Genomic DNA, 57,671 nt, shown 5'->3' with positions numbered 1-57,671 from the left:
AAAATTATTTTCAATTATGGCATTATTGCTATTGCTTGTACCATTTTCTCTTCCGACTAAAACGATATATGCAGCGGAAGGGATTGAATTGTATACACCTTTCACTGGAATCTCTGTAACTCCTGGAGAAGCAATCTCTTATTCTTTTGATGTGACAAATCATACGTCTTCCATCCAGCAAGTAAAAGTAGATTTGGAGGGGATTTCAAAAGACTGGAAATATACAATCACATCTGAAGGATGGGATCTCAAGGAATTGTCCGTAAAGCCAGGTGAGTCTAAAGCGCTGACGATTGAATTATCTGTTCCTTTAAAGGTTGAAAAGGGTGATTATAAATTTAAAGCAGTGGCCACTTCATCTAGTGGTATTAAAGCTAATCTTCCGATGTTAGTAACTGTCAGTGAACAAGGGACATTCATGACAGAATTTACAACTGAACAGCCGAATTTACAAGGACATTCTGATTCTAAATTCGAATATACAGCTCAGCTTAAAAATCGCACCGCAAATGAGCAAAATTATGCACTTGTCGCTAAAGCACCTCGAGGATGGACTGTTGATTTTAAAGCCGATGGAGATAGTGTTTCATCTGTGACAGTTGAATCGAATGCAACGAAAAATATAACCATTAGCCTGACACCTCCGACTGAAGTTGAAGCAGAAACATATAAAATTCCTGTAGGAGTTATTAATGATTCCACTTCTGCAGATATGGAGCTGGAAGCAGTCATAACCGGAACATATGGAATCGAACTATCTACTCCTTCCGGAAAATTAAGTGAAAATATTACGGCGGGGCACGAAAAAACAATTGGCATTGTTGTGAAAAATACTGGAACTGCGCCATTAAGTGACGTATCGCTTTCGGCAAATACACCACAAGGGTGGGATGTAAGCTTTTCACCAATGAAGATTTCGAAAATAGAACCAGGAAAAACAGAGACGATTAAAGCCACCGTTCAGGCAAGCGACAAAGCAATTGCTGGAGACTATGTCGTCGAAATGACTGCTTCTGCACCAGAAAAAAGTTCTAAAGCACAGTTCCGAATTTCAGTAAAAACATCCCTCGTTTGGGGATGGGTTGGTATACTAATCATTATTGGAGTAATCGGAGGCATTTTTTATCTAATCCGTAAGTATGGGAGGAGATAAAAATGAATGAGATTATATCCATTAAAGGGTTAACGAAGAAATATGGTGAAAAAATTGCGGTTGATAATCTAGATTTAATAATTAATAAAGGAGAAGTTTTCGGTCTTTTGGGGCCGAATGGAGCGGGGAAATCTACTACGATATTAATGATTTTAGGACTTACCGAACCTACTGAAGGAAGTGTTTTTGTCTGCGGTCATAACTCAACGAATGAACCGCTATTGGTAAAAGGAAAGGTAGGATATCTTCCTGACCAAGTTGGCTTTTACGAAAATCGAACAGGGTTGGAGAATTTAATGTTTACTGCTGCTCTAAATGGAAAGTCACGAAAAGAGGCTCGTGAAAAAGCTATATCACTTCTTGAACAGGTTGGGCTATCATATGCAGCAAATCAAAAAGCGGGAACTTACTCTAGGGGAATGAAGCAGAGGTTAGGACTTGCTGATGTTCTTATAAAAGATCCAGAGGTTATTATTTTAGATGAGCCGACACTTGGAATTGATCCGAAAGGGGTGCAGGAATTACTTGACCTCATTAGAACATTAAGTAAAGAGCAGGGAATCACTGTCATGTTATCATCCCACCAGCTTCACCAAGTACAGCAAATTTGTGATCGAGTTGGCCTATTTGTAAATGGAAATCTTCTTGCTGAAGGAACGGTAGATTCATTAGCTAGCCAATTGTTTGGAGAAGAAGGACATCAAATAAAATTAAAGGCAACTCTACTTACTCCACCAATTATTGATGAAATAAAATTAATAGATGGTGTTCGGAGGGTAGAGCTTGATTGCAATGAATTGAGCATTTGGAGTGACAAAGAAAGTTCCTTACAACCTATCTTAGAAATTATTATGACGAAAGGCTGCAGGATATCCTCCATTTCGCAAGAGCATGTTGGGCTAGATGAAATTTATCAGCGCTATTTCGAGGGGGCTGGTGAAAAGTGAAAGTACTTGGATTAATTCGGTCATTTAAAAAAGGTATAGAACTGCCAATTAGAAAGGCAGACAAATCCTACCCTCATTCTTTTTGGGTGCTTGTTCAAAAGGAGGTTTCTGACCATATTTTGAGCTGGCGGGTAAATATTTTGGTGATCTTGCTGGCGTTAACATGCTTTGGATCACTTTATACTGCGCTTTCTGGAATCCGAGATGCTGCTGAATCCATAGATGCAAACGATACTTTTCTATTTTTAAAATTATTTACAATTTCAGATGGTACATTACCGCCGTTCTTCGTATTTGTCAGCTTTATAGGACCATTACTTGGAATCGCATTGGGATTTGACGCAATTAATTCCGAATATAGCAAAGGAACATTAAGCAGGGTCGTATCCCAACCAATTCCGCGTGATTATATTATTAATGCAAAATTCGTGGCGGCAATCTTAGTTATTAGTGCTTTATTGTTTTCTTTAGGATTTTTAGTTCTTGCTCTAGGTATTCTAATGATTGGTATTCCGCCAACACCAGATGAGTTTTTGCGAGTAATTAGTTTTCTAGTTTTAAGTGTCTGTTATATAGCGTTTTGGGTGAATTTATCGATACTTTTCTCAATTCGTTTTAAGCAGGCAGCCACCTCCGCATTAAGCAGTATTGCTGTGTGGTTATTCTTTTCCATTTTCTATTCAATGATTGTTAATCTAATTTCGAAAGCATCTGAAAGTCAGGACGCACGTGATCAATCAACAACTCTTATTGAAAATTTAATGAGGATATCACCAAGTCAGTTATTTAGTGAAGCAACAACTATATTACTTACTCCTTCTGTTAGAACCCTTGGCCCGCTAACAATGGAGCAAGTAGTAGGAGCTATTCCAGGTGCACTCCCATTAAGTCAAAGTCTATTATTGATTACACCTCAGCTCATTGCGCTTATTGCAGCAACACTTATTTGCTTTGGAATTTCGTACGCACTTTTTATGAGAAAAGAAATTCGGAATTAATATTCGAGCGTGTGTCATTAAGTTCATTAAGAAAATTTATAGTATGTTGATTGGAAAAATTATCCTAGATTAATAGGACAAAGTGGATATTGTAACCTGAGTGTAGCGAGAATACGCGTGCCTTCGTTTAAAGAATCATATTAACCGGAGAATAACAAAAAAGCAGACCCACTAAATTTTGGGTCTGCTTTCGTATCTTATTCTTCAGGAAAATCCACATTGTGGTACACTTGGCTGACATCTTCTAGGTTATCAAGTGCATCGATCATTTTTTCAAATTGAGCTTGTGATTCTTCCGGTAAAGTTATATGGTTTTGAGCAAGCATGGTTAATTCTGCTACGGCAAATTCTGTAATTCCTGCTGCTTTTAAAGCTTCCTGAACTGCATGGAACTGATCCGGTTCGGCATATACGATTACTGTTTCATCTTCTTCGGAAATATCTCTTACATCAATATCAGCTTCCATCAATAGTTCAAGCACTTCATCTGCTGTTTTGCCTTCAATCCCAATTACTGCAGTTGCATCAAACATATAAGCAACTGATCCACTGACACCCATATTACCGCCGTTTTTACCAAAAGCTGCACGGACTTCGGAAGCTGTTCGGTTCACATTGTTTGTAAGAGCGTCAACAATTACCATTGATCCATTCGGTCCAAATCCTTCATAGCGAAGCTCGTCATAATTTTCTTCTGATCCGCCTTTTGCTTTTTCAATCGCTCGATCGATAATCGCTCTCGGAACATTATATGTCTTTGCGCGTTCAAGCACGACTTTTAACGCCTGATTTGATTCAGGATCAGGTTCACCTTGCTTTGCCGCTACATATATTTCACGTCCAAACTTTGCATAAATACGACTCGTATTTGCATCCTTTGACGCTTTCTTTTCTTTAATATTGTTCCATTTACGACCCATTATGAACACTCGCTTTCAACATAAAATGTATACCACATTTTGAATAAGTTCAATGTGATGCATGATACACATTGCATCATTTTCTAGGTTATTATACCACATGAATTGTAGGGAAAAAAATGATGTAAAATAAAGTAATTTCATTAATATAACCCTACTAATATCTCAAGAAAAGCTAAATAGATTAAGTAATCTATTGCATATAGACTTTAAGTTCTGCTAATCTTATCCTTGTGGGAGAAATTACTTATGTTTGGTAATCGACATATTTCGTTGAGGATTTTATAGAGAACTTGTGGAATTCACGAACATTACCAATTTTTTATTAAAAAACATTCGTATTTTCTATTGACCTTTCTAGGACTTTTATGCTATTAATAGAAATATAGAAAACAATTAAAAAAGTTCATTCAATGTATATGCTTGAGAATATGGCTCAAGTGTTTCTACCAGGTAACCGTAAAATACCGGACTACATGAAGAACATGAAAATGATATGTTTGGCATTATTATTACTTCTTAAACATCATTTTCTTCGTTCATCAACGTAGATCGGAACCTGGGTAGACCTTTGCCCAGGTTTTTTTGCATGTAATTGGAACTTAGGAGGAAAATAATAATAATGAATCGTTATTTTAATTTTAAGGAATTGAATACGAGTTATCGTCAAGAATCGGTTGCTGGTCTTACAACGTTCCTTGCTATGGCATACATTCTTTTCGTTAATCCATCTATTTTAAGTGCAACTGGTATGGATCAAGGTGCTATTTTCGTAGCAACGGGTCTTGCTTCTGCGCTTGCATGTTTAATCATGGGTCTATGGGCAAAATATCCAGTTGCGCTTGCTCCTGGAATGGGGATTAATGCTTTCTTTGCTTTCACTGTAGTATTAGGAATGGGTATTCCTTGGCAAACTGCTTTAGCTGGAACATTTATTTCTGGTCTTATCTTCTTCATTTTAACATTAACAAAAATTCGCGAAACAATTATCAATGCAATTCCTGAACAATTAAAGCTTGCAGTTGCATCTGGTATCGGTTTGTTTATTGCTTTTATCGGTTTTCAAAATGCAGGTATCGTAAAGGAAGCTCAGCCTGGTACAACAATTGTTGCACTTGGTGACATCACTGCTCCAACAACTTTACTTGCTATCTTTGGATTGATTGTTACTGCGTTTTTCATGATTAGACGCTTTAGAGGAGCAATTTTTTACGGAATGATTGTTACTTCCGTTGCAGGAATTATTTTTGGTCTAATTGATTTACCATCTGGAGTTGTTGCTCCAATTCCAAGCCTTGAGCCAACTTTTGGGGCAATGTTTAGTCATATTGGTGAAATATTCACACCGCATATGCTTGTTGTTATTTTTACATTATTGTTTGTAGATTTCTTTGATACAGCAGGTACATTGTTAGCTGTTACTCGTCAAGCAGGATTGTTAGTCGATGGGAAATTGCCTAGAATCGGACGTGCTTTATCTGCTGATTCTATCGCAACTATGATTGGAGCGATTTTAGGAACTTCTACAACAACTTCCTATGTAGAATCTACTTCTGGGGTTGCTGCAGGTGGACGTACAGGTTTTACATCTATCGTAACTGCAGGTTTTTTCATCTTAGCGCTATTCTTTTCACCATTATTAAGTGTTGTAACGCCGCAAGTTACGGCTCCTGCTTTAATTGTGGTTGGAATTTTGATGTCATCTGCATTGGCAGAAATTAAATGGAATGAATTTGAATTTGCGATTCCAGCTTTCTTGACTGTAGTAACGATGCCTTTAACTTATAGCATTTCAACTGGTATTGCCCTAGGATTTATCCTTTATCCATTAACAATGGTATTCAGAGGAAAATACAAAGAAGTTCATCCGATCATGTATGTTTTATTCGTAGTGTTTATTGCATATCTTGGATGGGCTGTAGAATAATATAAAGGTTTTTTAAAGAATCCAATGAATGGGGAATGCACATAATAATATGGGCATTCCCTATTTTCTCATATTGATTAGGAGAGTGACATCTATGCGAAATAATAGAAAGAAACTATATGAAGTTAGTCAACAACTTTCCAAGGTTGCGAGAGGAATAGAAAAGGCTGACTTAGTGATAAAAAATGGTACGTTAGTTAATGTGTTTTCAGGTGAATTACTTGAAAACATGGATGTCGCTGTTTCTAAAGGAAGAATTGCCTATGTAGGGAATGCAGATCATACAATTGGAGAACAAACGAAAGTGATTGACGTTAATCATAAATATATTGCTCCAGGCTTATTGGATGGTCATATGCATGTCGAAAGTACGATGCTTTCTGTGACAGAATTTGCGAAAGCGGCATTACCAAAAGGGACAACAGGTATTTTTATGGACCCACATGAAATCGCCAATGTTTTCGGTGTTGAGGGTGTTCGTTTAATGCATGAGGAAGGGCAACAGCTTCCATTAAAAGTGTTCACAACATTCCCATCTTGTGTTCCTGCTACAACAGAATTTGAAGATGCAGGGGCAGAATTAGGTGTTGAAGATATTAAAGCTGGCTTACAATGGGAAAATGTAGCTGGGCTTGGTGAAGTAATGAACTTCCCAGGAGTAGTTTTCGGGGATCCTCTTATGATTGGGGAAATTGAAGAAACAATCAAGGCGAATAAGACGGTAACAGGTCATTTTCCTCCAGATGACCCACAAATGCTTCAAGCATATATTGCATCAGGTGTCACTTCAGATCATGAAACAGTAACGAGGGAGCAAGGACTTGAGAAGGTCAGATTGGGTATGCATCTTATGATTCGTGAAGGTTCTGCTTGGCATGATGTGAAAGAAGTGATCAAAGTTGTCACAGAAGATAAAGTAAAAACAGATAATATTAGCTTAGTAACAGACGATGTTTATCCGCAAACACTTATTGAAAAAGGACATTTAAACCATGTTGTTCGTCGAGCAATAGAAGAAGGGGTTGACCCTGTAACAGCGATTCAAATGGGAACGATTAATGTGGCACGCTATTTTAAATTAGACCAAGATCTTGGAGCGATTGCCCCTGGGAAATGTGCGGATATTTTAATTATCGAAGATCTTCAAAAAGTCGTACCTGTCACTGTCATTACGGATGGGGAGGTTGTTTTTGATAACGGTGCTCTTGTAAAACAATTCCCTACTTTCACATATCCTGAACATGTAAGAAACTCGATTAACTTGAAATCAGAACTTACAGCAGCTGACTTTTTGTTAAAAAGTCAAAAGGCACAAACAACAGAAGTAAATGTCATAAAAATTATCGAAAACAGTGCTCGTACGGAAAAAATGACATCAAGCTTGCAAGTCGTTGATGGTGTCATACTACCAGATGTAGAAAAAGATATTCTGCAGCTCGCTTGTATTGAACGTCATCATGCGACTGGACAAATGTCACTTGGATTTGCGCATGGCTTCCAGTTGAAAAAAGGAGCAGTTGCTTCTACAGTAGCCCACGATAGTCATAATCTGCTTGTGATGGGGACAAATCCAGAAGATATGGCTTTTGCTGCAAACGAACTCGCTAAAATGGGTGGTGGCATGATCGTAGTGGAAAATCAAAAGATCCTAGCCAAAGTGAGCATGAGAATTGCAGGACTCATGTCTGATCAACCATTGGAAACAGTTGTAAAAGAAGTTCAGCAACTCGAAAAAGCATGGAAGGAAATTGGTTGCCCAATTCATGCACCATTTATGACATTTTCACTCATCGCTTTGCCGGTTATTCCAGAAATCCGTATCTCCAACAGAGGAATTGTGGATGTATCGGAATTTAAATTGATAGAATCGGAACGTTAATGGATAGATATAAATAAATTCAGCAGGGGAGTATTCCTCTGCTGAATTTTTAATATAAAGAACGTCGTATTGGTGCTTTTATGATAGTGTTAGAAAGACCTAAATTAATCATTACCGGAGTTTTCATTTTTTACCTCAGATTAACTTGAGAGAATGTAGAAGTTTTTATTTAAATTTCCGGTATTGAAACAAACTCACCTTTAACCATAACTTTTCGATTAGCTGGCTTTCGTGCTACGACTTCTGCTGTTGAAACCGCGTCAACAAATACAAAATCTGCATAATCTTGAACTTTTGGCCACACTTTATTTCCAAAAGAGTCTAAAGGTGTTACTCCTCCAGTTGCCCATTTCAATCCTAAACGTAGAGAGCGTTCATCAATTCGTCTATATAATTCACTAAAGCGTGTCACTTTCTCTAACACATCACCTGTACCGTAGGGACTCCATGAATCATAAAATCCGTCACAACCGAAATAAACTCGGACTCCGTGACGATCTAACAGTTCAATTGGAGGCAAGGTACGTCCAAGGCCAATGGGGACGGTTGACATGATTGCTACATCTTGTTCTGCTAGACGAGTGCAAATATGTTCCTGCTGTAAAATCGGTACATCGCCAAGACAAAAAGAATGGCTCAGTGCGGTGCGACCCTTGTATTTTGCTTCTTCCACAATATCAATCCACTTATCCGCGGTATAATAGCCAACAAAACCTCCGTCGTGTAAATGAATATCTACATCGGCGTCGAACTCTGTAGCAATATCCATTATTTCATAAAGTGATTTTTCTATTGCATTGTCAATTCCAGCAGGATCCAACCCTCCAACCATTGTCGCTCCATTTCTTAAAGCTTCTCGCATCAGAGCAGGGACGTTTTCACGTAGTAGACCATGCTGTGGGAAGGCAACAATGTCATATGTAACATTTCCATTAAATGATTCTAGCGCCGCCATGACACCTTCTAAATTTTTCATTCCAATATAAGGATCGATGTTCACATGCGTACGAATATGTGTCGAACCATAACCTAGTAACGTTTCAATCATTTTCGTTGCTCGCTGTTTGGCGGTTCCTGCTAATTCCATTAATTCCTTAGCTTCTAAATATAGACGTTCCTTGAGGCTTGATACGGGAATACATGCTTTCCAATCAAGTGTCATATACGTTTTATCTAAATGGTTATGCATTTCTTTAAATGTAGGAATTGCAAGCATCTTTTTCATATCTAGTTGTTCTTCATCCGCTGGGATTGTTTCGTTTTCAGATAATTGTTCCACAATTTTCCCATTAATTATTTTTAAATGAAAGATAGCAGTCTCCGTTTCTACAGCACCGTTGCTTAAAAAACGTTCTCCAACTTCTAATTTTACATTTGTAAGCCATTTTGTTTGTTTCATTGTCATTTTACCCTCCTCTCTTGTTTTGAGTAGACGACATTTCCTTCGAATAATACGTGGGTGATAGGTAGGCGTCGTGCTACAGCTTGAGCAGAACAATCAGCGTCAATGAGTATCATATTCGCAGAATCGCCTTTTTTTGGCCATACTTGTTCACCCATGTCGTTCAAAGGTGTAATACCGCCAGTGGCATATTTCCATGAACGGTTAAGAGAATATTCGTCTATGAATCGAAAGCGTTCAGATAATACACAAAGCTTTTCGATAGTGTTACCAGTTCCAAATGGAGACCAGTGATCAGTCAAGCTATCATGTCCTAGAGAAACGGGCACTCCATTTTCGTAAAGGTATGGAATCGGAATCGTTGGTCGATTTATTGGTACAGTTGTGGTTACATCAATTCTAGCTTCAACTAAACTTGTGATCATATCATCCAATTCCTTACCATGTAGATCACTAAGGGCCATGGCGTGGCTAATCGTGACTTTCCCGACTTTGTTTGCCTTTTTAGTAAGGTCAGCTAATTTATAAAATTGAAATGCTCCTAAGGAGTTCGGGTCATGAATGTGGATATCTAAGCCTGAATTCGATTCTACCGCAATATCCATCATTGTATTTAATGATTTGTCAATATTACGATCTATCGTTGCAGGATCTACTCCGCCAACAAGAGTTGCTCCCATTCTCATTGCTTCCCTCATTAATGGCTCGACTTTTGAACGAAGCAGCCCATGTTGTGGAAAGGCAACGATATCGTATGTAACTTGTTTATCAAATTTACTAAATGCTTCCTGTGTAATTTCAATATGTTTCGTGCCAATCTTGGGGTCAACATTACAATGGGAGCGAATATGTGTATGTCCCTTAGATATAAGCCATTCAATCATTTTTTCTGCACGTTGTTTAGCTACGGGAAGTTGCTGAGGAAGTAAAGTTTCCTCTTCTTCAATCCGAGTTAATATTCCTTTTGTAATCGGAATGCAGGCTTTCCAAGGACCACTAAAATAAGTTTTATCTACGTGTATATGCATTTCTCTAAAAGAGGGCATAAGTAATTTACTTTCAGCGTTGATTACTTTGTCAGCCTCAGTCTGCAAATTTTTTTCAACTTCAATAATTTTTCCTTCTTCAATGAGAACATCGTATAGATCAGTCTTCGTTGCGTGGACTCGATCATTTATGTACTCAAAGCCTGTTTCTAATCTAGCTTGTTGAATGAGCAACTTTGTCATAAAAAATCCCTCTCTAATAAATAGTTTGAAAAGTGATACGAAGGCTTTCTTTCTTTATTTTACACTAGCACTGCCTATGAAAAGATAGTATTTTAATCGTTATGTTCAAAATTGGTAATAGATTTTATTTTAATGTTAAATATTTTAGTGCTAAAATAAATTCAAGGAGATGATATAATGAATAAACTACAAAATAAAATAGCAATCATTACAGGTGGAGCTTCCGGTATTGGAAAAGGAATGGCAAAAGCATTCGTTAAAGAGGGGGCAATTGTTGCCATTGTTGATTTAAATGAAGAAGTGGGGAAGGAGACAATTCGAGAATTACAGGAGTACCAACCCGAATCCATCTTCATTCAAGCGGATCTTAGTGACAGAGACAGGCTTAGCTCAATCATTGAAAAGGTTATTGAGAAATTTGGCAAATTGGATATTTTAGTGAATAACGCACATGCGTCAAAAAATAAACCATTTGAAGAAACAACACAGGCAGATATGGATTTATCTTTTAATACAGGTTTTTATCCAACATTTTATTTAATGCAGGCGGCTTTACCTCATTTAAAAGAAACAAAAGGAAAAATCATTAACTTTGCATCTGGGGCGGGAATTAATGGAGATGCGAACCAAGCTTCGTATGCAGCGGCAAAAGAAGCAATACGTGCAATATCTAGGGTTGCAGCTAATGAATTTGGCCGTTTTGGAATTAACGTTAATTTGATTTCACCAATTGCCAATTCACCCGGAATTCAAAATTGGGCACAAGAACACCCTGATCACTATGAAGCGATGCTATCAAGAATTCCACTTGGAAGACTAGGGGAATTAGAGAGTGATATCGGAAGAGTGGCTGTATTTTTAGCAAGTGAAGATTCCAATTATATTACAGGACAGACTATAATGGTTGATGGTGGTGCTATTAAACTAAGATAACTCAAATGAGGGATATTACTTTGGAAAAAACAGATATTTTTAAGTTGATTCGTGCAGTAGAAATGGTTACGAACGAAACTATTATTCAATGGACAAAATCATTTAAACATAATATAGGGATTTCTCCCATTCTGGTTTTAGCTGAATTAAAGCAAAATGGTCCGCAAAAACAAACAGTTCTAGCCGAAAAACTGGGCTACACTCCCGGAGCTATGACCAATATTTCTGGCAAGCTAGTGAAACTAGGGTTTGCGGTACGAGAATATAATGAGGGTGACAGGAGAAATGTTATGTTATCCATTACGGAAAAAGGGATTACCGTTTTAAACGACGCTCAACAAAAAGGTGAAGAACTTAGAGTTAAATTGTTTCAGGCTTTAAGTGAAGAGGAACTTCAACAATACCTTGCCATCCAAGAAAAATTATTAAGAAACTTTAAAAGCTAGTCTATCTAGAGTGAAAAAACTAAAGAACGAATAACATGCTTAAGTGAAGCATTGTAAACAATAGTTATGTAGAGAAATTCAATAATATAAATGCATCAACATTAGCTCCTTGCGATGGCAAGGAGCTTTTTTTAGTTTAAAATATGGTTATTAATAAATTTTTTTTAAAAAAATTTTTTTATATGAACGATTGCCATATATCGAGCGTCATATCATTAGAACAAACAGAGAGGGGGTTGGACTTTCGTTGGAGCAGGTAGAGGAGAGAAGGTTAATAGCATCTGCGAAAAAGGGAAATGATGAGGCCTTTACGTCACTTTTCCAAAACCACTATATGTTTTTGTATAAATATTTAATAAAGCTTAGTCTTGATCCTGTTCTAACGGAAGATTTAACCCAAGAAACGATGCTAAAGGCGTATGTCCATCTTCCGAGTTTTAAAGGTGATTCTAAATTCTCAACGTGGCTTATTTCTATCGCTTCAAGAATTTATATCGATCATCAACGAAAAGAAAAGCGTGAACGAAAACGTTTTGAAAAGGCAAGAGACGATGCTACTCGCAAATTGAAGTGGAATATAACATCGGGCGGGCATGAATGGACTGAATATATGAGTCAGTTTGCTGAACTGGATCCGGATATGAGAGCTCCTATTTTGTTACGTCACTATTATGGATTTACATATCCTGAAATTGCTTCAATGCTTAACATTAAAGAAGGAACGGTTAAGACACGGGTGCATAATGGAATAAAACGAATCCGAAAGGAGTGGTCGTGATGAAACATAGAGAAGAAGAATGGCTAAACCGTTTTAAGAAAGATATGGAGAAGCTGGAAGACGTATATGAACCAGCAATTCCTGAGCAATTTCGGCTTTTGAATACTTTAAATGATTTTAAAGAAAGACGTAAAAAGGCATTTAAACGAGAGTTGTTTTTATTTTTCATCGCGGCTTTTGCAATATTAACCTCCTATATCGTGTTTATCTTTAAAATCCCGCCAGTTTTTCTGTGGGTTCAAGGATTAGCGTTTGTTTTTATCCCGATTATTTTAATCGCCGAAAGCAAACGTAAAAATAAAGGGGATGAGGTGGAGAGCGATGGATTCTGAACAATGGATTGCCATATTGCTCGCAGTCCCAATCCTGTTAGCGCAAAGTACTTTGCTGTTTATTGATGCTAAGAAAAAAGGGGCATTTGCATGGCTTTGGGGGATATGGGGATTAATTCAATTTCCTGGTCCAACAATTTTTTATTATTTCATCGTCATTCGACCCTATCGAAAAAAATTAAAAATGGAGGAAGAATAGTATGCCAATTTCATGGGAAGTCATCGCACCGTTAATTATTTTGCAGTTGATTTTGATGGCCTTTGCACTTACGAGTTGTATTAAGGAAGAGAAGATAAATGGTCCAAAATGGTTATGGATTATTATCATTGTCGCTGGAAACCTTTTGGGATCGGTTCTTTATTTCATTATCGGAAAGAAAAAATATTGATCGGAGAATCAAAATGCTATTAACAATAGATAAATTATCAAAAAAGTATAAAGATCATGTAGCAGTTAAGGAGTTGACACTTAGCATTGAGCATAATCAATGTGTCGCTCTTCTGGGTCCGAATGGATCAGGGAAAACGACAACCTTAAGCATGTTATCAGGATTGTTAACTCCTACATCAGGAAAAATTGTTTTCCAAGGTGGCACAACGATTAATCGTCATGAGATAGGTTTTTTACCACAGTATCCGGCTTTTTTCTCTTGGATGACAGCAACAGAGTATTTACATTTTGCCGGAAAACTTTCAAATCTTTCAAAAAAAGAGTTGCAGAAGAAAAGTAATGAAATGCTATATTTTGTAGGATTGGAAGATGCCAAAAATAAACGGATCGGAGGATTTTCAGGCGGGATGAAACAAAGGCTTGGGCTTGCTCAAGCGATGCTGCATGATCCGAAGCTTCTCATTTTGGATGAACCAGTTTCAGCTCTAGATCCATCGGGACGACGAGATGTCCTTCAAATGATGATGGAGCTGAAAAAGAAAATGGCTATATTGTTTTCTACTCATGTTTTACATGACGCGGAACAAGTATGTGATCATATTGTGATGCTTAAAGAAGGAACAGTGAAGTGGGCTGGGTCCCTGGATGATTTACGAAAAAGGAACACAGAGGAGACATTCATCTTATCTACCGAAGAGAAGCTGGAAGATTGGTTAAAATCAAAACAGTATATTAAAGAATTTATTTTAACCTCTCAAACGTCAGCCGAACTAAAATTACATGAGGCAAGCAGAAACCGACTGCTAGAAGATTGCATAACGAATAACATGACTATCAACCGCTTTGAAATGAAGAATCATACATTAGAAGATGCATATATGGAGGTGGTGAACCAATGAGTACATTCCTGACATTATTAAATAAGGAATTATTAGAGGCTTGGAGAGACAAAAAGTTAATTTGGTTGCCGATAGTACTCAGTGTATTAGCCATTTCTCAGCCCATTAGTTCATATTATATGCCGCAAATCTTGGATATGGCGGGCAATCTGCCTGATGGAGCTGTCATTCAAATTCCAGTTCCAACTGGAGCTGAAGTGTTGGCGGGAACCTTATCACAATTAGGAACAATTGGTACCGCAATTTTTGTTCTAAGTGTGATGGGGAGTATTGTTCATGAAAGAAATAGCGGTGCATTATCCTTAGTAATGGCCCGCCCTGTTGAAGCTTATCAATATATTGCCAGCAAATGGGTCGCAAATGCCATTATTCTGCTAGTTTCATTTATCATTGGCTATGGACTGTCATATTATTATACGAATCTATTGTTTGATGGTGTTGAGTTAAAACGTTTCGCTGCAAGCTTAGGAGTATATAGTATATGGATTTTATTTACACTGACAATCACACTACTTGGCGGGACCTTATTTAAAAAAGTTGGCGCTGTTGCAGGAGCTAGCCTTCTAACTGTAGCTACCATCGCATTATGCGGATCGCTTTTCCCTAAATTCATGGGTTGGAGTCCATCGAATGCATTAAATCATGCTAGCTCCTTTTTAGCTTCAGGAGTATGGGGTGATGCGTTTGGAGCAATGATGTTTTTTAGTATAGCACTCATGCTATGTATCTTTGTTTTGACTGTATTTTTATTTAAAAAATATGAAAGCTATTAAGAAAGCAACCCTGCGATAAAATGCGGGGTTGCTTTTAGTAAATATGAACTCCTTTTGCATATAGCAAATCTTTTAGTTCCTGGTAGTTATTCCTGCTTAATGGTAGTTTCATTGCATTGTGATTCATCTCGATGGAATAGGATCGTGTAAATGAATCTGGATAAATTGCTTTAATTTTGTCAATGGCGATAAGGAATGACTGGTGTGAACGGAAAAAACCATATTGGGAAAAAATCATTTCTAATGTTTGCATAGACTCGCTGCAATCAAATGAATCTCCTTCTTCACATTCAATAAAAACCTTTCTTCCTCTTTTTTCTAAATATAAAATATCATCCACATTTACAATTCGAATGCCTCCGGCGACCTTAATTCCAATTTTTTGATCGAATTTAGGAGTATGAGGATTTTTAATTTCTTTAACCTTTTCTAATGCTTTCTCAAGGCGGAGCATATTAATTGGTTTTGTTAAGTAATCAACAGGGTGCACCTCAAAACTTTTAAGGGCAAAGCCTGGATGCCCCGTGACAAAGATGACTAAAATGTCTGGGTGTGTTGATTTTAAATGAGTTGCTAACTCCAACCCATTCGTTCCGTCCATTTCGATATCCAAAAATACGAGGTCCACTTCATTTTTCTGCAGAAAACGAATTGCGTCAAAAGCATTGTTTACTTCACCGATTATATTAATAAAGGAAAAAGATCTCAAACATGTTTTCAATGATTCAATGCACGTTTGATCGTCATCTACGAGTAACACATTGATTTCCAAAGCCTTCACCTCCGTGCCAGTCTATAAGGAAGTTGGTATACGAACAATAAAGCTGATCTTTCCATCATTAAGAATTGGATAAGCTATACCTTTATATTTGGATGCGATATTTTGTACAGTTGGCAGTCCAATTCCTTCGTGGGCTTTTTTGGTTGTATGTCCACTATTAAAGATTTTCTCCAAATCTTGATCATCCATGTCAGTTGCATTGGTAACTGTAATTACAATATTGTCTCTTTCTTTTGCAATCTGTACTTCAATCATTTGTGCCTCTTTAGGCTCGTATTCTACTTCTTCGATTGCATTTTGAATGAGGTTTCCTAGTATTTTATTCATTTCGTAAACCGAACAAGGCATTGTTCTTAAATTATCATAAATAAAATATTTAATTTGAATCCCCTTTTGAGCAGCAAGCTCTTTAAATGTATTAAGCATTGCCCCAATGGCCGGATGATGAAGAGGAAGTAAATCATTGATATATTTTGTATCAGCTACCATGTATTTAATATATTCTTTGCTAGATTCATAATCTTGACGATTGAGCAAAGAATAGATCGTATTAATATGAATATTGAAATCATGGCGTTGGGAGCGAATAATGCTGTAATAAGAAAGCAAGTCCTCTTGATGCTGACGGTCGAGAAAGAATTGTGACCGCTCTAGTTTGTATACAATAGATGTTCTTAAAAAAAATACGATAAAAATACAAATGATTGTGATCCAAAAAGTTAAAAAAATACGAAAACTTAATCTAAAAAAAGGAAGCTCTGTATGTGAATAATAGAGTCCTAAATCAACGAGGAACAGTAAAACAATAACAAAGAAAATATTTAAGTTTTGGTTTCCTATACCGAGAACATTTTTTTCAAACCAAACCTTAGGAAATAAGGAAGGGGTTTTATGAAAAATAATATAACCAATTAAAACATTGTTAAGAGTGATAAATAGATCTAGTGATAGTTTGATCCCTGTATCCTTTTCTATATTACTGCTCATTAATAGTATATCTAGTAGATTGTATTCTAATATTTTTATGATACTTAGATCGAATGTGAGTGCTAATAGTACGCCAATGATAATTTGTTTAAGCGGTAATTTAAGGATTAAAAATAATATCGGAATTAATGTGAAATATAGTACGGGAAGCAGGCTTGGATATGAATGAAATACATAATAGAGAAGTCCAGCTATGAGACTGACTGGCATCAGCTTTTTTACAATACTCTTAAGATCTGCTTCTACTAATGAGAATCCAAGAAGGAGTCCGGTATTTATTTCAATTGCCCATTTTAAAATTGAGAAAAAGGCGTGTATAACATTCATAAAATCGGATCACCTTTTCATTCTGTAACAAGAATCCCACATTACGATTTGTTACTATTTTACCACAATAAAAAAAACGCAAGCAAAAACCAAAATCTGGCCAAGTCTAGGTTTTTTCTTTTGATTGTTAATAGTTTTTCCGCTATTTTTGCCCAATTGTATCAAATAAGCGGGAATGTGTACAGAATAGGTACAAAAACAACCACAATGCACGAGGTCTATTGAACTAGTTAATAGGAAGAGAGAAAATAAAATAAATACAGACCACTTCGTTTGAACATTCAGAAAATATAAAATTCGAAAATCCTCAAACGATGGATATAAATTAAAAGGAGGATTTCTGCATGTCTAAAGTAACAGAAGTAACGAAAGAAAATTTCCAACAAGAAGTTCTTGAATGTAAGCTTCCTGTTTTAGTAGATTTTTATACAGATGGTTGCGGACCATGTGAAGCGATGGTGCCTGTTCTTGATGAGGTTTCAGTAAATCTTGAAGGCAAAGTGAAATTTGTAAAGCATCACGTTACGATGGAGGATGTACTTGAAGATCAAAGCTGGATTGTAAAAAAATATGATGTCATGGGTTTTCCAACCTTAATGTTATTTCAAAATGGTGAAGTCTTGAAAACGTTCATTGGTGCTTTATATGAAGAGGAACTAATGAAGTTTTTAAGTGATGTCTTATAAAGGTTTGGAAGGAGTGACAACATGCTGCAACAATCAATCGCAGAGAAGGTTATATATGCTGCATTGGAAACAGGCGGAGATTTTGCTGAAATATTCGTAGAAGATAAGAAAAATTCTTCTCTTACTATGCTAGGAGGAGTAGTCGAAAAGGCTATTTCGGGCCGCGACTTTGGAGTGGGAATTCGCATTTTAAAGGGTGAATACTCGGTATATGCCTATACGAATGATGCTAGTGAAGATAACTTAATCAAGGTAGCACGTTCTGCTGCACAGTCAATCCGCAGCAATCCATTAGGGCTTTCAATTGATTTACGAAAAAGCGTCATTGACAATAAACACGAAATAATTGTATTGCCAAACACAATTGAAAAAAATAGAAAAGTAGAATGGATGAGACGAGCGCATGAGGCGGCTAAAGGATATGATCCTGTTATTGCGCAAACGAGCATTTTTTACTTAGATAATATTCAAGATATTTTAATAGCCAATTCAGAAGGTTTATTCATGGAAGATCGCAGAGTGTATAGCCGTCTTGGAATTTCGGCAATGGCCGAGTCCGGTAATGAAAAAGAATCTGCTTTTATGGGACCAGGATATTTCGGTGGGTTAGAGTATATGCAAAATCTTGACATTGAAGCATACGCCAAAGATGTTGCTCGTAGTGCCAAAACTATTCTTTTTGCAGATCATGCTCCTTCAGGAAATTTCCCAGTCGTTATTGATAATGCATTTGGAGGAGTTATCTTCCATGAAGCTTGTGGCCATGGGCTAGAGTCTCATGCTGTATCAAGAGGAGCGTCGATTTTTGCAGATAAATTAGGAGAGTCTGTTGCTTCTCCATTGGTAACAGCTTATGACGATGGGACAATCCCAAATACTTGGGGTTCGGTCAATTTCGATGATGAGGGGATGCCAACCCAGAAAAATCTATTGATTGAAAATGGGGTTTTAAAGGGTTATCTCATTGATAAGCTAGGCAGCCGAAAAATGAATATGGCTACTACTGGTTCAGGAAGACGACAATCTTATCTTTATGCGCCTACTTCTCGAATGAATAATACGTATATTGCACCTGGTGACTCTAAGCCAGAAGATATTATTGCAAATACGGAACTAGGCATTTATGCGAAACATTTGGATGGTGGCTCGGTCAATCCAGCAACGAGTGATTATAATTTTTCAATCAGTGAAGGGTATATGATTCGCGACGGCAAGATTGCCGAACCAATCAAAGGAGCAGCTCTCATTGGAAAAGGAATTGACACATTAAAGAAAATCGACATGGTTGGGAATAATCTAGAACTTGGCCTTGGCATATGTGGAGCCAGTAGCGGAAATATCCCTGTGACAGTAGGTCAACCAATGATTCGTGTATCTGAATTGACCGTCGGTGGAAGAGGGGGAAATTAAGCCATGGATATCCTTGAATTTCAAAATGAATTGTTTCGAGCAGGTAAGGAATCAGGTTTTACTGAAATGGAAATCTATTATTCTTCCAATAAATCTCTTTCTGTCAACGTCCATAAACAAGAAATTGATGAATACAATATCGCCGAAACAGGCGGTGTTTCATTCCGAGGCTTGTTCAATGGTCAAATGGGATATTCCTATGCTGAAAAAATTGATCTTGACTCGATTTCACTAATACTTGAAGAAGCATTAAGTAATGCGAAGGTTCTTGAAATCGAAGAAGGAGAAGATTTATATGAAGGCTCTGAAGAATACCCTCCTAACAGACCTTTTTCAGAAGAACTCGAACAGGTGGAGGCAGATAAGTTAATCGAAGCTGCCTTTGAAATGGAACAAACAGCGTATGATTTAGATGATCGAGTTCAACTAGTTCAATATTGCTATCTGACTAAAAATATAAGCGAAATATTCATTGCTAACTCAAAAGGACTTCATTGTCATGAAAAAACAGCTTACGTTAGTGGTGGACTTTATCTTGTTGCCAATGATGGTCAATCGACAGCTACTGGTGGAGAATCTGACTACACCTTAACAGAGTTCTCTAAACTTAATTTTAAAAAAATCGCCAGGAAAGCAGTAGATGAAGCAGTGTCGAAATTAGGAGCCGATTCAATTGAAACGGGAAAATATCCAATCATTTTCCGTGATAGTACTGCAACTGAACTGATTGGTTCCTTCCTTGGGTTACTAACTGCAGAAAATGTACAAAAAGGCTATTCGAAATTTGCTGGAAAACTTGGTGAACAAGTGGCAGGAGAAAATTTCACTTTAATCGATGATCCGTTGATGCAAGATGTTCCTGGATATATTACTTTCGATTCGGAAGGATTTGCAACGAAGTGCAAAGCAATCATAAAAAATGGCCAATTAATGACCTTCATGCATAACCGAAAAACAGCGAAAAAAGATGGAATAGAATCTACAGGGAACGCTATGAAATCAGGTTATCGTGGAACCATCTCCGTTGGACCATACAATTTATACCTTCAACCGGGGAATCGTTCATTGGATGAGATGATTTCAACGATAGATAAAGGAATCTTGATTGTAGAGTTACAAGGAGCAAACGCAGGCATCAATACAGTCGCTGGTGACTTTTCCTTAGCTGCAATTGGATTTTTAATCGAATATGGAAAAGTGGTTCGCCCTGTTGATCAAATTACAGTCTCAGGGAACTTCTTTGATCTCATTCACAACATAGAAGAAGTTGGAAATGATTTACGCATTTTAGGTTCTGTTACATCTCCTTCTATTAAAGTAAAACCATTGTTGGTTTCTGGCAATAAAAATGTATAAAAATTGGAGGGCGTGCATTTTTGTTACTGTACATGCACGTCACTCTATTATACGAAATGATTTTTCGGAAAATTTAATTAGTAGAGGGAGAGGGGTGAACGATGTTGGAAAAGGATATGCCCATTCTAAAAAAGCACAATGAAAAAGGGATTTGGAAAGCTTACTTCAAATTAATGTTCAAAGCGAAATTACCATGGGGTTGGCTGATTTTTGTCATTCTCGCGTTTCTTGCTTCTTCAACAGTGACTTTAATATTCCCTCAATATGTCCAAAAAATATATGAAGGAGTTCTAAGAAAAGAAGTCATATATGGAGCAATAACGGTACTTGTGGTAGGAATCCTCGTTGATGGGATTGTTCGTTATTTTAATAAGTTATTAATGTATAAAATTGATGTTAGTTATCGTAGTTTGATTTGGGAAAGACTCATGCTGTCACCACTTTCTTTATATGATCGAGTGAAGCCGACAGAAATGATTAGTAGAGTTACAAATGACGCTGCTACTATCAGTCAAGTACTCGGATCATGGGTGCCAACCTTGATCGCCAGTGTTTATTATACGATTGCAACAATAGCCATTTTGTTTAATTATGATTGGCGATTAGGATTATCTGTATTCATTTATGTTCCTATTTATCTCTTATTTAATATTTATTATGGAAAATGGAATTATCGTGCTAATAAGCTGGCCTTTAACCGTCTATCCCAATTAACACAATTTCTTTCGGAATTATTAATGAGTGTACCTCTTATCAAAACATTCGTCACCGAGACAAAAGAAGAACAGCGTGGGAAAGAATATCTTCAAAGTTATTATAAAGCGAGTTTTAAAAGAGCAATTGTAAACTGGGTAGAAAACCCAATCAGTGGGATTTTGAGCATCACCCAAGAAATCTTAGTCATTGCTTTTGGTGTTTATCTGGTAAAGTCTGGTGCAATTACCCTATCACAATGGATTGGCTTCTTTATGTATGTTGGAATGCTATGGCCAACATTAATGATATTTATTTATGCATATATGGAAATGAAACGAAGCCAAGGGGCTACATCTCGTATAGCAGATTTGATTGATAGTCCATTAGAAGATATTGAAAGAAAATTTAACATATCTAGCCTAGACGAAGATATTACATTTAACAAAGTTTCTTTTAGTTATGTTGATAATAATGAAATCCTTTCAGACCTTGATTTTACGATACGAAAAGGAAAAGTTACAGCGATTGTCGGACCGAGTGGAAGCGGAAAATCAACCATTTTTTCTCTACTCCAACAATTTTATAAGCCTAATTCGGGCACCATCACGATTGGCGATGACAAATTGATTAGTGAAATTAACCTAAGGGATTGGCGTAATCTTTTCAGTTATGTAGCGCAAGACAGTCCACTTATTTCTGGTACTATCCGTGAAAATATAGTCTATGGTGTTAACCGTGAAGTAAGTGAGCTTGAAATCAATCGTGCCGCAGAAGCAGCGAATGCCCTTCAGTTTATAAGAGAATTTCCAAATGGTTATGAAACAGATGTAGGTGAAGGTGGGGCTAATCTATCAGGCGGACAACGTCAACGGATAGCTATTGCTCGAGCAATCTTAAGAGATGCACCGATTCTTCTATTCGATGAGGCGACAGCAAGCCTCGATAGCCAATCAGAAAAGTCAGTACAAGAGGCAATGAAAAAATTAATGGAAAGCCATACAACAATTATGATTGCTCATGACCTATCAACAATTCGCGATGCAGATCAAATTATTTTACTCGACTCTGGAAAAGTGGATGGTATTGGGACTCACGAACAGCTTATGGAAACGAATGAACTTTATAAACTGTTTGTTCAACTTCACATGGATTCACAAGCCGGATAAGACAATGCCATACAACTTTGAAAGGAGGTAAAAGAGATGCAAGAAGCAAAAAATCAACATTCTTGGAGAGAATTTTTTAAACTCATCTTTAAATCAAAATTGCCATGGCATTTATATATTGCCGGTTTTGTAGCGGCCATCTTGTCGACCACTTTATCCCTGGGATTACCGCTTGTTATGCAACAAATCATGGAAGGGAAAATTTTTAATAGTGAGATAGTAAAGAAGTATATTCTTTTGAGTAGTGTTGCTATTTCATTAGCTGCTGTTTCTGCCTTTTTTGTATCAATTACCGGTCCGGTGACGAAACGAAATATTCAAAGAACACTCTGGGATAAGTTGATTCGTATGCCGATGCGCCAGTATAAGAAACAGCCATCACAACAATTGATCAGTAGGGTCACACAAGATACATCTTTTATTGACCAAGTGATTGATTATTTTAAAATGCTTGTAGTCTCATCGTATGGAATGATTGGTTCTTTCGTCATCATGTACAACATGAACGTGAAACTAACACTAGCTCTACTTCCAGTTATACCGTATATATTGATTGTCACAGCTGTTGTCGGACATTTTACGCAAAAAACGCAGCATGGTGTGCAAGAACAGTTTGCTGGGATCACTGCATTCTTTGCCGAAAGACTTCCGAGAGTACGTTTAATTAAATCATTTGGTAAAGAACAAAAGGAAATAGATGATGCAAACTACATCTTAAGAGAACAATATAAAGCGGAGAAAAAGCGGGCATACGTAGATTTATTTGCGGAACCGCTCATGCAAAGTGTACAGGCGATCATCCAAGGGACGGTGCTGCTTTACGGAGCCTACTTGGTAAGCAAGGGCGAAATGAAAGTGAGTCAGGTTATTTCTTTCTTTATGTATGTAGCATTTATCCATAATAGTGTCTTGAAATATGGCCTCTTTTGGCAAATGTTAAAACAGGCAAAAGGTGCATCGGAAAAAATTTCTTCTATTTTGGATACAAATAGCGAAGAAATGAAGAAACAAGTATCGATGGAAGAAGTACAGAAAAAAGCCGGCGGTGATGTAAGGTTTGAAAATGTTTCTTTTAGCTATGAAGATAAAAACATTTTATCAAATATCAACTTAACCATTCCTGAAGGGAAATTTACAGCGATTGTTGGTCCAAGTGGAGGAGGAAAATCAACCATCCTTAACTTGCTTGAACGATTCTATGATCCGAATGTGGGTCGAATATTAATGGGTAACCAGCCTGTAGATGAAATACATCTCGACGAATGGCGTAAATCAATATCGTATGTATCGCAATCAAGCCCACTTTTATCAGGAACGATACGAGACAACATCACATATGGCATTGAGCGTGATGTGAGTGATGAAGAAGTCAGGATTGCAGCTGAGATGGCAGATGCGCTTGAATTTATTGATGAATTCCCTGAAGGGCTTGATACAGAAGTCGGCGAATTTGGTTCTCAACTTTCAGGAGGACAACGTCAACGAATTGCAATTGCCCGTGCTTTTATCAAAGATACAAGATATCTAATTCTAGACGAAGCAACAGCTAGCTTGGATGCTCGTTCAGAAAACGAAGTTGAGAATTCATTGAAAGATATTATGGTTGGACGTACAACAATCATGGTGGCGCATGACTTAAATGCAGTTAAACATGCAGATCAAATTATCGTCATTGATTCAGGAAAAGTGAATGGTATTGGCAATCATGAAGAACTATTTGCGAATAATCCTTTATACAGGAGACTAGCTGAAATCCAACAAGAAAAAGATTCTAAGTTAGCTATATTGTAAAAAGAAAAAGCGATAATTATTAATATTTTTATATATTTCAAGGGGGAAAAGAAGATGAAAAAATTATTACTACTAGTGTTGACTCTTATGTTGTCAACTGCCTTAGCAGCGTGTGGCGGTGATAAAGCGAATAATGAAAAAGCAGATGGCAAAGCAAATGAAGAACAAGTTGCAGGGGAAGATCAAGGAGCGGATGAAGGACAAGCATCGGAAGAAGAGTGGCCAGATGAACTAATTAATCCTGAAGCAGCAAACAATGAATACTTTATAAAAGTTCATGATTTGCTAAAAGAAAATGGCTATGAAGTTGGAGAATTAACACCTTCTGACTATTCCTTTTTTAATGCAAAAATGGCTGCTCAGATTGAAATTAATGGTGAAGATATGTTCACGCTCCAAATGTATGAGTTAGACCCAGCAGATGAAAATTTAGAGCATGCAAGAAAAACTGGCATGGGTACTGCTGAGTATGCAGGAGAAAAAGGAGAAATTCCTGTATTGGTCATCGATCATTACTATTTCTTCCTTGCTGAAGGGCATCCAAATTATGAAGACGTTTATAAACTACTTGAAGAGAAATTAAAATAACATTTTTTAATGGAAGGAAGGAGTCTCGATGATTTTATCAAAATATGAGGCTCCTTTCGATTTGTAGTCATTATGAAGGGGGAAGAACCATCGTGGATCAAACAACTAAAAATAAATGGAAAATCGATACAGCCATCATCCATAACGCCCAGAGACCTTGTTCAAAAACCGGAGCAGTCGCTTCCTCTATAGTTCCAGCTGTGGCTTATGCTTTCCCGAATGTTGAAGCAGCTGCATCATGTGTCGCAGGGGAGAGGGAAGGTACGTATTACGGTCGGTACGGAAATCCGACGCAAGAGGTACTGGAGGCAAAAATTGCTTCGTTGGAAAGTGCTGAGGCTGCTTTAGGAGTCAGTAGCGGAATGGCTGCTATATCTAGTTCCTTGCTTGCCTTTTTACAGCAAGGTGACCATGTCGTATGTACACGTGACGTCTATGGAGGCAGTTACAAATTTCTATCTTCATTGGCACCGCGTTACGGCATTGCTACCGACTTTGTCGACTGTACTAATTTGCAAGTGGTAGAGGATGCTATCCGCCCAAATACAAAAGTATTGTATATAGAAACTCCTTCCAACCCTTGTTTGACCGTATTAGATATTAAGGCACTTTCTGATCTCGCACATGCATACGGACTAATCGTAATCGTCGATAATACATTTATGACTCCTTATTTACAGAGACCGCTCGAATTAGGAGCGGATGTAGTTGTTCATAGTGCTACGAAATACTTGAATGGACATGGAGATGTCATTGCTGGTTTTATCGTAGGTAAACGCGAGCACATCGAATTCATGCGCAAAAACATCATGGGAGACCTTGGTCAAAATATGAACGCTTGGGATGCCTTTATGATTTTGCGTGGATTAAAAACACTTGGCCTTAGGGTAAGGCAACACTGTTTTAACGGAGAAGCAGTGGCCAACTATTTAGCACAGCATCCTGCCATAGAAAATGTATATTACCCGGGATTGAAGACTCATCCACAGTACCAAACGGCAAAACGACAAATGTCGGGCATGGGAGGAATCGTATCATTCGAAGTAAAGGGTGGCTTTGAGTCTGCTAAAAATTTCATTAATGCCCTGCAACTAGCAATGATCTCATTCAGCTTGGGCGATCCGGAAACTCTCGTACAACACCCCGCATCGATGACTCACTTTTCTATACCAGCTGAAGAGCGTATAAAATTTAATATTTCCGATGGATTAATTCGCTTATCGACTGGATTAGAGGACGCTGAGGATATTATTGCAGACTTGGAGCAAGCTTTGAACACTGTGATGGGAGAAGTACAGTTACGATAGTGTTTGGGATTGCGACTAGTATGACTGAATGTTGAGCTGGGGAAGATTTAATACCTCAAAGTGAATTGTGAAGAAGCCAAGCGAAACTAATTGAATTGAAATCGTCTAATAGGCAGGACAAATCATCTAATAGAAAGCATGGCCCGTCTAATAGAATCGCAAAACATCTAATAGAGTATCCCAATCGTCTAATAGAATCACGAAAGATCTAATAGAGTGCCCAATCGTCTAATAGAATCGCGAAACATCTAATAGAGTGTCCGAATCGTCTAATAGAATTGCCGAAACTACTAATAGAGAACCTAAATCCTATATTAGAATATGTAAAGCAAAAAGTGATGCCACTAACATAAAACGCGAGCACTTAAAAAAGAGTCCGTTTCAGAGTGTAAAAACCCGAAACGGACCCCTTTTCCATATATCAAATAAATTTAAGGAACCATATTCCCAGCTGCTTTGTAAATTTGATACCACTCGTCTCTTGTAAGTGGAATTTCAGAACCTTTACAAGCGTCACTTAAACGCCCAGCATTCGTTGTTCCAAGCACCACTTGAATATTTGCAGGATGACGTGTAATCCATGCAGTCGCAATTGCTGTATTGGTTACTTCGTATTTTTCAGCAATTTTATCAATGACTTCATTTAACTCAGGGAAGTTTTCCGTGTCGCCTAAGAATGGTCCATTAAAGAAACCAGTTTGGTAAGGCGACCATGCTTGAATCGTGATGTCATGAAGGCGGCAATATTCCAATATGCTGCTGTCGCGATTGACTGATTGGTCGATATTCATATTTAACGCTATCCCGGAATCAATCATTGGAGTATGCGCAATGCTTAGTTGAAGCTGATTCACGACTAATTTTTGAGAAACATATTTTTGAAGTAATTCAATCTGTAAAGGATTGTGGTTCGATACCCCAAAATACTTTACTTTTCCGCTATTATGTAACTCATCAAAAGCCTCAGCTACTTCTTCAGGCTCCATTAATGGATCGGGACGGTGTAGAAGCAAAATATCAAGGTAATCCGTTTTTAAACGATCTAAAATACCTTCAACGGAGGAAATGATATGTTCCTTTGAAAAGTTAAAATAGTTATCTTTCGTGTTAATACCACATTTGCTTTGTAAAATCATTTTTTCACGAATGCTGGAGTTCATTTGGATTGCTTCAGCAAATAATTCCTCACATTTTCCACCGCCGTAAATATCGGCATGATCGAAGAAATTGATTCCTTCATCCATTGCAGTGCGAATTAAGTTTTCAATTTCAGTAAGAGAAAGCTGTGTAATACGCATATTCCCCATGACAATATTGGAAACGTTTAAATTAGTGTTCTTAATTGGAAAGTACTTCACGTAAAATCCCCCTTATTTATGTTACTACTATTACAATAAGCCATAAGCAGCCCATTAGGTCAATTAATATGTTTCGGAAATACTAAAAATTCATAATCATCAACAATTTAAGTGATATAATAAAGAACACAAGATAAAAAGAAGGTGCTTGCTTGGATACAGTCATCATTTTTATTGCCATCATCTTAGTTGCTTCTATTTTACAAACGAGCACAGGCTTTGGTTTTTCAATTTTAGCTACACCATTTCTACTTATGATTTTTGAAGCTAAAGAAGCTATTCAAATCAATCTAGTTTTGTCTTTAATCATTTCATGTTCGTTAATTTACAAGATACGTAACGATATTGATTATAGTGTGTTAAAGAGATTCGTTATTGGAAGCGTTGCCGGACTACCAGTTGGAATTATCGTCTTTTTATTATCAGACATGAATAAACTGAAATTCGGAATTAGCATCATTATTTTAATGCTCACGTTTTTGCTTATTTTTAAAGTAAGGATACGACAAACAAAAGGAAGAGACCTTTCGGCAGGTAGTTTATCTGGAATGCTAACTACAAGTATAGGAATGCCGGGACCGCCTTTATTACTATATTTTTCAGGAATAGATTCCAAAAAGGAAAAATTGCGTGCTACGACACTAGCTTTCTATTTATTTATCTATTTTTTTAGTTTATTAATGCAGATTATTTTTGCTGGTACGAATAAAACTATTTGGATATCAAGCGGGTATGCATTGCCATTTGTCATTATAGGATTGTATTTTGGACAGCTTTTATTCGTAAAAATAAATCAACGTTTGTTTAGGATCTTTACTTATATAATCCTTCTTTTTACTGGTTGTTATTTATTAATAGAGAGTCTGAAATGATTTTCTTGGAGGGAAAGAAGATGTCAAAAAAATTGCCGCATATCGTTATTTTTAATCCGGATCAATGGCGAGGAGATGTGATGGGACATTTAGGCAATCCAGCAGCTGTCACACCTAATCTTGATCGATTGGTTGAAACTGAAGCGGTATCGTTTGAGCGTACCTTTTGTCAAAATCCAGTTTGTACACCAAGTCGTTGTTCTTTTATGAGCGGCTGGTACCCACATATAAAAGGGAATCGGACTATTTTTCATATGATGCAGCCTGAAGACCCTGTATTATTGCGGACTTTAAAAAAGATGGGTTACTACGTATGGTGGGGTGGAAAAAATGATTTAATTCCTAACGATGTGGATTTCTCTGAGTACTGTGATGAAAAATATGTACCAGATTTTCCGAAGTATACAAGCAATTCTGATTGGCGTGGGAATCAAGATAGCCCTGGATACTACTCTTTTTTTGGTGGACAAGTAGATGACAACCATGGTTTGAAAGGATTTGCTGAAAATGATTGGGGTTATATTCATGGTGCAATCGAGCAGATAAAAAATGCGCCGAAGGATAAACCATTGTGTATTTATCTACCAATTTTGTATCCGCATCCACCTTATGCAGTAGAAGAACCTTGGTTTAGTTTGATTGATCGCAGTAAGCTTCCTGAAAGAGTGAAACCGCCTAAAGAGTTTGAAGGAAAGGCAAGTATGTTGAAGGGAATTGCCGAAATCCAAAATTTAGAATCATGGTCTGAAGAGAACTGGACTGAATTAAGAGCAACATACTACGGTATGTGTGCTCGAGTTGATCATCAGTTTGGCTTGGTTATGGATGCTTTAAAAGAAGCAGGATTGTATGATGATACTGCTATTTTCTTCTTCTCTGATCATGGCGACTATACTGGAGATTTTAATTTAGCTGAAAAAAATCAAAATACCTTTGAAGATTGTTTAACGAGGGTACCGTTTATCATCAAACCGCCTAAAAACGTTCCAATCAAACCAGGGGTGCGCGATGCTCTTGTTGAATTAATTGATTTCCCGGCAACTGTAGAAGACATGCTTGGATTTGTGCCAGAGCATACTCATTTTGGTAAATCACTTCTTCCGATTATTGCTGGGGAGATTGATGAACATAGGGATGCAGTATTTTCCGAAGGAGGAAGACTCCACGGCGAAACGCATTGTATGGAATTAGAGGCACTCGACCAACAACAGCCAGGAGCGTTATATTATCCGCGATTAAAAATGCAAAGAAGTGAAGGACCAGAGCATACGAAAGCGATCATGTGTCGGACGAAGGACTACAAATATGTACAAAGATTATATGAACAAGATGAATTATATGATCTAACTGCTGATCCTCATGAAGTTCACAATCGAATAAATGATCCAGAACTTGCTGATGTTTTAAGGAAAATGAAGGATCGCTTACTAACGTTTCATTTGGCTACTTCTGATGTTGTTCGTCATAGACCAGATGCTAGATTTTAATTAATTGAAATTGGCGTATATAGGTACTGGGTAGGCAAATGTGATATTTATGCTCCTAATCTATTGATTGCACTTAAACAAAGGTATGTGGAACGAAAAAGGTTTTTAAAAATAATAATTCCGAGGTAGATTATGAATATAGAAATCAACCCCATTAAAAAGGAAGACTACGAAAAAGCTTATGCCTTTCAATGTGAATACTTAGATGATGAGAGTATCCAGGAATTTACGTTAAGGGTAGAGAGTAATCACGATCTATACCTGGTTGCAATGAATGACCGGGAACTAGTAGGAGTTTGTTATGGTAGTCCGTCCAAAAGGGATATTCAGGCGATACAGCTTGATGGAATAGCGGTAAATTTAGACGAGGAAAAAGGATATGCGCGAAAAGGAATTGGCTCTAAGCTTATCGAGGAATTTGAAAAAGCAGTAGAACATTTAGGTTATACAAAACTCGGTCTAGGTTCTGCAGATGATGTAAAGGTAGAACGATTTTATTTGAAAAATGGTTTTCAACCATATGAACTTGTAGCAAAAAACTATAATCACGAAGAACTTGAAAGAGTGAACATCGAGGATTATGAAACAGGCAAAAAGATTAAAGAACAATTACGTTTAAAACATAATCCAGACGAGGTTATTTTTATTTTTCATAAACAAATAAAAAAATAAGGAGAGGATTCTATCTCCTTATTTTTCCGATTTGTGGATCGGGATGCGAATTTCAACTTGAGTCCCTTTATTTACCACGCTATGAATATCAATAGTTCCGTTATGGGAATCTATTATTTTTTTACATACTGTTAAGCCTAACCCCGAGCCTTCCTCTTTCATTGTAAAGAAAGGATTAAATACCTCATTAATTTTCTCCCCAGGAATCCCTTTCCCATTGTCAATCACTTGAATAACACAGTCGTCATCTACTTTTTCTAGAGTAATTGATAATGTTCCGTCTGCTCCTTCGATAGCATGTAGTGAATTCTTCGTAAGATTGAGCAAAACTTGCTTTATTTGGTCCTTTACACAAGATATTGGCAATTCATCCTTGGAGTATTTTATCGTCAATCCCACATTCATATAATTAGTCTCAGATTGTATAATTGGTTCAATTTCTCTTACGATGTTATTCGCATCTGATATTTCAAATGTATATGCTGTTGGACGCCCGAGCAATAGTAATTCACTGACAATTGCATTGATGCGAGTAATCTCATTTTGAATGACCCCATAGTAAAATTGTGCTTTTTGATCTTTACTTTCTTCACTCAATAGGGAGATTAGCCCCTTTATCCCAGTCAGCGGATTTCGAATTTCATGCGCTGTACTAGCTGCAAGCTTTCCGAGCAACTCTATCTTTTGATGCTCCATTTGTGCTCGCTCTTTTTTCCCTTTTTTGTTCAACAGATAGTAATGAACTAATAGATATAATAAATTCATTATAAATAATACTAAAACAAGGAAAAACATAAAGGAATCCCAAAATGACTTGGCTTCATCGTTTAATACTTTTGCAGTAATCGTCCATGGAAGTTGTGTAATATCAGCACTGGCATTAATATAATGTTTATTTGGAATAGGTTTACTAGTTTCAATTTCAGTTTTTCCATCCACATTAGTAACAACGATAATTTCATCTTTTAATATACTTTTAATGGATTTTTCTACTTCATCTAGTCTTATGCTGACGAGCAATACCCCTTTTGTTATGGCATCTGGACTAATAGGAATAGCTACTGTTATAACAAATCGTTTTGTTACACGTCCAAAATGTGTTTCTGAAAATGTTGTTTTCCCTGTTTTAATAGACTCTTGAAAATAAGGCCTGTCGCTTACATTGACATAATGATTTAAAGGATTTGAGCTAACGACTAAATCCCCTTTAGGGTCAACTAGATAAAGACCCGAAAAACGATCGTCCTGCTCATGCGTTTCTTTTAAGATTTCATATATATTATTTAAGTCATCATGCTGAGTATTGATCAAAGTGGCCAGCATTTCTACTCTACCAATCGTTTCTCCAATAAAGTTACTTAAATTATTTGCATGGATTTTTGCGCTTTGGTGGGCTTTAAATTTATATTTTGATTTTTGATTTTCCATATTTTGGTTAGTTAGCATGCAACTAATAATGATAGAAGGCACCAACGTAACCATTAGATAAATCAACCATTTTTTTGCAAGCCTTAAGATATTCGACTTAAGCAACGAGGATCTTCCCCTTAAACGTTATTCTCTAATATTACCATTATTCGACAATTATTTACACGCTTATTTATTTTTTTAAAATAATATTACAGTTTTTGAACTTAAAAAGGGGATGACAATGTCATTCGACTTGAAACCATTTTCCTATAAATATTTTTACGCAAAAAAATGTAGGAAATAACAGACGAATTATTGTATATTGTTTTAAGTATTATATAAAAGCAATTCCAGTCCCAATAAATTGGTGCTCATAATTTTACGATCGGATTTTTATAATAGAGGGAAGGGATTGCTAAAATGCAGGAGTTCGTTTTGAAAAAAAGACCAGTTATTACGATTGCTTTAATAACAGCTATCTGTTTGCTGGGGAATGAAATGTTATTTATTGTCCTACCTATCTACTGGAAATTCTTTGGGTTAGATTCGTTGTGGCAAGTGGGAGTCCTTCTTTCTATTAATCGTTTTGTCAGGATTCCGATTAATTCTGTTGTAGGCTGGTGTTATCATAAAATCAGCAAGCGTACAGGGGTTTTATTTGCCATTATTCTGGCATCGGTTTCAACCTATTCGTATGGAATATTGAAAGGTTTTTGGCTACTTTTGTTAGTCCGGATTTTATGGGGCGTCGCATGGTCCTTTTTACGTCTTGGAGGATATTTAACCGTTATTTCAAGCAGTGATGGAAAAACGAGAGGACAGTTAATCGGCTTATATAATGGACTTTGGGGATTAGGAACCCTGTTTGGAATGTTAATTGGTGGTTTATTATGTGATTTGATTGGCATTCCTCCGATTACGACAGGGTTTGCAGTTCTGGCTGCTTTAACTATACCACTCGCAATTAAATTTATTCCTAATGTATCAAACGTTGAGCATTCTGATGAGAAGAAAACTGGTTCTATTATAAGAAGTGCACAACATAGAAAAGTGTTATTCAACGGGTTATTTGTGGCTTTCGTTGTGTATGGCGTCTTTTTCACTACGATTAGTAAATTGATTGAGTTTCATATGGAAGGAACTGTTTTGATATGGGGAATGACTATCGGAGCAGCAGCGGTTACGGGAGTAGTACAATCGATCAAAATGGGGTTTGATCCATTTTTAGCTCCTACTATTGGTAAGTGGTCCGATCTTAAATTTGGAAGAATTCCGCTTTTAACTATTGCTCTATTAGGTGGATCCATGTTTCTAGCCATCATACCAATTTTAGGAAATTTCTTCTTTTTATTTATTATGATATTAGCTTTTCAAATGGTCTGTACTTTTTTAATTACAACGAGCGATTCTTTGGCTGCTGACTTATCAAAAGGTCCGCTAGCCATAAAAACAATGACGTATTACACTTTATTTGCAGATCTTGGAGCCGCTGTAGGGCCGTTATTAAGTTTCATTGTATTAGATTTTGTCGGTCTTCCTTGGCTATATTGGTTTACTAGTTTGCTATTATTCATGGCATTTCTCTTTTGGTTAAAAGAGCATCGAAGGCAAAAGGTGAAAAGTCAATCGGTAGAAGGGTTAGGATTTTGAACATATATTTGAGGGGGCTAAACAATGGGAGAACAATTAAAGTTTCGCTATGATGGTACATTTAAAATTCTTCAGTTTACAGATTTACATATTGGTGGCGATATAGAAAAAGCGGAGGACATTAAGACATTTAAAGTAATTGATAAAGTAATAGAAGCTGAAATGCCAGATTTAATTGCAATTACTGGTGATTTAATTTGGAGTGAAGGTGTCGATCAGCCTGAAAAATCATATCGAAGAGTACTTGACCATATTGATAAGTGGAATATTCCTTTTGCGATTGTGTACGGGAATCATGACTCTGAAGCAAATATAACGAGAGAAGAACTATTTAACATTCAAGAGGGCTACGCAAATTCGTTGGCACAGTCAGGTCCGAATCATATTCATGGGGTAGGTAATTATTCTCTACCTGTTCATTCAGCGAGTAATAATGAAATGGAATCTGTTTTATATTTTATGGACTCCGGTGCTTATGCTCCTGGAAATATAGGAGGTTATGAGTGGATCCATCATGATCAAGTTCAATGGTATATGGAAGAATCTAAGAAGTATGTAAGGGAAAACGGAGAATCTCTTCCGGCACTGGCATTTTTTCATATCCCTTTACCTGAATACAATGATGTTTTTAAATATGGGAAAATGTCTGGGATTAAAAATGAAATGATCTGCTCACCAAAAATCAATAGTGGATTATTTGCAGCGATGCTTGAAACAGGAGACGTTATGGGTACGTTTGTTGGTCATGACCATGATAACGATTTTTGCGGGGAGCTTTATGGAATCTCTTTATGCTACGGTCGTTCTGTTGGGTACAATGTATACGGAGGGCTTGAGCGTGGAGGCCGTGTTATCCAATTATATGAAGGAAAACGCGAGTTTGATAGTTGGGTTCGAATAGGCGATGGAAGAGTGGTTTCGCATTACAAGCATAAGGGAAAAAAGGAAAATTAATATAAACAAGAAGCGGATGTTGAGTGATAGCCAACATCCGCTTTTTTTGTTCAATTATAAGGAAATCGTATCTCCTATAGAAATTTGTTGGTTTGCAATCGTTCCTGTTGGTAGCTCCAATGTTGCATAAGCGTTGCTTACAGGTGGGATCATTTTCCAAGGTTTCAAACCAGATACAACTTTCACTACTTTGTTCGCTTGATCTAGAAAAACGACATCAATGGCAAATCTCATAAAAAACATATGAATTGAATTGCACGGAGTAATAAGAAGCCCTTCCTCCATTATTGGTTCTTTATAAAACAATAACCCCTTCAAACGTTTCCACGATGTATCCGCTCTATGAATGATTAACGGCAGTTGAATCTCTTTTGCTTGCATAAATATCACTCCTTTAGACCCATTATCAACTTTCATTATACAGAACAAAATGTTCTTTATAAAAATTGAAATAGTGAGAAAAAGAGAGGAAAAAAGAGATAATGAAAGATAAAAGTTCACTATATAGAACAAATGGGTGAATTTGACTATTTCCATTTAACTATGTTCACTATATACTACAGTTAAGTTCTTTATACAGAACAAAACATCAAAAAACAATTTTATAGGGGGAAGTAAACAATGATGAATCAAGTAATGAGACTTTTCAAGGAAGAAGAAGGACAAGCATTGACGGAGTATGGGTTGTTGGTTGGACTTATTGCAGTCTTTTGTATCGGATCAATAGCACTCATTGGGCCAAAGTTAAAAGAATACTTTGATGCCATATTAACTGCATTGGGAGTAGCAGCTCCGGAATAATAAGCAAATATGTATTTCTATGAAATACCTATAGCCCCGCTCCGGCGGGGCTCATTTTCATAATAAAGGAGAATTGACATGTCAAGTACAGCACTTATTCTCATCCTCACTATTTCCATCATTACAGATCTTCGTAGTAGAAAAATTTTTAATGTTGTCACTCTGCCTGCCATTCTAGTTGCTCTCATCTTTCACTCGTTTACATCTGGTTTTCAGGGTTTGTCTTTCAGCGGTCTAGGGTTCTTAGTGGGATTAGGGTTATTGCTCATCCCATTTCTATTGGGAGGAATCGGAGCTGGGGATGTAAAGCTACTTGCAGCAATAGGAGCGTGGAAAGGAATGATGTTTGTTCTTTATACAGGTCTATTAGCCGGAGTTGTTGGAGGATTTATTGCATTATTAATTTTGCTAAAAAGAAAGCAGCTTGGTTTTACTCTTAAGAATATGGTATTCTCTTTTGTTTACTTAAAGGGAGCAAAAGGATCACTTCAATTTACTAGCGATACACAATCAGTTTCAATTCCATACGCAATCCCAATCGCCGTCGGTGCTTTCTTAACATTATTAAGGGAGATTTACATATGAAGTCACAAAAAGGTCAATCTTTGGTAGAAACAGCTTTAGTTCTTCCTATACTAATTATGCTACTTTTTGGAATCGTCGATTTTGGAAGAGTATTTCATGCTTACTTAACACTTGATCATGCGGGAAGAGAAGCCGCAAGGGATGCAGCAATTGGGAAAGAAGACTTTGAAATAAATAGCAAGATTACAAGTTCTACTACTAGTCTTGGAAGTGGAGTGATTCCTACTATTTCCCCCTCAGGTAAAGCAAATCGCCCCAGCGGAACTGATGTAACCATTACGTTGAAATATAAAATTGACTTAATTACGCCAATTCTTGGTCAAGCAGTTAAGGATATCGATTTAGAGAATAAAACGGTCATGAGGGTGGAGTAATGAAAAAGCTACTTCAGATAATTACAAGAATTTTAAAAGAGCAAAGCGGTGTCTCTATGATTCTTGTTTCGCTAGGAATGTTTATGCTTATTGGCTTTACTGCATTTGTCGTGGATGTTGGGAGTCTATACTTCGAAAAAAGTCGTCTTCAGAAAGCTTTGGATGCCGCTGTTTTAGCCGGTGCACAAAGTTTGAAAGTTTCTGAGAATGAGGCTGAAAATGTAGCTATTCATATAGCTAACCAAAATGGGTACACTGTGACATCCGATGAAGTGGAAGCGACAGGCAATATTATTGAAATAAAAAAGACAGTTAACAAACAGCTGACATTTGCTAGAGTACTAGGATTTAGTGATAGTGATGTAGGTGCATTTGCAAAGGCTGAAATTCTTTCGTTAATAAAAGGAGAGGGGATTATTCCCGTTGCTATGGAGGATGTAGTGTATAATCCGGGAGACTCGTATACAATGCATTTCCAAGCTGGGAATCCTGACAATTCTTCTGTTAACGGAAACTTTGGTTTTCTGGCAATCAATGGTCCAGGTGGATCGGATCTAAAAGATGGGATTATGCATGGAGCAAACAGAGAAGTAAATGAAGAATTTGAGTATACGAAAACGGGTTTATCATGGGGGAATGTGAAATCCGCTTTTGAATATCGAATTGGACAAGATAACACTAAACCACATTGCTCGTCATATACAACCGCTGACGATACATGCAGTCGGGTTGTGACTGTGCCGATTGTTAAAACATTTACAGGATTAGATGGAAAGTCGAAGGTTAAGATTATCGGATTTGCTGCTTTTTGGATTGAGAGTATTCAACCAAACGGAAACGATAAGTCAGTAAAAGGACGATTTATCGATATGTATAGCCCAGGGGAATACGGTTCAGGAGAAAACTTTGGAATTTCAACTGTAAAGCTCGTTAACTAATAATATATTAGAAAGCAGGTGAACACATGAATACCAAGAAAATTTGGCTATTTGCAATGGTTTTTGGAGTTTTAGCCACGTTAATGATGTTTATGATGGTCAGCGGAGAACCTAAAAAGTCCGCACCACCGGCAGCGACAGAAGTAGCGGATGCAAAAGATAAAGAAAAAAAAGTGCCAGAGAAAATAGAAGTAGAGGAACCCAAAAAGAATGAAATCATTTCAATATCTAATGGAAAACGTGCAATGAGTGTTGCCGTTCAAGATCCACAAGGTGTAGCCGGCTTTATTACCCCTGGCTCTTTTGTGGATGTCGTTGCGGTCATGAAAGTACCAGAGGAATACAAGGAAAAGCAACATGACGCCGCGACACTTCTTTTACAAAATGTTAAGATCCTTGCGATTGGACATGCTGCAGATGATGAAGAAACAAAGAAGAGATACCAAATGGTTACGATAGAAGTCACTCCGAAAGAAGGACTTGCTTTGGGATTTGCCACAAATTATGACTTGTATTTAATGCTTAGAAGTGAAGGCGATGACAAGGTTGAGCCAAAACATATGCATATCCATGAAGATGATTTACACGAAGGGGTGTTTAGATAATGGTGAGAATTTTTTCAATGGCTGAAAATGATGATGTAATTTCTAAGCTAGAAGAAGTTTCTGTCAGTCTTGGTTATGAAATCGGATGGGCTACGAATGAATACAAATTATTTGATTTACTGAAATCTACAGACAGTGGGATTGTAGTGTTACCTCCTTCAGACCATTACGATGTTTATATATTATGCCGAAATGTTACTCAACGATTCCCGAAATCAACCGTGTTATTAGTGTTTCATTCAGAACGTGATCCTGATATGAAGCAAGTTTTACGAGCAGGAGCAGCAGATGTTATTTTTCTTACCTCCACTTTAGCCAGAATTAAAGAAGATATCCAGCTTGCTATTTCAAATAGAAAGTATACACATCAAGTTCCTCTAACAAGAGAAGAAAAGAATGCAAAGGTTATTACTGTAGCAAGTACCAAAGGGGGAGTTGGTAAAACGACTGTCGCGGTAAATTTAGCTGCTTCTTTTGCTAAGAAATCCGAAAAAGTAGCAGTGATTGATTTAGACCTCCAATTTGGAGATATCGCTATGTTTATGGATGTGAAGCCGAAACTGACAATCTATGACTGGATTAAAGAAGATACGGAAGGACTGCAAATTGATAACTTCATGACTCCGTATAAAAATGGAATTTCAATTTTAGCAGCACCACAGCGTCCGGAGTTTGCGGAAGTCATTACAGGCAACCATGTTAGAAAGGCAATTCATACATTAAAAAAACAATATGATATCGTCATTATTGATGTATCGTGCCATATGGATGAAAATGTGATTGTTGCATTGGAAAATTCAGATGAAATTCTGGTGATGACGTATTTCGATTTACCAACGCTTAAAAATAGTAGAATGCTCATCGAAACACTAGAATCACTTCATTTAGCGGAACGGACGAAGATAATATTAAACAGACAAATGAAAGTGAAGGGAATCACATCACAGACAGTTGAAAAAGTAGTAGGCAAAAAAATATTCGCTGCTCTCCCTACAATGGAGAAAAAAATGATTGCTTCCGTTAACGAAGGGCAACCTCTCTTTTACTTATACCCAAGATCAAAACTATCAAAGAACTTTCGTAAAATAGCGGAATCTTTAGTTAAACCAGAAGTGCGGATTGGAGCGAAAAAGCATAAGGCAAGAAAACTAGTCCAAGCTGGGGGGCATGCATAATGTCTTTACTGACTAGATTGGGCGGTCCCACTCATGAGGTTAAAGAACGAAAAGAAAACTTCATAAAAACAAGATCCTTATCAAAGTTAACGGACTTAGAAGTGAAGCTTCATAACCATCTCGTTGATGAAATAAAAAAGCCAGAAAACCAAGATAAGGACATGGATCTTTTAATCGAAACACTCGCAAATGATTTTCTAGAAATAGAAGGGGAACAGCTTACATTTGAGGAAAAAAAGCAGTTAATGAGCGACATTTCTCATGAGTTGACTGGTTTTGGCCCCATATCACCTCTTTTGGCTGATCCAAGGGTTACAGAAGTGATGGTTAATGGACCGAACGATGTTTATATAGAGGTAAACGGTAAAATTGAAAAAACGGCGATTCAATTTCGAGATAATATGCATGTATTGCGAGTAATCGAAAAGATTGTTTCGCCGCTTGGAAGACGTATTGATGAAAGTGTTCCGATGGTTGATGCAAGATTACCAGACGGTTCTCGTGTAAATGCGATTATTCCGCCACTTGCATTGAATGGACCAACAGTTACAATCCGGAAATTCTCGGATACACCATTTACGATATACGACTTATTACGTATGGGCACTTTAAGTGAAAATATGGCCAATTTTTTAAAAGCAGCAGTAGAATCAAAGTTAAATATATTTATAAGTGGAGGAACTGGATCTGGGAAGACGAGTACACTAAATGTCCTTTCCTCATTCATTCCGAGAAATGAACGAATCGTAACAATTGAGGACGCAGCGGAATTAAAGCTTTCACAGGATCATGTTGTTTCTTTAGAATCCCGTCCTCGAAATATAGAAGGTCAAGGCGAAATTACCATCCGGGATCTTGTACGAAATTCACTCCGGATGCGACCAGATCGTATAATCGTCGGGGAAGTTCGAAGTGCAGAAGCGCTCGATATGCTTCAAGCGATGAATACTGGACATGATGGGAGTCTTGGGACGGGCCACGCGAACTCACCGAGGGATATGCTGGCTAGACTTGAAACGATGGTGTTAATGTCTGGATTTGATTTACCAGTAAGAGCGATTCGTGAACAAATATCCGGCGCACTTAACTTAATCGTTCAACAATCACGATTGAAAGATGGATCAAGGAAAATTACTAAAATTACCGAAGTTCAAGGGCTGGAAGGTGATATCATTACGCTCCAAGATATTTTCGTCTACAATGAACAGCATAATCCAAACACCGGAAAAGTTATTGGAGCATTCGTATCGACAGGAATTATTCCGCATTGTGTGGAACAGCTGGAATTAGCAGGACACAATGTTCGGCCTCTGTTTAAGGAGGAATGGTAGATGAACGATTCAATCCCAGTGATCATTGCCACCACATTCATTATTTGCACAGTTGTCTTTAAACTATTGCTTTCTCTTATTTTTGAAAAAGGAAAATACGAAAAAAGATTAAGGAAATATGTCTTTACATTAAACCAAACCGAGACAGAGAAGAAAAAAGAGGCACCGAGGCGGAAAAAGAGTTCCTTTATTACCACGGCGGCAAAAGGAATTGAATCCATTTTTAACCTTTCCAAACAAGAGCATCTCCTTATACAATCTGGGGTGAAGTTGTCTCCAGGAGAATTGATCATTGGGAGGTTTCTTGTTGGGCTATTATGTATGTTTTTTGGTTATGTCCGCGATTTTCATATGCTAGTCATTATAGTTTGCGGGGTAATAGGCTTTTACTTGCCGACTATCTATATCAAAAATAAACGAAAAAAACGACTACAAAAATGTTCGGAACAGCTTGGTTCAGCCTTAGGTACAATGGCTAATGCGTTAAGGGCTGGCTTTAGCTTTATGCAGGCGATGAAGATGGTGGCAAGTGAAATCGAGGATCCGCTTGGGCCAGAATTTACGAAAGCATTGCAAGATATTAATTATGGGATCCCTGTTGAAGAAGCTTTTCAAAGTTTATTAGAAAGGCTTCCGGATAAAGAGTTGGATCTCGTCTTAAATACGTTGCTTATCCAGAGGCAGAGCGGTGGGAATTTGGCTTATTTAATGGAGACGATGCAGGAAACAATTATCGACCGTACAAGAGTTAAGGAAGAGGTAAAAACATTAACAGCACAAGGAAGAATGTCTGCAGTGGTCATTACTATTCTGCCTGTAGCCTTAGCTCTTTATATTAAACTTGTAAATCCAGAATATTTTCAAATGTTGTTCTCACATCCTTTAGGTTGGGCAATGGTGATTATGGGCTGTCTTAATATATTGCTAGGGTGGTTATTTATAAAAAAGATAGTACACATTGAGGTGTAAATGTGGTTACGATATATTTTATCCTATTTAGTTCTCTATTTTTCACATTAGTCATTGGGGGCCTTCTGAGTCTTTTATATAAAAAAGAAATCATTATCTCTAAGAGAATCAATCACTATTTCAATACGAAAAAAGTAAAGGAAGAAATAAAGCAAAAGAAGCAAAGTGAACCAAAATTTTTATTTTTGAAAACGGTCAGTGATCGAATAAAAAAATTTCTTGATCAGAAAACGACCTCTTCAAGAAAAAAAGATTTGGAAAAAAAGTTAAGAGAAGCTGGTTATCCTCTTAAACTAACACCCATTGATTTCCGGTTTTTGCAGCTCATCATTGGAGGAGTTTTATTCTTTATTTTTTACTTATTGATGAATAAAGCTGATGCAAATCCTCTATCGAGTTCTCTACTGGCCGGAATTATTGCTGCTCTTGGCATGTATTATCCAGCATTTTATTTAAGCGTCATCATCAAAAAGCGAAGACTAGAAATTCAAAAGAAAATGCCTGATTTTTTCGATATGGTCAATTTATCGATTGAGGCTGGAATGGGACTTGATGCTTCCCTTCTAAAAGTGTGCAATCAAATGAAGGGACCGCTTTCTGAAGAATTTTTACAAACGTTAGAGGATATGAAACTTGGAAAGTCTAGAAGGGAAGCTTTCTCGGATTTAAGAGCCCGAGTTCCTGTTCATCAATTTCAAAGTGTGATTACTTCACTGATCCAGGCTGATATGCTTGGTGTAGGAATGGCCAAGGTTCTACGCTCATTAACGGAAAGAATAAGGGAGCAACGAACACAGTTAGCGAGGGAACAAGCAATGAAGGCACCTGTAAAAATGGTTTTTCCCATGATGCTCTTTATTTTTCCGGCGATTTTTATCGTGTTAATGGGTCCGTTGATTATTTATTTATTGCAACATGTGTTTTAAAGTTAAAGTGCCTAGTATTGTCATAGCTAGGCACTTTATGCTTTTTTAGCCAGGTATTAAGTGCTATCGGCTCGAGATCATATACTGGGTCATGCTTTTCAGAACATTGTGTGTCGCCGAGTAGGTAAGAGCTAGGGATTTTTTTAAAAAGAATGCGCTTGCATAATATGTAGGATAGCTATATAATCTATTTCAAATGAGGTGAAACCAATTGAAAGAAACTGAAAATTTAGAACGTTTTATAGATGCAGTTCAATATGTGGGAAGAATGTTAAAACGAAATGTACGTGATCAAGCATCCCCGCAAGGAATTACAAAGACTCAATGGTTTATATTACGCCATCTATGGAAAAAGCCTTGTACAATCGGAGAATTAGCTGGAAAATTAGAAGTCCGCTCAAGTTCCATGTCACAAATGATTGACCGCATGGAGCTAGCAGGTCTTGTGCAAAGAACGACTGACCCACAGGATGGACGTACAAAAATCGTGATGTTGAACGATGCGGGAAAGAATCATTTAGAGATGATAACAAATGCTGGAGTTGAATTGCTTTTTGATCCTTTTTCAAAGTTTAGTAAAGAAGAACAGCAATTGGTCGTTGAACTTTTGGAAAGATTTAAGGTAAATCTTTCTGCGACATTTGAAGATAAGAAGTAATCCTCATAAATACTTAGGTTCGCTATATAAAGAGTAATTGGAGGGAAATAAATGTGAGAAAGTTAAGCCCTTATTTAAAGCCACATTGGCTTTTCGTATTACTTGCACCTCTTTTAATGGTGCTTGAAGTGTGTATGGATTTACTTCAGCCGAGGCTGATGGCAACAATTATAGACGAAGGAATCATGACGGGAGATCTTTCCTTAGTGCAGTCAACTGGGGCTTGGATGCTGCTTGTAGCCTTTATCGGTTTATTAGGTGGTGTAGGATGTACGGTTTTTGCAAGCTTTGCTTCAGTCCATTTTGCTGCAGACCTGCGTGAAGATTTATATAAGCGTGTCCAGAGCTTTACTTTTAAGCAGTTGGATCGCTTTTCAGGGGGACAGCTCGTTACAAGGCTTACAAACGACGTTACTCAGCTTCAGTTGTTTGTCGAAATGCTTTTAAAGATATTTGTACGCTCTCCTTTGTTAATCATCGGAAGTACCATAATGGTGATCATTATTAGTCCGAAATTGGCCTTAGTGTTAGTCGTATCCATGCCATTACTTTTTACAGCACTGTATTTACTCGTTCGCTATGCGTTTCCTATGTTTTCGAAAGTGCAGACAAGACTGGATGGAGTAAATAACGTTTTGCAGGAAAACCTACGTGGAATGCGCTTAGTAAAAGCCTTTGTTCGCGGTGACTTTGAACGAAAGAAATTCCAACAGCAAAATACGGAGTATACTGATTTTGCCATAAAAGCATTTAGAATTATGGCATTAAATATGCCGGTTATGATGTTAATCATGAATGTATCGATCGTTGCCATCCTTTGGTTTGGTGCTGGGCAAACATGGGCAGGGCATTTGCCAGTGGGTGACCTTGTAGCTTTTATTAATTATGTTACTCAGGTTTTATTTTCTCTTTTAATGGTTGGGATGCTTATGATGTCAATTTCACGTGCAAAGGCATCTGCTGACCGTGTCAATGAGGTATTGAATGTCGAGGCGGAAAAACAAACACCGAAAGCTCAACCGCTAAAATATGTTAATGGCAACATAGAATTTAGAAATGTTTCCTTCGCATATGAAAAAGAGCAGGAACTCATTTTAAAAGATATTAGTTTTGAAGCGAAACGCGGTGAAAGAGTGGCCATTTTAGGAGCGGCTGCAACAGGAAAGTCGTCCCTTATACATTTAATACCAGGGCTTTATGAGCCTAGAGAAGGATCTGTCTTACTTGATGGTAAAAATGTATTGGATCTGCCTTTTGAAGAGCTTAGAAAACATATAGGTCTTGTACTTCAGCAAACGATTTTATTTAGTGGAACTATCTTTGAAAATATTAGTTTTGGAAAGCCAGATGCTTCAATGGATGAAGTTATTGCTTCGGCAAAGGCGGCACAGGCCCACGAATTTATTAGCAAAATGCCAAATGGTTACGATACTGTTTTAGGCCAACGAGGTGTCAACTTATCAGGAGGGCAAAAGCAGCGGATTTCAATTGCTCGTGCACTTTTATTAAAACCTGCAGTTCTCATATTGGATGATAGTACGAGTGCGGTTGACGTAAAAACAGAAATTGCCATCCAGAAAGCATTGCAGACAGATTGGAGCGATTGTACTTGTATTTTCATCGCACAACGTATTTCATCCGTTATCGATGCAGACCGAATTATTGTGTTAGAGAATGGAGAAATTGCTGCTGAGGGAAAACACGAGGAGTTGCTTTTAAATAGTCCAATTTACCAAGAAATTTATGCATCTCAACAGAGAAAGGAGGAAATACTTCATGCCTAATTCTAAAGAAAGAAGCCAGCCTGCAGGACCTCCTCCTGGTTTTCATCGTGGTCCTGGTCGACATTTGCAAACAGGTCCGGTCGTAAAAGCCAAAAATACGAAGGAAACGTTGAAACGATTATGGCATTATTTAAGCAGGCAAAAATCCGGTTTAATAGCGGTGACCATTTTTACAGCCATTAGTGCGGTCTTAATGCTGACGGGTCCATATTTAATTGGGATATCGATTGATAAATATATTATTCCGCATAATTACAATGGGCTTCTTTGGCTATGCATCGCCTTGCTTTTTGTATACGTAGGCAGTTCTGCTTTTTCGTGGTTGCAAATGCATGTAATGGCCTCAGTATCCCAAAATACAGTCAGGGAAATGCGCAGGGATTTATTCGATAAAGTACAGAAGCTACCAATCCCTTATTTTGATAAAACAGCTCATGGAGAATTGATGAGTCGAACGACGAATGATATGGATACCGTATCGAACACTCTTAATCAAAGTATGGCACAGTTTATTAATAGTGTGCTGACATTGGTTGGGGTCGTCATTTTTATGCTTGTGATGGATGTATGGTTGACGATCGTGAGCATGCTTATCATCCCGCTCGTTATTTTGATAACAAAAAATGTAGCGAAGTTCACCCGCAAATTTTTTAGTAGCCAACAAAAAGAACTAGGTTCATTGAATGGCTTTATAGAAGAAACCGTCTCTGGACAAAAGGTAATCAAAGTGTATCGCCGGGAAGAGAAAGCTCTGGAGGAGTTTCGTGAAAAAAACATAGCTTTACGGAACGTTGCCAAGAAAGCACAAATTTTCGCTGGTGTGATGGGACCTTCCATGAACTTTGTGAACAACTTAAGCTTTGGGCTCATTGCTGGAATTGGCGGGTGGATGGCACTTAAAGGGATTGTCACGATTGGAATTGTAGTCGCGTTTTTAAATTATTCTCGGCAATTCAGCAGACCCATCAACGAACTCGCAAACCAGTTCAATTTATTGCAGTCTGCAATTGCGGGTGCGGAGCGTATTTTTGAAGTAATGGATGAAGTGGAAGAAGACGAACATCGTAAAAAGTTACCTGACCTGTCACGTATCAAACATTCAATAGAGTTTGAAAATGTTTCATTTTCCTATACAAAAGAGGATGGGGCAGTATTGAAGAACGTGTCTTTTATGGCAGAAAAAGGACAAAATATTGCTCTCGTTGGTCCTACCGGTGCTGGAAAAACAACAATTGTAAACTTGTTAACCCGTTTTTATGATATTGAAAAGGGTAGCATTAAAGTGGATGGCACTGATATAAAAATGTGGGATCGAAATAGTTTGCGAAGACGTATAGGAATTGTCTTGCAGGACGCCTTTTTGTTCAGTGGGTCTATCTTGGAAAATATTCGTTATGGGCGCTTGGATGCAACAGATGAAGAAGTAGTGAACGCAGCTAAAATGGCGAATGCCGACAGTTTTATTCGTAAGATGCCTGAAGGATATCAATCAAAATTATCGGCAGATGGTGGCAACTTAAGTCAAGGACAGCGCCAGCTCATTACGATTGCACGTGCTATATTGGCGGATCCTGATATTTTAATTCTTGACGAAGCAACGAGCAGCATTGATACAAGGACTGAAAGACAAATTCAAGAAGCTATGAAAACATTGATGGCAGGACGTACAAGTTTTGTCATTGCACACAGGCTAAGCACCATTCGTGAAGCCGATATGATTCTCGTTATTAAAGACGGTGAAATTTTTGAAAGAGGTAATCACGATGAACTAATGGATAAAAAAGGATTTTATTATGAACTGCAAATGAACGCAGGGGCTGCTCAAAATGCGGTATAGAATGAGGTCCACCCGAGTACCTTATTTCTGAACTTGGGAGGAATCTACGTATCTTTGTCGAAACGCATATATAGGAAAATATTAATAAAAGGAGTAGATACATATGACTCAAAAAGTACGTCTTGGAAAAACGGATTTGTACGTGAACCCAATTGGACTTGGTACGAATGCAGTAGGGGCAGCACGCATAAATCCGGATTTAGATGGTGAGCTTGGAAGAGATATTATTAGAACTGCTGTACAAAATGGGTTGGATTTTCTCGATACCGCTTTTATTTATGGACCTAGACGCTCTGAAGTAATAATCGGGGAAGTTTTAAAAGAAATGGGAAAACGAAATGAAATGATCATCGCGACTAAAGGTGCCCACCGTTTTGAAGGAGAGGATGTGGTTGTCGATAACTCACCTAACTTTTTAAGGCAATCTGTTGAAGATAGCTTGAACAGACTACAAACAGATTATATTGATTTGTATTACATCCATTTTCCGGATGAAGATACTCCTAAGGCTGAGGCGGTCGGCGCTTTAAAAGAACTAAAAGATCAAGGGAAAATTCGTGCGATCGGCGTGTCCAATTTTTCCATGGAACAGTTAAAAGAAGCTAATGTCGACGGCTATGTCGATGTATATCAAGGAGAATACAATCTATTAAATCGATCTGCAGAAAAAGAATTTTTCCCTTATATGCTTGAACACAACATTTCATTTGTGCCATATTTCCCTCTAGCTTCAGGCTTACTCACTGGTAAATTTAATAAAAACTCACAAATTACAGATGTCCGTGCAAGAAAGCCACATTTCCAAGGGGAAGCATTTATAAAAAATCTCGAGAAAGTAGAACAGCTTAGAACAATAGCTGAAGCGAAGGAAGTAGACATAACTCATATCGTATTGGCATGGTACTTAACAAGAGAAGCTGTTGACACGGTTATACCTGGTGCTAAAAGACCTGATCAAGTATTGAACAATCTTAAAACATTGGAAGTTAACTTAACAGAAGAAGAAATTCAAGAAATCGACCGGATTTATAGTTAAAAGGGAGGAGACCATTTACAGTCTGCTACAATAATCCTTAATAAATCTTCCATCATCAAAAATTAACTTTTTTACAACTCGTCTTAATTATTACAGGCGAGTTCTTTTTGTTGTTAAAGACGTATTTAATAAACGGTGCATCTGTTTTCCCTGATATCTTTCATCTATACATAATTCCTTTGTTGGACCTGTCATATTTTCCCACCTAATCTACCTGGAATAATATGATTGTTCCACTTTTGAAAGGGTACATGGATGGTAGAACAATATTTAAATGAAAGGATTCTTCATGTTTGGGTTTAAAGATTTAATCGGACTGATAGTGTCGGGATTTATTATTCTTCCTGTTGTGCTTTTTTTAAGAGAAGTGGGATATCTTATTACAAGTGGAATATTCGGGGTGAGAAACCCTAGATTAACGATCGGTTCAGGACCGAGGATTATTAAATTTGGTATGTTCGATATTCGAAAATACTACCATATATATAGTTGGTTTTCATATGATTCTATTAAAAGAAAAAGTAGGATTGCATATGTTAGTATTTATGCCGGGCCAATCATAACTAATCTTTGCTTCGCTTTATTGATTAATGCTCTTTTAGCTAATGGAGTGATACAAACATTTGAAACCTTTTGGAATCGATTTATCTTTTATGCTTTTTATTATATACTCTTTGACTGTGTCCCTATGATGACTATTAATGGAAAACCTAATAACGGGATGATTATTTATGAGATGATTCGTTATGGTAAACGAGTTGACAATAATAATGAACCTTTTATTCCGTCTACATCCAAAGTAGAAGAACAATATCAAGAGAAAATAGAGGAAATAGAGAAAAGAAAGCAAATGAAAAAAGAAAATAGGAATTGAAAAAAAGTCTGGTACTTGATCCTCTCACTTTATTAGTTTAATTAGGAAGGGAGTAATGTAGCACTCAAAAGCTGAGTGATTTATTAGTTAAAAAGAAAGGAGATGAAAATACAGTATTTTAATTAGAGTTGCAATCTAGGCATTATTTCTCTTCTGTTAAGCTATTATCCCTATGATGGAGCTGCTTTCCTAATCAATATCTTATCTCCATATCTTTTCACTTTACTTGTTTATTCAATTTTTCATTTTTCCTGTCTACATAAATGGGCTGTACAATTATATAATGCACATTTCCAATTATAATTCGTTTTTTCGAGAATAGTAATCGATGCGTTTTCAATATAAGTAGTAGGAAACTTCTCTGGCAGCAAATGTTGTAAGGTTAATCCAATTAATGCTCCATGACTTACGATCAATATTTTTTTATTTTTATGTGTAATTGTTAAGTCTTCTAAGAAGTTAATTCCTCTTTTAGCAACGTCCTCATACTTCTCCATTCCGAGTTCTTGTTGACGCCAATTATTTCCCCATTTATTTATTCTTTCTTCCTCTGTCGTTCCTTCAATTTTCCCTCAATGAATTTCTCGGATTCTCATATCTGAGTGGATAGGCAAATGTAATATATCTCCAATTATTTTGGCAGTTTCAACTGCTCGGGATAGATCACTGGAAATAATGAAATCCCAATATTCGCTTACCTTCAATCTATTTCCTAAAGCGAGCGCCTGTCTTTTTCCTATATTATTTAATGGGATATCCGAAATACCTTGGGCTTTTCCAAGTACATTCCACTCGGTTATTCCATGTCTAATGAATCCTATAGTTGTCATTTTTTCAATTCTCCTTATTCCCTTATTTTGAATGCTAAAAAGCATACAGAAGAACCGCCATGGTGCCCGCTCTCATCATATTTTGAGTTTGTATAGTCTTAATCAAACGTTTGATTGAAATAAGATGGAAGACAAAACCTGAGTCAAACAAACCTATTGCATTACTCTTGTTCAACGCACCTTTACTTTTGGAAAAGGGGCTAGACTCTCGTATATGGTTTCTCTTTTACCTATAAATGTGAAAAAAAGGAAGGAAAAGCGTTAATCAAACGTTTGATTGAATTAGAAAAAGGGGAGCAGAGCGTTAATCAAACGATTGATTAAATTGAAAAAAGGGGGCAAATCATTAATCAAACGTTTGATTAAAACAAAAAAATTGAACATAAGCCTTATTCAATTAGGAATGACGGCAAATATAATTGAAACGAATCCAGTAAACCAATAGAATCATCGTTCAGATGCCATTGCTAAAATGGTGTGAGTCCATTCATAAAAAATAGGGACTAAGCTTATAGCAAGTCCCTATTTATATACAATTATACAATCTTCGTATTTCCAAGGTCGGCTGTATTCCCATTTTGTTCAGGAACGCGAGTAAGAATGACAATCCCGATAATAAAGAGAATGACGAGACTGAATACTCCGTATGAAGTATGCCCCGTAATTTGTGCAGTGATCCCGAGTAGAAGAGGTCCCATGATGGAAGCAAATTTTCCAATAATATTATAGAAGCCAAAGAATTCATTGGATTTTTCTTTTGGAATCATCGTTGCATAATATGAACGACTTAATGCTTGAATTCCTCCTTGGGAAGTAGCAACAAGCATGGCCAAAATCCAGAAATCGGCTACTGTTTTTAGGAAAAAAGCATAAACACAAACGATAATATAAACAATAATTCCAACGTAGAGCATCTTTTTTCCGCCGAATTTTTCAGCCAGTCTTCCATATATAATCGCGAAAGGTGCAGCTACTACTTGCGTGGCGAACAAAATAATTAGTAGATTGGTAGCATCAATTCCTAAATCGGTACCATATGCGGTGGACATAGAAATAATTGTTCCAACTCCATCAATATAAAAGAAATAGGCGATTAAAAATATAAATAATGCGCGGTATTTGCGAATGTCTTTAAAAGTTTGACTTAGGCGTTTAAAACTCTTTGCGATTGGATTCGGTTCACGTTCAATATAATAACGCTGATGAACGTTTTTAAACATAGGAATTGCAAATAGCCCCCACCATATAGCAGTGATAAAAAATGAAATTTTACTCGCTAATCCTGCTGAAATGGGGATGATTTCCCTTTGAGCAAGTAGGATAATTGCTATACTGATAATAAACGGAATAGTACTGCCGATATAGCCTAGACCATACCCGCGAGCAGAGATACGGTTCATTCGATCTTCCGTCGTAACATCAACGAGAAAAGCATCGTAAAATACAATTGAACCTGTAAAACCTACAGTTGATAACATATAAAGAATTAATAATAGCTGCCATTGCTCACCAGGAATAAAAGCAAGTAGGGCAGTGGCGCTCACTCCCATTATGAAAAAGAAAGTGAAGAATTTTTTCTTCAGCCCTTTATAATCTGCAATTGTTCCTAAAATGGGGCTTAGCATTGCTAAAATAAACGTAGCGATTGCGATTGTATAACCTAAATAAGCAGTAGAGTCGACAGCACTTACTCCAGCAGACATAGCAACATTTTTATAAAAAATGGGGAACACTGCGGAAGTAATAATAATTGAGTAGGCAGAGTTTGCCCAGTCATAAAGAACCCAGCTATTCTCTTCTTTAGAATATAACTTTTTCATCTATTTCCCCCCTTATTATTATTGTACTAGAATAATTGGTTAGAATGTTAAAAATTTTTACACATTAAGCATTTCGTTTATTACTTTACCATCGGTGTCTCCAAGGTTAACGCCCAATAATTTCGCGAAAGTAGGTCCTTCATCTATTAAGTGCATAGAAGGGATGGCGACATTTTCTCGGATACCTTTCCCAGCTGCAATAATAACCGTTTCATAATTTTCCTTTGTCGGTGAATAACCATGAGAAGCAACTGTATATCTTCGTGCCTCTACATCTTCTTTTGTTATCGAATCAATAAAAGCTCCTTCTAGTCGCTCATGAAAATAAAAGCCTCTACGTGCCTCAATCATAAAGGCAGCTTTCTCGTCGGCACCTCTTTTACCAGCCTCCTCACCAGTAATTACGAATTCAATCCCGTTATTCTCGTCCTTCTGCAGATCTTGCAGCAGTTTACCTATACGTGTTTTTGTTTCTATATCTTTTTGATCATGTAAATATATATAAGCAGAGCCGTCACAACTTTTACAATATGCTTTCCAGTTTGTAACTTTTCCATTTTCATTCACATTAATAAGCCCTTGTTCCCTTAAAAGGACATTTATTTTTACTGCTTTTGACTCATCTAAAGCACTATGATCTCCAAGAACGACAATCGTAGAGTTTTCATATATCCCTGCATCTTTAAGCGCATGTAAAATCCTACCCAATCGCATATCGTGCCGCTTTAAGGCAGCGTGAGCCTCATCAGATGAAAATCCGTGGTAATGTCGCTGTGTATCAAGATCTGTAAAGTGGACGAGCATTAAATTTGGCTTTTTCGTTTCAATTGTATGGACAGCGGACTCTATTACAAAGTCATCCAATTCTGGTTGGCTAAGACCCTTTCGAATATGCCCAAAGCGATTATTCATATCGATTTGATAAAAAACACTTCCGTTTGCCAAAGAAACAGCAATTTGATTGAGCCAAGGCCGATTTGAGAAAATCTCAGGCATATTATAGTCGATATTTGCTTTAGCAGTTACAGGCCACAATAAAGCAGCTGTTTTCAATCCTGCTTTTTTTGCCTCATCATATAAAGTTGTTCCTTTTATATGAAATCTATGCCAATACCAGTCTGGGGAAGGGTTCCCTGGCTGTAAAAATGTATTATTAATAACACCATGCCGGTTAGGAAATTTTCCTGTGACAATCGTAGCATGACATGGGTATGTGACAGATGGATAGATGGTTTCTACATGTTTACAATATGATCCTTTATTTAATAATTCCTGAAAGTTTGGAAGTTCCTCTAAGATATGGAAATCCAAAGCTGATAGACAATCAAATGAAATGACGATTAAGTGATCCGTAAGACGCGTCATACGTAGCCTCCTGCAATAAAAAAGTATCTAAATCCATCATAAGGGTAGTTGAAGCCCATTGCCAATCAATAATGAAAAAATACGAATATATTCGGAAATTTGTCCGATATAATCTTAAAATAAGAATATGTAAATTCCATAGTTGAGTTTGCCACTACAAGGACTGCACAAAGTTAAAATAAAATTTATTTTTCTCCAACACTTTTTAAATCCCAAACGTTATCTATACGAAAGCAAATATATCAGCAAAAAATAACGAAGTGAGTGAGCCATATGGAAGCGAGTGATTTATATGAAAAGTTAAAAACAGACCTTCATCGATTTGCCTTATCGATTTCTCGCCATGAGCATGAGGCAAATGATCTTGTCCAAGATGCCTTAATGAAGTCTTTGAAGGAAACTGAACTTTTCAGCTTACCAGAATACAAACAAAAGGCTTGGTTCTACCGTGTAATGAAAAATAAACTCATTGATGAACGCAGGAAAGAAAATCGGCTTTCAGAATGGGATGAGGACTTCGATATACCTGCTCAAGTATTTACCGGAAACCATATAGAAATGGCAGAGCTCTTATCTCATCTTCCGGCAGAATTAAGCGATATCGTTTTTAAGCGGTATTGGCTGGGATTAAACAGTAAGGAAATGGGAAAGCAACTGGGGCTGCCACCTTCGACAATACGGTATAAACTTCATATGGCAATCAAACGCTTGCGATCCATAATGGAAATGGAGGAAGGAAAATGACGAAACAAAGAATTGGGAATATCGGCTTGTTAAATTTAACAAATGCCACTGAGGAAAGCATTCAAGGAATTGAAGGGATCGATAATGTAGGACTCGTTCTTTATAAAAAAGAAAATGCCCATCTTATATCAGCTTTAAATATTGGAAATATCGGAAAGACTGCGATTGTTCCGGAGGGGTATTCATTTTTCAATGGGATATTGAACATTGATAAGGCTTATATAGAGTCAATCAAAGAGCCTGTAAAACTGTTCATAAATGGGATAGCTATTATCGATAATGATGTTCAGGTCGAACAAATAAAAAAGGAATTATTACAATTCACAATTAATGGGATAGTATATAGCCCGGCACATCTTTCAGGCTCTGTCAGTAACCTTTTTGGGGAAGGGGATATTAATGTTACTGCATATCAAGGAGAAGCACCTCGAATTGAGAATGGAAAATTCACACTATCTAATTCGTTTCTTCAATCTTTAACAGGGCCACAATATCTAGTTGTGAACGGAATACTAACGTTTTCATCTGACCTTAATATGGAAATGTTTAATGAGAAAATTAGTGATATCGAGGTTAATGGGAAAATAGTCATTTACGAAGAACAAGAACCTTATTTATATAGAAAGATGGCTTCACTTACCTCATCACATGTGGATGTTATTCCGGCGGGGCATGATTTGATTGAAAGTCAGCTACGATTAAATAGTCGATCAATTCGCCGGTTTAAACATAAAAGAATCATGACCAAAAGACCAATTGTGATTGATGCAGACGTTTCTAGAGAAGCACTTTCAAATGCATTTTCAAAAATCCATTCGCCTTCGATGATTATTTGTCACGAAAACGTTGAAGATATCGTATACGAATTGTGCAGTCTCTTGGAAACGGAAGTACTTGTTTACGAAAAATCCTTCATATTTATAGAGAACGAAGAGGAATGGTCAAATGATCAATTTCTCGCTTTAAAGGAGCCAGCGAACTTTGTAGTAAGAGGAGTGCTTACGCTAGATGAGGATGTTGAACTTGAAGTGCTGCAAGAAAAAGTAGCAGCTATTGATTTGATGGGTGAAATTATTGTTTCAAACAAAAAATTAAAAGGGAGTCTCCAACAACTACTTAGATTAAATAACGGAAACATTACAGAGAAAGACAAATCTGCAGTTAAGGAAAATGAAAAGGAGCCTGCTTATCTAAATAACATTGGTGAGCTATCCTTATAGGAGGAATCAAAATGTTTTTCTTTATAGAAAATGAAGCTATACGTCGAATTTGCGAGTTGCGTCAAGATTCCGAAGCGCATAGATTGCTACAAACAAAAAAGGGACTACGCCATAATGAACAATCTTTATCTGCAGTTAATGTGAAAGAGCAGAAGCCCATTTTATCTATAAAATGAAATGAAAAGCCATGATCGAAAAAAAGATCATGGCTTTTTTATAATAAGTATATACTCCAATTTTACATTCGTTAGAGAACGGATTTAATAACTCTAGACGCTATCAAAAAATGCCTTTCTTTGTCACAGAACATTTACTTGTCGAAGATAGTGAGTGCCTTTGATTTTCTTCACTGTTTACATATCATGCCCGCCAGCCTTATTTTGCCTAGTATGATTTTTGTTTTTAACTTTGTGTGATCCACTTAATGGTTTTGGCTGGCTGTTTTGTTTTTCATTTGAGTTTGAATTGTTCTTTGCCATTTAAAAACCTCCTTATATTCAAGATTTCAGCAAAAAATAATCTATCTTCCATAAGTTACCCTGAAAAACAAGAATTTATGATTTTGAAAATCGAAAACTACATTATGATGTAGTAAAATAAAAATGGAATCGCTTTTATATCAGAAAGGAAGTCATTACAATGCAATATGAAGTGCTTATTGAAGAAACTCGAAACGGTTTAGTTGAAAATATTCATACAGGAATTATTTGCGGTGTAAATGATCAGCTTCAATCCATATATCAAATAGGGGATGAAGAGCAGTATGTTTACTATCGTTCTGCATCAAAGCCAATTCAAGCTATCCCAATCTTTTTATCAAATATTATAGAAAAATACAATATTACAGACGAGGAAGCAGCTTTATTTACAGCTTCACAGCGTGGTGAAACGTATCATATTGCGGCATTGGAGTCGTTATTACAGAAACTTCCTGCTAATGAGGAAGAGCTTTTTTGTCCAGCTTCTTATCCTTTAAACGCTGTTCCTAAAGAAGCAATGATTAGAGAGCAGAAAAGTAAAAGAAGACTATACCATAATTGTGCTGGCAAGCATTTAGGGTTTGTGACGATGTGTCGTGAGCTTGGCTTTCCTGTAGAAGGCTATTGGGAAGAAAGCCATCCACTACAGCAAAAAATATTAGGTATTCTTTCGGAACTATCGGAAGTTCCTCAGTCAAAGATAAAAACCGGCGTAGACGGATGCGGGGTACCAGTTTTTGCGATACCACTGAAAAATATGGCTATTACGTATTTAAAATTAGCATGTCCAGATTTAATCAAGGATGAAGATATGCAAAAAGCTGTCAAAAAAATGACTCATGTTATGAATCTCCATCCGAATATTGTAGCATCAGAGGATTTTGTCTGCTCGGCTTTACTTAGAGACGAAAATATAGTGGCTAAAGGTGGAGCGCAAGGAGTATATTGCTTCGGCTTGAAAAAAGAAAGAATTGGCTTCGCACTAAAGGTTTTAACTGGATCTGAAGATGTGTGGCCTAATGTTCTAGCTTCCATCCTTGAACAAATCGGTTATAACAATCAACAAACAATCTCATCATTGCGGAAAATTAGACCAGCTATTATTAAAAATGATGCAGGAATTATTGTGGGAGAAGTAAAGGAGAAATTTTCTTTATAATTGGGGGAGTTTTAGGATGGATAAAAAAGTCATTGTTAATGCGAGAGTTGTAACTCCCGGTGACATTACACAATCATCCGTTGTATGGATTGAAAATGCACAAATACAAAAGGTGGATCAAGGTATACTCCCAGAAGTACCTAGTGAATACGAAATAATCGACGCAAAAGGACAATTATTAATCCCAGGAATGATTGACGTACACATTCATGGAGCAAATGGGTTCGACATGATGGATGGAACAGAAGAAAGCATTCTTGAAGTATCAAAAACATGTGCTATGACGGGCTGTACTTCATTTCTAGTAACTTCTGTTTCCTCATCTATCGAGGATCTCATGATCATGATCCGAAATGTTAAAAAAGTAATTGGCACAGAGCAAGGAGCGAAAATTGCCGGCATCCATTTAGAAGGCCCATATCTAAATGTAAAACGCAAGGGGATGCAAAACGAATTGTATTTGCGTCATCCTAATATAGATGAAATGAAGGAAATATTAATTGAAGCTGGAGACCTTGTAAAAATGGTGACCATTGCACCTGAACTTCCAGGTGGAATTGAAATGGTGGAGTTTTTAAAAGAACAGGGTATCATTGTGGCAATTGCCCACTCTGATGCAACGTATGAAGAAGCAAAGGAAGCTTTTTCGAAAGGGGCGAGTCATGTCACACACTGTTTTAATGGAATGCGTCCTATCCATCATCGTGATCCTGGTTTAGTCGTAGCCGCTTTTGAAGAGGAGCATGTAAGTCTTCAAGCAATTGTCGATCAGATTCATCTGCATCCAGCCATCGTTCGCCTTATGCATCGCATAAAAGGACCTGAAGGGGTTGTCTTAATTACCGATGCGTTGCAAGCCATGCAAATGGGGGATGGAGAGTATGAATTTGGCGGACATAAAGTTACTGTAGCCAATGGAGAAGCACGATTGGCTGATGGAACACTTGCTTCAAGCACCGTGACCATGAATGAAGCTTTGCAGAAAACAGTAGAAAGTGGTATTTCGTTGGATGATGCCGTCTATATGGGAGCTACAACGCCAGCCAATATTTTAGGCATGCTAAATAAAGGGAGGATTGCTTCTGGAATGGATGCAGACCTTGTCCTTCTTGATTCTAATTTCGATGTATTATGGACGATGATTGAAGGGGATTTAATTATGTCTTAAAAATTATTATTACGGAAGGCGCCATAACAGAGAAGCATGTAGAAGGTGCCTTCATGGACGTGGAAAGCAATTCTGCATACAAGAGCTTGTCAACAGTCTGAAGGCCGCTATCTATTTTCGAGAAAGCGGCCTTTTTTGGACTGAAAGATGGTAAAGACTAATGATGAAATATAAATATGCATATCCCGCACTAAGTCCAGCAATGATGTCAGTTGGGAAATGAACTCCTATATACATTCTGCTGACTGAAATAAGGACAATGAGCAAAATAGTGACAGTCAGCCATACGTAATAAAACTTCCGTCCTATTCTTATCATATACATAAACAAATAAAAGAGGAATCCAAATACTACGATTGATCCCATCGCATGTCCACTAGGAAAGCTAAATCCACTTTCATGAAATAACGGGGTAAGAGAGGGACGCTCACGGTGTATCCACCCTTTTAATAAATGGTTTAGCCCTGTCATTCCTAGAAACGCTAAAA

The 57,671-nt window shown here is 37.2% G+C and carries 56 protein-coding genes, 1 pseudogene and 1 riboswitch (2 of these 58 cut by a window edge); of the genes and pseudogenes, 44 read left to right on the top strand and 13 right to left on the bottom strand.

From position 1 onward, the window contains the following. The 3 genes in view from MT489_RS17550 to MT489_RS17540 are tightly spaced (at most 35 nt apart) and all read left to right on the top strand, a layout consistent with a single transcriptional unit that may run on beyond the window. Window positions 1-1,153: the 3' portion of a COG1470 family protein gene (locus tag MT489_RS17550; protein WP_244682870.1), read on the top strand. It extends 8 nt beyond the left edge of the window; the window shows 1,153 of its 1,161 coding nt (coding positions 9-1,161); its start codon lies beyond the left edge, outside the window; its stop codon occupies window positions 1,151-1,153. Between the two features lie 2 nt (window positions 1,154-1,155). Beyond that, on the top strand, window positions 1,156-2,100 hold the full coding sequence (locus MT489_RS17545) for an ABC transporter ATP-binding protein (protein ID WP_244682869.1): 945 nt from the start codon (window positions 1,156-1,158) through the stop codon (window positions 2,098-2,100). Between the two features lie 35 nt (window positions 2,101-2,135). After that, window positions 2,136-3,098 (top strand): ABC transporter permease, encoded by a 963-nt coding sequence (locus tag MT489_RS17540; RefSeq protein ID WP_244682953.1) that lies wholly within the window; start codon window positions 2,136-2,138, stop codon window positions 3,096-3,098. A 197-nt stretch (window positions 3,099-3,295) separates the two neighbouring features. Here MT489_RS17540 and MT489_RS17535 read toward each other — a convergent pair whose 3' ends face one another. Then, window positions 3,296-4,018, bottom strand: a complete 723-nt coding sequence (locus MT489_RS17535; protein ID WP_244682868.1) for a YebC/PmpR family DNA-binding transcriptional regulator — start codon at window positions 4,016-4,018, stop codon at window positions 3,296-3,298. A 393-nt stretch (window positions 4,019-4,411) separates the two neighbouring features. After that, a riboswitch (purine riboswitch) is annotated at window positions 4,412-4,513 on the top strand. 127 nt (window positions 4,514-4,640) lie between these two features. On the opposite strand from MT489_RS17535, the gene MT489_RS17530 reads away from it, so the two are divergent. After that, window positions 4,641-5,945 (top strand): NCS2 family permease, encoded by a 1,305-nt coding sequence (locus MT489_RS17530; protein WP_244682867.1) that lies wholly within the window; start codon window positions 4,641-4,643, stop codon window positions 5,943-5,945. Between the two features lie 94 nt (window positions 5,946-6,039). Then, a complete protein-coding gene (gene ade, locus MT489_RS17525) occupies window positions 6,040-7,824 on the top strand; it encodes an adenine deaminase (RefSeq protein WP_244682866.1) in 1,785 nt (594 codons plus the stop codon). Between the two features lie 169 nt (window positions 7,825-7,993). On the opposite strand, the gene MT489_RS17520 is transcribed toward ade, so the two are convergent. Together MT489_RS17520 and MT489_RS17515 are read right to left on the bottom strand one after the other, a co-directional pair. Then, window positions 7,994-9,223 (bottom strand): amidohydrolase, encoded by a 1,230-nt coding sequence (locus MT489_RS17520; RefSeq protein WP_244682952.1) that lies wholly within the window; start codon window positions 9,221-9,223, stop codon window positions 7,994-7,996. Between the two features lie 2 nt (window positions 9,224-9,225). Then, window positions 9,226-10,455, bottom strand: a complete 1,230-nt coding sequence (locus MT489_RS17515) for an amidohydrolase family protein (protein ID WP_244682865.1) — start codon at window positions 10,453-10,455, stop codon at window positions 9,226-9,228. Between the two features lie 177 nt (window positions 10,456-10,632). Between MT489_RS17515 and MT489_RS17510 the strand changes: the two genes are divergently transcribed. The 8 genes from MT489_RS17510 to MT489_RS17475 all read left to right on the top strand — a co-directional run bounded on the left by MT489_RS17510 (window position 10,633) and on the right by MT489_RS17475 (window position 15,007). Next, window positions 10,633-11,388, top strand: coding sequence for an SDR family NAD(P)-dependent oxidoreductase (locus MT489_RS17510; protein ID WP_244682864.1), 756 nt, complete (start codon window positions 10,633-10,635; stop codon window positions 11,386-11,388). A gap of 20 nt (window positions 11,389-11,408) precedes the next feature. Next, entirely contained in the window at window positions 11,409-11,834 is a 426-nt protein-coding gene (locus tag MT489_RS17505; protein ID WP_244682863.1) for a MarR family winged helix-turn-helix transcriptional regulator, read from the top strand. Between the two features lie 247 nt (window positions 11,835-12,081). Then, on the top strand, window positions 12,082-12,612 hold the full coding sequence (sigY, locus tag MT489_RS17500; RefSeq protein WP_244682862.1) for an RNA polymerase sigma factor SigY: 531 nt from the start codon (window positions 12,082-12,084) through the stop codon (window positions 12,610-12,612). Continuing rightward, a complete protein-coding gene (locus MT489_RS17495) occupies window positions 12,612-12,944 on the top strand; it encodes a YxlC family protein (RefSeq protein ID WP_244682861.1) in 333 nt (110 codons plus the stop codon). The genes sigY and MT489_RS17495 overlap by 1 nt, the downstream gene beginning before the upstream one ends. After that, window positions 12,934-13,143, top strand: coding sequence for a transcriptional regulator (locus MT489_RS17490; protein WP_244682860.1), 210 nt, complete (start codon window positions 12,934-12,936; stop codon window positions 13,141-13,143). Before MT489_RS17495 ends, MT489_RS17490 begins: the two co-directional genes overlap by 11 nt. A 1-nt stretch (window position 13,144) precedes the next feature. After that, the gene (locus tag MT489_RS17485; protein ID WP_244682859.1) at window positions 13,145-13,333 is read left to right on the top strand and encodes a PLDc N-terminal domain-containing protein; all 189 of its coding nucleotides are present in this window, start codon (window positions 13,145-13,147) and stop codon (window positions 13,331-13,333) included. 13 nt (window positions 13,334-13,346) lie between these two features. Continuing rightward, a complete protein-coding gene (locus MT489_RS17480; RefSeq protein ID WP_244682858.1) occupies window positions 13,347-14,234 on the top strand; it encodes an ABC transporter ATP-binding protein in 888 nt (295 codons plus the stop codon). Then, complete coding sequence (locus tag MT489_RS17475; RefSeq protein WP_244682857.1) at window positions 14,231-15,007, top strand: ABC transporter permease; 777 nt, start codon at window positions 14,231-14,233, stop codon at window positions 15,005-15,007. The genes MT489_RS17480 and MT489_RS17475 overlap by 4 nt, the downstream gene beginning before the upstream one ends. A gap of 34 nt (window positions 15,008-15,041) precedes the next feature. Here MT489_RS17475 and MT489_RS17470 read toward each other — a convergent pair whose 3' ends face one another. Together MT489_RS17470 and MT489_RS17465 are read right to left on the bottom strand one after the other, a co-directional pair. Beyond that, entirely contained in the window at window positions 15,042-15,779 is a 738-nt protein-coding gene (locus tag MT489_RS17470; RefSeq protein ID WP_244682856.1) for a LytR/AlgR family response regulator transcription factor, read from the bottom strand. A gap of 21 nt (window positions 15,780-15,800) precedes the next feature. Further along, window positions 15,801-17,102 carry a sensor histidine kinase gene (locus MT489_RS17465; RefSeq protein ID WP_244682855.1) on the bottom strand — a complete coding sequence of 434 codons (1,302 nt, stop codon included), beginning with the start codon at window positions 17,100-17,102 and terminating at the stop codon, window positions 15,801-15,803. Window positions 17,103-17,446: 344 nt separating this feature from the next. Here MT489_RS17465 and MT489_RS17460 point away from each other — a divergent pair, with 344 nt between their 5' ends. The 7 genes from MT489_RS17460 to MT489_RS17430 all read left to right on the top strand — a co-directional run bounded on the left by MT489_RS17460 (window position 17,447) and on the right by MT489_RS17430 (window position 26,102). Then, entirely contained in the window at window positions 17,447-17,788 is a 342-nt protein-coding gene (locus MT489_RS17460) for a thioredoxin family protein (protein WP_244682854.1), read from the top strand. Between the two features lie 21 nt (window positions 17,789-17,809). Then, window positions 17,810-19,198: a TldD/PmbA family protein gene (locus tag MT489_RS17455; protein WP_244682853.1), complete on the top strand. Its 1,389-nt coding sequence runs from the start codon at window positions 17,810-17,812 to the stop codon at window positions 19,196-19,198. 3 nt (window positions 19,199-19,201) lie between these two features. After that, the gene (locus MT489_RS17450; RefSeq protein WP_244682852.1) at window positions 19,202-20,554 is read left to right on the top strand and encodes a TldD/PmbA family protein; all 1,353 of its coding nucleotides are present in this window, start codon (window positions 19,202-19,204) and stop codon (window positions 20,552-20,554) included. 101 nt (window positions 20,555-20,655) lie between these two features. Next, the gene (locus MT489_RS17445) at window positions 20,656-22,416 is read left to right on the top strand and encodes an ABC transporter ATP-binding protein (protein ID WP_244682851.1); all 1,761 of its coding nucleotides are present in this window, start codon (window positions 20,656-20,658) and stop codon (window positions 22,414-22,416) included. Between the two features lie 36 nt (window positions 22,417-22,452). Continuing rightward, complete coding sequence (locus MT489_RS17440) at window positions 22,453-24,207, top strand: ABC transporter ATP-binding protein (RefSeq protein WP_244682850.1); 1,755 nt, start codon at window positions 22,453-22,455, stop codon at window positions 24,205-24,207. A 54-nt stretch (window positions 24,208-24,261) separates the two neighbouring features. Then, a complete protein-coding gene (locus MT489_RS17435; protein ID WP_244682849.1) occupies window positions 24,262-24,795 on the top strand; it encodes a hypothetical protein in 534 nt (177 codons plus the stop codon). A gap of 92 nt (window positions 24,796-24,887) precedes the next feature. Continuing rightward, complete coding sequence (locus MT489_RS17430; RefSeq protein ID WP_244682848.1) at window positions 24,888-26,102, top strand: trans-sulfuration enzyme family protein; 1,215 nt, start codon at window positions 24,888-24,890, stop codon at window positions 26,100-26,102. Window positions 26,103-26,533: 431 nt separating this feature from the next. Here MT489_RS17430 and MT489_RS17425 read toward each other — a convergent pair whose 3' ends face one another. After that, window positions 26,534-27,460 carry an aldo/keto reductase gene (locus MT489_RS17425; RefSeq protein ID WP_244682847.1) on the bottom strand — a complete coding sequence of 309 codons (927 nt, stop codon included), beginning with the start codon at window positions 27,458-27,460 and terminating at the stop codon, window positions 26,534-26,536. 152 nt (window positions 27,461-27,612) lie between these two features. Between MT489_RS17425 and MT489_RS17420 the strand changes: the two genes are divergently transcribed. From MT489_RS17420 to MT489_RS17410, 3 genes are all read left to right on the top strand, one after another. Beyond that, window positions 27,613-28,332: a sulfite exporter TauE/SafE family protein gene (locus MT489_RS17420; RefSeq protein ID WP_244682846.1), complete on the top strand. Its 720-nt coding sequence runs from the start codon at window positions 27,613-27,615 to the stop codon at window positions 28,330-28,332. A gap of 20 nt (window positions 28,333-28,352) precedes the next feature. Beyond that, the gene (locus tag MT489_RS17415; protein ID WP_244682845.1) at window positions 28,353-29,819 is read left to right on the top strand and encodes a sulfatase family protein; all 1,467 of its coding nucleotides are present in this window, start codon (window positions 28,353-28,355) and stop codon (window positions 29,817-29,819) included. 132 nt (window positions 29,820-29,951) lie between these two features. Further along, a complete protein-coding gene (locus tag MT489_RS17410) occupies window positions 29,952-30,491 on the top strand; it encodes a GNAT family N-acetyltransferase (protein WP_244682844.1) in 540 nt (179 codons plus the stop codon). An 18-nt stretch (window positions 30,492-30,509) separates the two neighbouring features. Here the strand turns inward: MT489_RS17410 and MT489_RS17405 are convergent, their stop codons facing one another. Then, entirely contained in the window at window positions 30,510-32,024 is a 1,515-nt protein-coding gene (locus MT489_RS17405) for an ATP-binding protein (RefSeq protein WP_244682843.1), read from the bottom strand. 312 nt (window positions 32,025-32,336) lie between these two features. Between MT489_RS17405 and MT489_RS17400 the strand changes: the two genes are divergently transcribed. After that, entirely contained in the window at window positions 32,337-33,551 is a 1,215-nt protein-coding gene (locus MT489_RS17400; protein WP_244682842.1) for an MFS transporter, read from the top strand. Between the two features lie 24 nt (window positions 33,552-33,575). After that, window positions 33,576-34,505 (top strand): metallophosphoesterase family protein, encoded by a 930-nt coding sequence (locus MT489_RS17395; protein ID WP_244682841.1) that lies wholly within the window; start codon window positions 33,576-33,578, stop codon window positions 34,503-34,505. A gap of 54 nt (window positions 34,506-34,559) precedes the next feature. Here the strand turns inward: MT489_RS17395 and MT489_RS17390 are convergent, their stop codons facing one another. After that, the gene (locus MT489_RS17390) at window positions 34,560-34,886 is read right to left on the bottom strand and encodes a DUF192 domain-containing protein (protein WP_244682840.1); all 327 of its coding nucleotides are present in this window, start codon (window positions 34,884-34,886) and stop codon (window positions 34,560-34,562) included. Between the two features lie 240 nt (window positions 34,887-35,126). On the opposite strand from MT489_RS17390, the gene MT489_RS17385 reads away from it, so the two are divergent. The 14 genes from MT489_RS17385 (at window position 35,127) to MT489_RS17320 (ending at window position 48,398) form a co-directional block, all read left to right on the top strand. Next, on the top strand, window positions 35,127-35,306 hold the full coding sequence (locus MT489_RS17385) for a Flp family type IVb pilin (RefSeq protein WP_244682839.1): 180 nt from the start codon (window positions 35,127-35,129) through the stop codon (window positions 35,304-35,306). Between the two features lie 78 nt (window positions 35,307-35,384). Further along, window positions 35,385-35,891, top strand: coding sequence for an A24 family peptidase (locus tag MT489_RS17380; protein ID WP_244682838.1), 507 nt, complete (start codon window positions 35,385-35,387; stop codon window positions 35,889-35,891). After that, complete coding sequence (locus MT489_RS17375) at window positions 35,888-36,265, top strand: TadE/TadG family type IV pilus assembly protein (RefSeq protein WP_244682837.1); 378 nt, start codon at window positions 35,888-35,890, stop codon at window positions 36,263-36,265. The genes MT489_RS17380 and MT489_RS17375 overlap by 4 nt, the downstream gene beginning before the upstream one ends. Beyond that, window positions 36,265-37,203, top strand: coding sequence for a pilus assembly protein TadG-related protein (locus MT489_RS17370; RefSeq protein ID WP_244682836.1), 939 nt, complete (start codon window positions 36,265-36,267; stop codon window positions 37,201-37,203). The genes MT489_RS17375 and MT489_RS17370 overlap by 1 nt, the downstream gene beginning before the upstream one ends. Before the next feature lie 26 nt (window positions 37,204-37,229). Continuing rightward, complete coding sequence (cpaB, locus tag MT489_RS17365; RefSeq protein WP_244682835.1) at window positions 37,230-37,808, top strand: Flp pilus assembly protein CpaB; 579 nt, start codon at window positions 37,230-37,232, stop codon at window positions 37,806-37,808. Then, window positions 37,808-38,983, top strand: a complete 1,176-nt coding sequence (locus tag MT489_RS17360; protein ID WP_244682834.1) for a CpaE/TadZ family protein — start codon at window positions 37,808-37,810, stop codon at window positions 38,981-38,983. Before cpaB ends, MT489_RS17360 begins: the two co-directional genes overlap by 1 nt. Beyond that, window positions 38,983-40,314, top strand: a complete 1,332-nt coding sequence (locus MT489_RS17355; protein ID WP_244682833.1) for a TadA family conjugal transfer-associated ATPase — start codon at window positions 38,983-38,985, stop codon at window positions 40,312-40,314. The genes MT489_RS17360 and MT489_RS17355 overlap by 1 nt, the downstream gene beginning before the upstream one ends. Next, window positions 40,315-41,283 carry a type II secretion system F family protein gene (locus tag MT489_RS17350; RefSeq protein WP_244682832.1) on the top strand — a complete coding sequence of 323 codons (969 nt, stop codon included), beginning with the start codon at window positions 40,315-40,317 and terminating at the stop codon, window positions 41,281-41,283. It begins immediately after the preceding gene. Between the two features lie 2 nt (window positions 41,284-41,285). After that, window positions 41,286-42,209, top strand: a complete 924-nt coding sequence (locus MT489_RS22365) for a type II secretion system F family protein (protein ID WP_244682831.1) — start codon at window positions 41,286-41,288, stop codon at window positions 42,207-42,209. A gap of 211 nt (window positions 42,210-42,420) precedes the next feature. Continuing rightward, on the top strand, window positions 42,421-42,867 hold the full coding sequence (locus MT489_RS17340) for a MarR family winged helix-turn-helix transcriptional regulator (RefSeq protein ID WP_244682830.1): 447 nt from the start codon (window positions 42,421-42,423) through the stop codon (window positions 42,865-42,867). A gap of 53 nt (window positions 42,868-42,920) precedes the next feature. Continuing rightward, entirely contained in the window at window positions 42,921-44,651 is a 1,731-nt protein-coding gene (locus tag MT489_RS17335; protein ID WP_244682829.1) for an ABC transporter ATP-binding protein, read from the top strand. Further along, complete coding sequence (locus tag MT489_RS17330; protein ID WP_244682828.1) at window positions 44,644-46,488, top strand: ABC transporter ATP-binding protein; 1,845 nt, start codon at window positions 44,644-44,646, stop codon at window positions 46,486-46,488. The genes MT489_RS17335 and MT489_RS17330 overlap by 8 nt, the downstream gene beginning before the upstream one ends. Before the next feature lie 103 nt (window positions 46,489-46,591). Further along, entirely contained in the window at window positions 46,592-47,524 is a 933-nt protein-coding gene (locus MT489_RS17325; RefSeq protein ID WP_244682827.1) for an aldo/keto reductase, read from the top strand. Window positions 47,525-47,813: 289 nt separating this feature from the next. After that, a complete protein-coding gene (locus MT489_RS17320; RefSeq protein WP_244682826.1) occupies window positions 47,814-48,398 on the top strand; it encodes a hypothetical protein in 585 nt (194 codons plus the stop codon). A gap of 242 nt (window positions 48,399-48,640) precedes the next feature. Here the strand turns inward: MT489_RS17320 and MT489_RS17315 are convergent. From MT489_RS17315 to MT489_RS17305, 3 genes and pseudogenes are all read right to left on the bottom strand, one after another. Beyond that, a pseudogene (locus MT489_RS17315) lies at window positions 48,641-49,228 on the bottom strand (histidine phosphatase family protein). Window positions 49,229-49,764: 536 nt separating this feature from the next. Next, window positions 49,765-51,048, bottom strand: a complete 1,284-nt coding sequence (locus MT489_RS17310) for an MFS transporter (protein WP_244682825.1) — start codon at window positions 51,046-51,048, stop codon at window positions 49,765-49,767. A gap of 57 nt (window positions 51,049-51,105) precedes the next feature. Continuing rightward, window positions 51,106-52,413 (bottom strand): alkaline phosphatase family protein, encoded by a 1,308-nt coding sequence (locus MT489_RS17305; RefSeq protein WP_244682824.1) that lies wholly within the window; start codon window positions 52,411-52,413, stop codon window positions 51,106-51,108. A gap of 273 nt (window positions 52,414-52,686) precedes the next feature. Between MT489_RS17305 and MT489_RS17300 the strand changes: the two genes are divergently transcribed. From MT489_RS17300 to MT489_RS17290, 3 genes are read left to right on the top strand one after another with little or no spacing between them, the layout of a single operon-like run. After that, window positions 52,687-53,157, top strand: coding sequence for an RNA polymerase sigma factor (locus MT489_RS17300; RefSeq protein ID WP_244682823.1), 471 nt, complete (start codon window positions 52,687-52,689; stop codon window positions 53,155-53,157). Beyond that, window positions 53,154-54,377: a hypothetical protein gene (locus tag MT489_RS17295; RefSeq protein ID WP_244682822.1), complete on the top strand. Its 1,224-nt coding sequence runs from the start codon at window positions 53,154-53,156 to the stop codon at window positions 54,375-54,377. Before MT489_RS17300 ends, MT489_RS17295 begins: the two co-directional genes overlap by 4 nt. 11 nt (window positions 54,378-54,388) lie before the next feature. Then, entirely contained in the window at window positions 54,389-54,553 is a 165-nt protein-coding gene (locus MT489_RS17290; RefSeq protein WP_244682821.1) for a hypothetical protein, read from the top strand. A 177-nt stretch (window positions 54,554-54,730) separates the two neighbouring features. Here the strand turns inward: MT489_RS17290 and MT489_RS17285 are convergent, their stop codons facing one another. Further along, window positions 54,731-54,856: a small acid-soluble spore protein P gene (locus tag MT489_RS17285; RefSeq protein WP_244682820.1), complete on the bottom strand. Its 126-nt coding sequence runs from the start codon at window positions 54,854-54,856 to the stop codon at window positions 54,731-54,733. 160 nt (window positions 54,857-55,016) lie between these two features. On the opposite strand from MT489_RS17285, the gene MT489_RS17280 reads away from it, so the two are divergent. Both MT489_RS17280 and nagA read left to right on the top strand, forming a co-directional pair. Continuing rightward, window positions 55,017-56,015, top strand: coding sequence for an asparaginase (locus MT489_RS17280; RefSeq protein ID WP_244682819.1), 999 nt, complete (start codon window positions 55,017-55,019; stop codon window positions 56,013-56,015). 16 nt (window positions 56,016-56,031) lie between these two features. Continuing rightward, a complete protein-coding gene (gene nagA / locus MT489_RS17275; protein WP_244682818.1) occupies window positions 56,032-57,183 on the top strand; it encodes an N-acetylglucosamine-6-phosphate deacetylase in 1,152 nt (383 codons plus the stop codon). A gap of 111 nt (window positions 57,184-57,294) precedes the next feature. On the opposite strand, the gene MT489_RS17270 is transcribed toward nagA, so the two are convergent. Beyond that, window positions 57,295-57,671 carry the 3' portion of a phosphatase PAP2 family protein gene (locus tag MT489_RS17270; RefSeq protein ID WP_244682817.1) on the bottom strand. 253 nt of this gene lie beyond the right edge of the window, so 377 of the gene's 630 nt are visible here — the last part of the coding sequence; its start codon lies off the right edge, out of view — the gene reads right to left on this strand; it ends in the stop codon at window positions 57,295-57,297.

Source organism: Lederbergia wuyishanensis (genome assembly GCF_022900255.1).
Taxonomy (GTDB): Bacteria; Bacillota; Bacilli; order Bacillales; family Bacillaceae_C; genus Lederbergia; species Lederbergia wuyishanensis.
This window is presented reverse-complemented; position numbering and strand designations above follow the sequence as displayed.

Bases quoted from the DNA above. Each gene is read 5' to 3' on its own strand.
- MT489_RS17545 (WP_244682869.1), top strand. From the start codon at position 1,156: ATGAATGAGATTATATCCATTAAAGGGTTAACGAAGAAATATGGTGAA.
- MT489_RS17535 (WP_244682868.1), bottom strand. From the start codon at position 4,018: ATGGGTCGTAAATGGAACAATATTAAAGAAAAGAAAGCGTCAAAGGAT.
- MT489_RS17530 (WP_244682867.1), top strand. From the start codon at position 4,641: ATGAATCGTTATTTTAATTTTAAGGAATTGAATACGAGTTATCGTCAA.
- ade (WP_244682866.1), top strand. From the start codon at position 6,040: ATGCGAAATAATAGAAAGAAACTATATGAAGTTAGTCAACAACTTTCC.
- MT489_RS17520 (WP_244682952.1), bottom strand. From the start codon at position 9,223: ATGAAACAAACAAAATGGCTTACAAATGTAAAATTAGAAGTTGGAGAA.
- MT489_RS17515 (WP_244682865.1), bottom strand. From the start codon at position 10,455: ATGACAAAGTTGCTCATTCAACAAGCTAGATTAGAAACAGGCTTTGAG.
- MT489_RS17510 (WP_244682864.1), top strand. From the start codon at position 10,633: ATGAATAAACTACAAAATAAAATAGCAATCATTACAGGTGGAGCTTCC.
- MT489_RS17495 (WP_244682861.1), top strand. From the start codon at position 12,612: ATGAAACATAGAGAAGAAGAATGGCTAAACCGTTTTAAGAAAGATATG.
- MT489_RS17490 (WP_244682860.1), top strand. From the start codon at position 12,934: ATGGATTCTGAACAATGGATTGCCATATTGCTCGCAGTCCCAATCCTG.
- MT489_RS17485 (WP_244682859.1), top strand. From the start codon at position 13,145: ATGCCAATTTCATGGGAAGTCATCGCACCGTTAATTATTTTGCAGTTG.
- MT489_RS17480 (WP_244682858.1), top strand. From the start codon at position 13,347: ATGCTATTAACAATAGATAAATTATCAAAAAAGTATAAAGATCATGTA.
- MT489_RS17475 (WP_244682857.1), top strand. From the start codon at position 14,231: ATGAGTACATTCCTGACATTATTAAATAAGGAATTATTAGAGGCTTGG.
- MT489_RS17465 (WP_244682855.1), bottom strand. From the start codon at position 17,102: ATGAATGTTATACACGCCTTTTTCTCAATTTTAAAATGGGCAATTGAA.
- MT489_RS17460 (WP_244682854.1), top strand. From the start codon at position 17,447: ATGTCTAAAGTAACAGAAGTAACGAAAGAAAATTTCCAACAAGAAGTT.
- MT489_RS17455 (WP_244682853.1), top strand. From the start codon at position 17,810: ATGCTGCAACAATCAATCGCAGAGAAGGTTATATATGCTGCATTGGAA.
- MT489_RS17450 (WP_244682852.1), top strand. From the start codon at position 19,202: ATGGATATCCTTGAATTTCAAAATGAATTGTTTCGAGCAGGTAAGGAA.
- MT489_RS17445 (WP_244682851.1), top strand. From the start codon at position 20,656: ATGTTGGAAAAGGATATGCCCATTCTAAAAAAGCACAATGAAAAAGGG.
- MT489_RS17440 (WP_244682850.1), top strand. From the start codon at position 22,453: ATGCAAGAAGCAAAAAATCAACATTCTTGGAGAGAATTTTTTAAACTC.
- MT489_RS17435 (WP_244682849.1), top strand. From the start codon at position 24,262: ATGAAAAAATTATTACTACTAGTGTTGACTCTTATGTTGTCAACTGCC.
- MT489_RS17415 (WP_244682845.1), top strand. From the start codon at position 28,353: ATGTCAAAAAAATTGCCGCATATCGTTATTTTTAATCCGGATCAATGG.
- MT489_RS17410 (WP_244682844.1), top strand. From the start codon at position 29,952: ATGAATATAGAAATCAACCCCATTAAAAAGGAAGACTACGAAAAAGCT.
- MT489_RS17395 (WP_244682841.1), top strand. From the start codon at position 33,576: ATGGGAGAACAATTAAAGTTTCGCTATGATGGTACATTTAAAATTCTT.
- MT489_RS17390 (WP_244682840.1), bottom strand. From the start codon at position 34,886: ATGCAAGCAAAAGAGATTCAACTGCCGTTAATCATTCATAGAGCGGAT.
- MT489_RS17385 (WP_244682839.1), top strand. From the start codon at position 35,127: ATGATGAATCAAGTAATGAGACTTTTCAAGGAAGAAGAAGGACAAGCA.
- MT489_RS17380 (WP_244682838.1), top strand. From the start codon at position 35,385: ATGTCAAGTACAGCACTTATTCTCATCCTCACTATTTCCATCATTACA.
- MT489_RS17375 (WP_244682837.1), top strand. From the start codon at position 35,888: ATGAAGTCACAAAAAGGTCAATCTTTGGTAGAAACAGCTTTAGTTCTT.
- MT489_RS17370 (WP_244682836.1), top strand. From the start codon at position 36,265: ATGAAAAAGCTACTTCAGATAATTACAAGAATTTTAAAAGAGCAAAGC.
- cpaB (WP_244682835.1), top strand. From the start codon at position 37,230: ATGAATACCAAGAAAATTTGGCTATTTGCAATGGTTTTTGGAGTTTTA.
- MT489_RS17360 (WP_244682834.1), top strand. From the start codon at position 37,808: ATGGTGAGAATTTTTTCAATGGCTGAAAATGATGATGTAATTTCTAAG.
- MT489_RS17355 (WP_244682833.1), top strand. From the start codon at position 38,983: ATGTCTTTACTGACTAGATTGGGCGGTCCCACTCATGAGGTTAAAGAA.
- MT489_RS17350 (WP_244682832.1), top strand. From the start codon at position 40,315: ATGAACGATTCAATCCCAGTGATCATTGCCACCACATTCATTATTTGC.
- MT489_RS17330 (WP_244682828.1), top strand. From the start codon at position 44,644: ATGCCTAATTCTAAAGAAAGAAGCCAGCCTGCAGGACCTCCTCCTGGT.
- MT489_RS17325 (WP_244682827.1), top strand. From the start codon at position 46,592: ATGACTCAAAAAGTACGTCTTGGAAAAACGGATTTGTACGTGAACCCA.
- MT489_RS17320 (WP_244682826.1), top strand. From the start codon at position 47,814: ATGTTTGGGTTTAAAGATTTAATCGGACTGATAGTGTCGGGATTTATT.
- MT489_RS17310 (WP_244682825.1), bottom strand. From the start codon at position 51,048: ATGAAAAAGTTATATTCTAAAGAAGAGAATAGCTGGGTTCTTTATGAC.
- MT489_RS17305 (WP_244682824.1), bottom strand. From the start codon at position 52,413: ATGACGCGTCTTACGGATCACTTAATCGTCATTTCATTTGATTGTCTA.
- MT489_RS17300 (WP_244682823.1), top strand. From the start codon at position 52,687: ATGGAAGCGAGTGATTTATATGAAAAGTTAAAAACAGACCTTCATCGA.
- MT489_RS17295 (WP_244682822.1), top strand. From the start codon at position 53,154: ATGACGAAACAAAGAATTGGGAATATCGGCTTGTTAAATTTAACAAAT.
- MT489_RS17290 (WP_244682821.1), top strand. From the start codon at position 54,389: ATGTTTTTCTTTATAGAAAATGAAGCTATACGTCGAATTTGCGAGTTG.
- MT489_RS17285 (WP_244682820.1), bottom strand. From the start codon at position 54,856: ATGGCAAAGAACAATTCAAACTCAAATGAAAAACAAAACAGCCAGCCA.
- MT489_RS17280 (WP_244682819.1), top strand. From the start codon at position 55,017: ATGCAATATGAAGTGCTTATTGAAGAAACTCGAAACGGTTTAGTTGAA.
- nagA (WP_244682818.1), top strand. From the start codon at position 56,032: ATGGATAAAAAAGTCATTGTTAATGCGAGAGTTGTAACTCCCGGTGAC.